We start from the raw sequence: 57671 nt of genomic DNA, 5'->3' as shown, positions 1-57671 counted from the left end.
CTTTTTTTGGTAAAATTTTTACATTTATTTACCGTAAAAAATACGGTAATAGAGTTCACAGATGGAACCGTTGCTAGACGGGCGCTTTGCTCAGAAATAAAACTTCGCAAAGTTTCCACTTAAGATGTGGCTTTAGCAGGTTCACAAAGTGTGGTAATTATTTCAGGAATCACCTGATTCAAGTTCCCAGCGCCCAAAAACAGCGCCAAGTCTCCTGGGCGTAGTGTTTGCAGCAAGTATTCACACACTGAGGGTAAAGTTGGTTGATAAATTACCTGCGAATGCTGTTTAGCAATTTCCGCCGCTAGATGTTCACCAGTAATTTGTCCTAAATTGGGTTCACCTGCACTGTAAATATCAGTCAGTACAACCAAATCAGCATGGGTAAAGGAATCGGCAAATTCTTCTAAAAAGGTGAGTGTACGGCTATAGCGATGGGGTTGGAAGATGGCAACCACTCTTTGTCCTGGCCTTGCCTGTAAGCGGGCTGCGGCAAGAGTAGCGCGAATTTCGCTAGGATGATGAGCATAATCATCGATGAAGGTAATACCATCGACTTCACCCCGGAACTCAAAGCGGCGTCTTGCTCCTTCAAAGGTGGCGATCCCTTTGGCAATTTCTCCAAATTCTAAGCCTAAGAGGCGACCAACAGCTACTGCTGCTAAGGCGTTACTGAGATTGTGCCGACTTAGCAGGCGTAACTTCAACACGCCCAAAGCTTTGCCTCTTTCCCAAACTAGAGCCGTGGTGCCATCAGCCCGATAATCAATATTAGTAACGCTGTAGTCAGCGTCGGTGTCTGAGTATAAGCTGTAGCTGATTGTGGGTTGCAAGCGATCGCGCACTGTAGCACAATCAATGCTACCTATTAAGGTTTTACAACCCTTAGCAAATGTCTGAAAGATGTCAATGACTTCTTCTAATGTCTCGTAATGGTCTGGATGATCGAGTTCAATATTAGTGATGATGCCAATCTCTGGAGCGTGTTTTACCAAGGAACCATCAGATTCATCTGCTTCGGCTACCAAATATTGGCTTTGTCCCAATCGAGCATTACCAGACCAAGCATTGACTTCGCCACCAACTAAAATCGTTGGGTCAAGACCTGCTTCCAGAAGCATATAGCCAATCATGCTACTGGTTGTAGTTTTGCCGTGTGTTCCTGCCACTGCAATACTGTGGTAATCGGCAATTAAAGCTGCTAGTACATCTGAACGATGTAAAATTGGGCAACCTAATTCCAGCGCTGCTTTGTATTCTAAATTATTCGTGTTAATTGCTGTTGAACAAATAACTTGAGGCAGTATTGAGTTAGTAGCAGTAGGTAATTGTTCTTGTGAATTTAATACTACTGCATTTGCCAATACCTGTGGGCGAAAGAATTCGAGATTGCTTGCCTCTTGTTTACCAAAAATATGAGCGCCGATAGATTCCAACTTGTGCGTAATGTGGTTAGCACGAAGATCCGAACCTGATACTGGAAATTGACGCTTGGCGAGAACGTATGCCAGAGCAGACATACCTATACCACCGATGCCAATAAAATGAAATGGTCTACCACTAAAATCTACAGAATTAGTCATTTATTGCTCCTTTTACACCACACCACACCATAATCACAAATGACACGCGTATCATAACAGGAATTTGATTTTTACCGTAACTGTCCCTTAATCATGTTTATGTTTGATGGCCAGATGATATTTATGCTCAGGTTTTGCTTGTTCAGAATGATTTTACCTTGGTTGGAGGTTTTTACTATTTCTGAACTGTTTTTAAGATTATTCTGAAAATTTTGGTCGCATCGGGAAAGAAATTCTTGTGATGTCAAATACATCTTTTTGGTTACCTTACTGGAATTGGCTACATCATACATTGTTAGTGAAGCTGATTTTAAATTGCATCCAGTTTAGGCATGAATTGAGTACAATAGTACATTGGTAATGAAACTATTTTTCAATTGCATAAAATCCACGCAGAACTGGATGCAGCAACTAGCAATTTTTGGTGGCACATTTGATCCAATTCATTGGGGACACCTGCTGGTAGCCGAGAGAGCTTTGCATCAAGTATCCCTTGAAAAGGTAATTTGGGTGCCATCCCTCAATCCTCCCCACAAACAAGCAGCTTTGTTTGAGCATCGTGTGGGAATGCTGCAATTAGCCATAGAAGATAACCCAGCGTTTACTGTCTCACTAGTGGAGGCAAATCGCTCTGGGACTTCTTATGCCATTAACACCCTGATAGACTTATCTGCTTTTTACCCAAATACTCACTGGTACTGGATCGTAGGCTTGGATACTTTCCAAACTTTACCCCGTTGGTACCGTGGACACGAACTAGCACAAATGTGTGATTGGTTAATAGCACCCCGACTGCTAGGTGGTGAGACTATAACTCAAAGCAAATTAATCTGCAAGCAAGTGGAGCAACAACTGAGGGAGCAGTCCTGTACCATTCACTGGCAACTCTTAGATATACCGTTAGTAGGAGTTTCGTCAAGTCTAATTCGCAAATTTTGCCGCGATAACTTCGTCAACGCTAAGGGCGATCGCCAGTCAATTCGTTATTTACTCCCAGAATCGGTTAGATCATATATCACTAACAACAATCTCTACTCGAACAAATCTGAATAAATTATGTGTTTTTTTGTTGATCTAACACTTTATGGTTAAAAGTGCCCCCCCCCTTTGCGATATGATTGGGGTCAACGATATCAACATATAAGCATAAATACAGAGGGCAAGACACTGTGATTAGAGTTGCAATCAACGGTTTCGGGCGCATTGGACGTAACTTTGCGCGTTGCTGGGTGGGTAGAGAGAATAGTAAAATCGATCTTGTCGCTATTAATGACACTTCAGACCCTAGAACCAATGCTCATCTGCTGAAGTATGACTCGATGCTAGGGAAGATCAAGGGTGCTGAAATCAGTGCCGATGATAACTCTATCATCGTTAACGGTAAGACCATTAAGTGCGTATCCGATCGCAACCCAGAAAACTTGCCCTGGAAAGATTGGGGAATTGACCTAATTATCGAAGCAACCGGGGTATTTACTAGCAAAGAAGGAGCGCTCAAGCATGTAAATGCTGGAGCTAAAAAAGTTCTGATTACCGCTCCTGGTAAAAACGAGGATGGCACTTTTGTGGTTGGTGTGAATCATCACGACTATGACCACAACATACACCACATTATCAGTAACGCTAGCTGTACTACCAACTGCTTGGCACCGATTGCCAAGGTGTTGAACGATAAGTTTGGCATCATCAAAGGCACGATGACCACCACCCATAGCTATACAGGTGATCAACGCTTGCTAGACGCTTCTCACCGGGATTTGCGACGAGCGAGGGCAGCAGCGATAAACATTGTACCCACCTCTACTGGTGCAGCAAAAGCAGTTGCGCTGGTTATCCCAGACCTCAGAGGCAAGCTAAATGGTGTTGCCTTGCGCGTACCTACCCCGAACGTCTCAATGGTAGATTTCGTAGTTCAGGTTGAGAAGCGTACTATTACTGAAGAAGTTAACCAAGCTCTCAAAGATGCTGCTGAAGGGCCACTTAAAGGTATTTTGGCCTACAGCGAACTAGAACTGGTATCGTCTGATTATCAAGGTCATGATGCTTCTTCGATTGTTGATGCGAACTTGACTTTGGTCTTGGGTAATGACCTTGTAAAAGTTATGGCGTGGTATGACAACGAGTGGGGTTACAGCCAACGAGTTTTGGATTTGGCAGAATTGGTAGCCGAGAAGTGGGTTTAATTAAACAGTGAGGAGTGAGGAGTTAAAAGTGAGGAGTTAAAAGTGAGGAGTTAGGAGTTAAAAGTGAGGAGTTTTCAATAACTCATAACTCATAACTCATAACTCATAACTCATAACTCATAACTCATAACTCATAACTCATAACTCATAACTCATAACTCATAACTCCTTTTTAACTCTTAACTATTGAAATGTTGAAATCCCTGGCTAAGACTTAGAACTTGGTCAGGGAATTTTTTTTGTTCGTCGTGCAATAGTACTGTTGATCCGGGTGTAATCTTGCCTACGATCGCAGCACCTTCACCAAGATATTCTACTAAGGCTGATGCTGACTCTTGTGATAAGCACAGCACTAATTCAAAGTCTTCGCCACCGTATAGAGCATATTCTAGGGCTTGCTCTTGTGTCAGCCAATGGTCAAAAGCTGCTGGAATGGAAATTTGTCTGCGTTCTAAGATAGCGCCAACGCCACTGGCGCGGCAGATTTGAATAATCGCATCTGCCAAACCATCGCTGCTATCCATACCAGCAATGGGGAGTTGGGAGTTAGGAGTAGAGACGCGATTAATCGCGTCTGTACAGGAGTTAGGAGTTAAGATTTTCTGGAGAATTGGTAAGACATCTAATCGTGGCTGTGGGCGTTGGTGGGCGTGGATTAGAGTCTTGCGATCTGCATCTTTGAGGTTTTGCTCTAATTCGGGATGCAAGAGCAGTTCTAAGCCAGCTCTTGAGGCTCCATGAACGCCTGTAACCACGATCGCATCTCCCACAACAGCAGCAGAACGGCGGATAATTTGACTAGGGTGAACTTGACCAAAAGCGGTAATTGCCAAAGTCGTCACAGGCGATCGCACGACATCACCCCCAACAATTGAGGTATTGTATTTTTGCAGGCATTCTGTCATTCCCTGGTATAATCGCTCAACCCAACTCACCCTAACTTCGCCGGGGAGTCCCAACCCGACGGTAATTCCCAATGGCGAAGCGCCCATTGCTGCTAAATCTGATAAATTAGCAGCAGCAGATCGCCAACCAGCATCTTCTGGGGAAGTGGTAATGTTGCTAAAATGTACGCCATCAACCAGCACATCTGTTGTCACTACCAAAGATTGCTCTGGTGCAGTCACAAGCACTGCGGCATCATCGCCGATAATTTCTGGAGGACAAAAGCGCTGTAATCTTTCTAAAAGACCTTGTTCACCAATATCTTTGATTTTAGTCATTAGTCATTAGTCATTTGTTATTGGTTAGGGAACTCCAAAAAATAAATTATTCCACATTAAAGTCGTTGACTGTTGACTGTTGACTGTTGACTGAAAACTCGTGAACCGTCAACGGTCAACGGTGAACAATAGCAATGGAATATTTTTTTACTTGGAAGTCCCTTAATTCTCTCCATCTCTCTCATCTCCCACTTCCCCAAGTTACGATAAAGGTGTCGTCTAGGGGGATGTTGGAATGGTTTCTACACCAGTAACAAAGCTCACATTTGAAGAGTACTTAACTTATGATGATGGCAGTGGTTTTCACTATGAGCTAGTAGATGGCAGGCTGGAATTAATGAATCCCCCTACAATTCAACATTTTTTGATTGTCGCTTTTTTAGATACCGCATTCATAGCGGAAATTCAGCGCTTGAGTTTACCTTGGTTAACTTTTCGGGAAACTGGGACGAGGACGGGAAAAAATAAGTCTAGGTTAACTGACTTGTCTGTGGTGACGTATGAGCAAGCAAGAGAATTGATCAATGTATCAGCAGTCTTTGAATCACCACCATTATTAATCGTAGAGGTAGTCAGTCCAGATTCTATCAAGCGGGACTATCGTTATAAGCGGTCTGAATATGCGGCGGTTGAAGTGGCAGAATATTGGATTGTAGACCCACTAAAAGAAAAGATTTCTGTACTATGGCTAGAAGATGGATTTTACGAAGAGACGGTGTTTACTGGGCACCAGCAAATTGGATCGCGGACTTTTCCAGAATTAGCGATCGCAGTTGAGCAGATATTCACCGCAGGAAATCTGAATCAGGGGAGACGCGATTAATCGCGTCTGTACAGGAGTTAGGAGTTAGTAATTATTCTCCCTCATCTCCCTCATCTCCCCTGCTCTCTTCTTATGCAGTTTGCGGCTCAACCAGATTTTCTATTCCCTGAATCACAGTTGCCGATTCTATTTTGTCACCCGCCTTTAGTTTATCTAAAACCTCTTTGCCTTCGGTAAGATAGCCAAAAACAGCATAACGACCATCTAATAGGTTGCGTCCGGCGGGGGTGAGTTCTGGTTCAAAGAGAAAGAAGAAGAATTGTGATGAACCACCATTTACTTCACTTTCGGGACGAGCCATCACTACTGCCCCAAAAGCAGAAAAAGGCAGAACTGGCATATCAACGTAACGACCAGCTTCTTCTAGAGTAATGCCATAAGTAGGTGCTTTATCACCCTGAACTAAGACTTCTAAGGGTATAGCGCGATATTTACCCGTGTTTGGATCAATAAAACCCACGTCTTTACCGGCTGGATCTCCAGTTTGCAGAAAGTAAGATTCTTCAGAACGGGTAAATTCTAAGCCATTATAAAAACCCCTCTGTACCAAATCTACAAAATTACCAGCAGTGACAGGGGCACTATAACCATCTACTACAAGGGTCAAATCGCCTTTGTTGGTTTTGATTTCTACAGTGGCACGACCTTTAAGTTGTGGCAGGTTACTGTACTCAGTAGGGACTTCAAATGGGAATTGTTTCACCATTGACTCTTCTATCTGAGTAACGAGATTCAGAAGTTTGCCTCTGTCTTGGAGAATTTGTTCTTTATCTTTACTCTTCGCCAATTCTTCTAATTTACCCACCCCAGATTTCAACTCGGTAATCCAAGCTTCGGCTTGGGGTTGGCGTTCTTCGGGAACGCTTGTTAAGATTTGGGAGGGTTTATCGAGAATGCGGGATGCGTTGCTGATGTCCTTGGAAATAGCACCCCACCGCCGATTAGCCCGGAGTTGGGCAGAGATGTCCTCTAAACTGGCTTGTAATTGCCGTACAGGTTTGTTATCTATCGGGAGTGCATACCGCAACAAAGCCTTGCCGTCGGTAATTGCGTTGCCGGCTGGCAGCGCGGCGCTACTGGAGGGAGTCCACCCAGCTGTAGTTATGCCTAAAAATATTGTTACCAGCAGTATTGCCATTAGGCTGTTCTTCAGCCAGGATTTTAATAAGTTAAGCATGGGATAACTCAAATGCAGCATTAGATTGTTGACTGGTTGTAACCCATCAATAATCTTCCCATAGCATGAGTGTTGAGTGAAAATAAATGCAAGTGGATCAGGGAGATGAGGGAAACTCAAATCAGTGAACAGTTATCACAGACGATTTTCTTAACTGACAACTGATAACTGCCCCATGCCCAACGCCCCGTGACTAAATAGCTAATTACTCCGCTAGAAGGGTACAATAAATGCCGATTGTCTTCCAAAATTTGAAAGTTTCATGATCTCCAGTAACGACTTTCGACCCGGTGTTTCAATTGTATTAGATGGGTCTGTATGGCGAGTGCTAGAATTCCTGCACGTCAAGCCAGGTAAAGGTTCCGCTTTTGTCCGAACTAAGTTAAAAAATGTCCAAAGTGGCAGCGTAATGGAAAAAACGTTCCGAGCCGGGGAAACGGTGCCGCAAGCCACTCTAGAAAAAAGTACGATGCAGCATACCTATAAAGAGGGCGATGAGTTTGTCTTTATGGATATGGAAACTTACGAAGAAGGCAGATTGACCCGCGCCCAAATTGGCGATCGCGTCAAATACCTGAAGGAAGGTATGGAAGCTGAAGTTATTAAGTGGGGCGACCAGGTGCTGGGAGTAGAATTGCCTAAGTCTGTGGTTCTGGAAATTATCCAAACAGATCCAGGTTTAAAAGGTGACACTGCTACCGGTGGGTCAAAACCAGCAACTCTAGAAACTGGTGCAGTTGTGATGGTTCCTTTGTTTATTTCTCAAGGAGAACGCATCAAAGTTGATACCCAAGAAGATAAGTATATCAGCAGGGAATAACTTTCATCTCTATGGAGATGCAAGTCCCGATTTAAATCCCTACATAGGGATTAAATCCCTGCCACACTTAAGATGCTAATTTACGGATAGGTCGAGGTAATAAAAACTGTGCCATTGGACTTTAATGAAATCCGCCAACTATTGGCAACTATCGCCCAAACAGATATTGCAGAAGTCACGCTCAAAAGCGATGATTTTGAACTAACAGTCCGTAAGGCTGTGAGCGTCAGCAATCAGATGTTGTCGGTAGGTCAAGCGACCTTCGGCGGTGTGGTAGGTTCGGGCCTGACATCGGGTTCATCTGGGGGAAACCAGGTGAACGCCAGTCAGGTAACGGAGGTGTCCACATCTCGCGTGTTTGAGAATACTGGTACTAGCACACAATTGCAGTTGTCAGTAAATTCTCCCTCAATCATTGACCAGAGATTAGTAGAAGTGCCTTCCCCAATGGTGGGAACCTTTTATCGCGCTCCTGCACCTGGGGAAGCGGCATTTGTGGAAGTTGGCGATCGCGTCCGCAAGGGTCAAACTGTCTGTATCATTGAGGCGATGAAGCTGATGAATGAAATCGAAGCCGAAGTCTCTGGACAGGTGATGGAAATTCTTCTCCAAAATGGCGACGCTGTAGAATATGGTCAACCTTTGATGCGAATTAACCCCGATTAAGTATTAATCTATATATGAAATGAGTCATCCCAAATGAGTCATCGTTAAAACTTCAGTCCTTGCGGGTTAATCCTGATGAAACAAACGTTGCCTTTACCGCCAGAAGTGGTGCAACAAGTAGCTGAATACTTCAGTCTGTTAAGTGAGCCGATGCGCCTGCGCCTGCTCCATTTATTACGGGATGAAGAAAAATGCGTGCAAGAGTTGGTAGAGGCAACACAGACTTCTCAGGCAAATGTGTCAAAACATCTAAAGGTAATGTGGCAAGCAGGTATCCTTAGCCGCCGCAGTGAAGGAACTTGCGCCTATTACCGGGTGGAAGATGAAATGATTTTTGATTTGTGTAATCGGGTTTGCGATCGTCTTGCCACAAGGTTAGAACAGCAAGCCCGTAATTTTCGTGTATTAAATAGCAAACGGTAATTCTAAGAAAGTTATGAGTTATGAGTTATGAGTTATGAGTTATGAGTTATGAGTTATGAGTTAAAACTCCTCACTCCTAACTTCTAACTCCTAACTTTTTTAAAGCTGATAATTTTTCTGAAAGCTTTCACGAGTTAGTGGCTGTTGTAACTCTACACCTTCACCACCTAATACATCCAACTGTTTGCCGTTCACGTCAATGTACACTTTGGCTTTGGGATTTAAACTTGTCGCAGTATAAACAACTTGTCCGACGCGACCCATCATTGAAGTACTACCACCACCACTGGTAAAATCTTCAGATAAATTAACATGAACTTCGTCATTTTCTGATTTTAGCCCCAAAAGTTTAGTTCCTTTGGGGATAGTTGTGGAATCTGTCCCTTCTGTTGGGCCTGCTAACAAACTTTGGAAAGCTGCTTCTAAAGGCTGGTTGGCTCCTATAGAAGCGACTTTAACAGGCTGGGGGACTAAAGTAACATTTTTGTCCGTTGGTTTTAGCCAATAAACGTTAGGGGTTTGCTCATTAGCTGGCTGCCTAGTTGATGGCTGTGCTGGCTGTTCGATGCGCCCAGAGGGGTTTGGTAGTGTGGGTGTATTGCTGGAGTGTGTAGTAAACCAAGCTACACCGCCACCCACCGCTACAACCACTGCTGACACGGCTGCAATTGCGCCTGAAGAAATACGATTAGATCCTTGTTGGTCTTTCATGTTCAAAACCTTCCTGACTGAGGGCTGATTTGGTAGTTATGTGAGGAGCAGCCTGGTTAAGGACGATACTTATAACTGAAGAGTTTCCCGCTACCTGGAGCAGGCGATTATTTTTAATTCTGCAAGTCCCTGATTCAATTTTAGAGTTTATATTTCTAATTCGTCACCTGCCAAATTATGTAAATATCATTCTTTTTGGAGATGATTGATGATTAAATTTACAACGCAGAGGAACGCAAAGTAAAGTATTGATTCCTCTGCGTATTTGTGTTTAATTTTTTACCTGAGTTGCGGCGGTAATCCACTTATGAAGTGTGGTTGTAACTTCCTCAATGAGAATTTCTTGAGAGTTGCGGGTGGCTCTTTCTACAACTTCAACTTTGCCATTAGCGATCGCCCGCCCGGTTACAATTCTATAAGGTATGCCTATCAAGTCAGCATCTTTAAATTTTACTCCCGCCCGTTCGTCGCGGTCATCTAGTAGGGTTTCAATTCCTGCTTGATTTAGTTCTGTGTAAAGTTTTTGGGCGATTTCCATTTGTTGAGCATCCTTTATGTTGGGAATTGTGACGATCGCGTGGTAGGGTGCGATCGCAACTGGCCAAATAATCCCATCTTTATCGTAAGATTGCTCTACGGCAGCTTGTGCTAACCGCGACACGCCTACACCAAAACAACCCATAAATAGCGGCTTCTCTTCACCCTGTTCATTGGTATAAGTTGCTCCCATCGCTTGGGAGTATTTAGTGCCTAATTGGAATATGTGACCTGCTTCAATTCCACGGGCGCTTTGTAAGGTTTGTTCTGGGTTATGGATGGCGCGATCGCCTGGTCTTGCTTTCCGCACATCTACTACACCGCTTGGTAACTTAAATTGCTCATTCCAATTAGCACCAACTACGTGATATCCAGCTTCATTTGCACCTGTAACAAAGTTTTTTAAATCAACGGCTGTTTGATCCACTAAGCGCAAAAACTTGGGATGGATCTGTTTATTAGCACTAATATACTCATCTGCGATGTCTGGCGCAATGTAGCCTAAAGGTAGAGATTTAGTTGTCCATGCTTGCTGCGCTTCCAGATTTGGTACATTCAAACTAATAATAGTTTTAGCACCATATTCAGAAGCTAATTTAGTCAATTCATTTTGCAACTTGACTTCATTAACTTCCTGATCGCCTCGAATACTCACCAAAACTAACACCGTTATACCATTATCATAAACTGTCTGATAAAGGACGTTTTTCACCAATTGAGTGGGAGAACAGTTAAGGAGTTGACAAACCTTTTCAATGGTTTCTGTTCCAGGTGTATCCCGTTTCTCATAGCTTGTAAACCGTGAGGTTTCGGCATCAATTGGTAAAGAAACAGCTTTTTCTACGTTAGCAGCGTATTTACCATCCTCAGTGTAGAGAACTTCGTCTTCACCAGCTTCCGCCAAAATCATAAATTCTGTGGAACCAGAACCACCAATTGCACCAGAATCGGCTTCCACTGCGCGAAAAGCTAAACCAGAACGCCGCAGGATATTGCTGTAAGCTTTATACATATCCTGATAAGTTTCTTTGAGGCTTTTTTCATCGGTATGGAATGAGTAGCCATCCTTCATGATAAACTCCCGTCCGCGCATTAAACCAAAGCGGGGACGAATTTCATCGCGGAATTTAGTTTGAATTTGGTAGAGATGTAATGGTAGTTGGCGATAAGAGCGAATCATATCACGAGCGATCGCTGTGATTATTTCTTCATGAGTTGGGCCTAATCCTAATTGTTGCTCACGGCGGTCAATTAGGGAAAACATGATCCCCTCGGCTTTGGTATAAGTGTCCCAGCGTCCCGATTCCTTCCATAAATCAGCAGGTTGTAATTGTGGCAAAAGACATTCTTGTGCGCCTGTAGCATTCATTTCTTCCCGCACAATCTGGGAAACTTTTTGCAATACTCGCCACATCAAAGGTAAATAAGCATAAAGACCACTACCGATGCGACGAATGTAGCCTGCACGGAGTAATAATTTATGGCTAGGAATCTCAGCATCAGCCGGATCATCCCGCAGTGTAACAAATAACATTTGTGAAAGTCGCATCGTTTATTCCCTTTCCAGAATCTCTAATTTGTTTATAAACCACTTGGCGATTAGAAATCGCGGCCACACAAACTTTCGTCTACCTGGGCGGACTAAGAAGGTATCCTAGTTTTTGAACTTGCGTGGTGTGCGATGGCTTTGCCCGCCGCAGGCATCGGCATCTTACAGCCGTTAAGATGTGGCATGATATAATCTTTGCAACTATTTAATCTAGGTCTAGGTCATGAGTCCTTTGACATTAAAACTAGACACCGTTAACCTGAGTGACGAACAATTTTATCACTTATGTCAAAATAACCGCGAATTGAAATTTGAACGCACTGCCAAGGGAGAATTAATCATCATCTCCCCCGTTGGAGGTGAAAGCGGTAATCGAGAAGCAGATTTAATTATTGATTTGGGAATCTGGAATCGGCAAACTGGACTGGGTTACACTTTCAGTTCTTCTACTATATTCAAATTACCCAATGGTGGCGATCGTTCCCCAGATGCGGCTTGGATTCAACGAGAACGTTGGCAAGCACTTACACCTGAACAAAGACGCAAATTTCCCCCGATTGCACCCGATTTTGTCATTGAATTAAGGTCAGCAACAGATGATTTGGAAATGTTGCGTTCCAAAATGCAAGAATATATAGATGCTGGCGTGCAATTAGCATGGTTAATTAACCCTCAACAGCAGCAAGTGGAAGTTTATCGCCAAAAACAAGATGTGGAAGTGCAAAATCTGCCGACGCAATTATCGGATGAAAATGTATTGCCAGGATTTAGCTTGAGTCTTTCTTGTTATTAAGATTTGCAACTCTGCGGTTAAACTTGCACTATGCCAGCACTTTCCATCTTTATTTGGTTATATGTGAGTTAAGGTAATTTTAAATTTAATTCTTGCAAAGTATTGGAATCTGCTTTAATTGTAATTGAATTAGGTTCAACAGATTTATCATTAACTTTTAACTGATAAGTCCCTTGTCGCAACTGTTCTAGATAGAAAACACCTGCACTATTAGTAATAGATATAACGGATGACTTAGAATTAGGATCAATAGCTTCAACTTTAGCACCAACAATAGGGTTTCCTTGTGAATTTGTAATAGTTCCAGCTACGGTATAAGAGGCGACAAAAGGTATTAAAACTGTTGTATAACTACCTGCAACCACTTCTACCGCAGAAGCAGCTTGGGTAGGTTTCCAGTCGAGAGGATATCCAGCCGGATCTAAATCAATTCGGTAAATCCCAGGAGCAAGTTTTAAGAAAACGCCTTGTTTTGTAATATTTGAGAAGATAGGATTAAATTTTTTATTATTAAGGATTAATAGTAGCTCAATATCTTGAGTATAAATTTGTTCATCATTATCCCGAACGCCGTTATTATTCTTATCTAAGAAAGGTTCAATAAAGATTCCACCTTCACTGCGTAAACGTTCAAATCGAGTATCACCAGGGCTAATTTTAGGATTAAAATTAACTGCTGAAGCAAGTTCAATCCGAAAAGAAGCGATATCTGAAGTTGTAGAAATTCCATCGTAACGTAAACGCAGAGATAAACCCGGAATCACAACAGTAGAAACAGAAGCTAACAAACCACTACCTTGAGATCCAATACCGTAACCTAGATCAAAATCCCAGAGCGAACGTTGATCGCTAAGGCGATATGGTGATTTATATTTCCATTTCAAAGTCAATAAATTACTACTTCGATTGCTATAATTGCTAGTTTCATAACCTAAAGTTAAATATTCATCTCCAGTTAAGTTAAAAATAGAACCATCATAAATTAATTCTAATCCTGTATTATTAGCATTGGCTCTAGAGATAAAATTCCAGTTATACCAACGAGCATTAGAGTTCCAGTCTAATTGTCCTTCATTGTCAAGTTTCAAGCTAGAAAAAGTGAATAAACTACCTATATTTTGATTTAAGCTAATCCCAACATTAATAATATTATTGAAATTATTCCCACTGCTAATAATATTTAAGCCGGAAGCAGCATTCCAATAAAAATTAAAACTTTGAAACAGTTCATTACTGGATAAATTAAGATTTGTTTTAGGAGAAGGACTAAAGTCTATATTAGCATTATATGTTAATTTTTCCTGAGTTTGTAAAGCAGAAATAGCTAATTTTAAGGGAAAATAATTAGGTTGATAAAATATCTCTGCTAATCCTAATAAAGATTGATCATAAACAATTCCTGCTCCCAATGTTAAAGAATCTGAAACTCCATGACGATAAGCAATTCCTCCTCGAACATCGGTTAATTCGCCGAAAAAGCTATTACTTATTGTTTGTCTGCTCAAACCACCAGACAAAACCAGGCTTGATGTTCCTTTAGTTAATTGTCCAGGAAGATTAAGAAATATCGGTTCTTGCTCAATAGGGGTACTTGCTAATTGTCCATTAGGATAGAGTAAAACTCGGTAATTTCCACCATTATTACTAATGGGAATATTATCAAAGCGATAAACTCCTGAAGAATCAACTAATATTTGCCCAAAAATTGTTTTATCATATCCAGAAACTAACTGTACTAAAGTCCCCGGTCTTGCTGCTCCTTCGATAGTCCGGTTAATTATAGTGCTTTGTAAACGTTGGGAGGGAGTAAATCCTCCACCATTGAGATCATCTGCTTTAAAACCAAATCTTTGAATTGTCGTAAATCCCCAATAATCACCAGTTCCTTGACTTTTCCAAAAAGCGGGTTGAGAACCAATTACATAATCACTAAAATCACCTTGGTTCAAATACTGTCCTTCTTGAAGTTGCCAAGTGGTAGTATCGAGTAAGTCTGGTTGATTAATACGAGAAAACCAACTTCCGCCAAATATTGTACCAATACTTGTGAAATTACCTTGAGTAGTTAATTGATTACTGTTTTGATTAATGTTTCGATTACCACCAAGATTAATTTCTTGCCCTACGGTTGAGAAAGTAAAATTAGGAGCATTTACAACAGGTAATCCTTCTAAAATCACCGGAAGTTCTTGTTGGCGATTGTTGTTACCTCGAAAGTTTAACCAAGGTGGCTCAAGGACAATTGCATAATCAGCTATATCAAATTGGGATTTCACTTCTAATAATTCTTCAATTTTAGCGATAGAAATAACTAATCCCAATTCTGGATCTATGCTTAATTCCTTGGGGCTAATTCGTTTAATTAACCCAACTCCTCTTAGCTCTAATTGACCATCAGCTAAAGTAATAACATTCAGGTTTAATGCTGTGGTTAAATCCTGAAAAGGAATCAACCAATCAGCAAAGTTAACTGCTTTTTCTCCATCTTCATAACCTCTAACAAAAGAAGATTGTAAAATATTCCGCTTACCAATATTAATTCCTATTGGCAATACAATAAATTGCGTTAATTTTGCTTCTACTTTAGGGAAACGAGGAGAATCATTAACTTGAGCAATAGGAGCTTGAAGAGGATTATCAACTGAACTCAAAGCTAGCTTTGGGTATAAAGTGAAAAGCACAGAGACTGCTATAGCAAAAATAGCATAATTCCGCATTCTATGATTATTTATTTATTGTTGGAGAAGGTTGACTTTCTGTATTAATATCTTCATTAGAAATGCTTAAATTAACATTAAAGGGTAAAGTTCCACCTTTGTTAGGAAAATCCCACTTCAGTTGTCCCGAAAATTGATATGTCCCAGGTGTCAGGGTTTGTCCTTGAGGAGGATAGGGGATTCTTATATAGCGATCGCCTTCGGCAATAATGCTAGTTTCTTCTAATATGCCAGAGGTTACAAGTTTTCCATTTTGGCTTAAATTCCATTCAGTTTTAGCGCGGGTTGTTGCTTTACCTCTATTATTAACTAACAACCTAATCTCTTTAACTTTGGCATTATAAAACACATTTTCTACTTTAAGAATGGGAGCCAGATCACCATTTCTTACATAGATAGTTGAAATTATATTTACAGCAATACCAAACTGATTTTTTTGAGTAGAATCATTATTATCTGTAAGCTCTTCAACAGAGAATATTGCCCTATATTCCCCTTTTGGTAAACTAGGAAGCAGCCTAGCATTGAAACGAATTGAGCGTTTTTGTCCGGGTGCAATCAGCAATTCACGAGGAGAAAATGTTAAATAAGGTGTTAAGTCATTGGGACTAGATTGTAAAACCTTGAATCCCTCGCGGCTATAAGTAAAGGGGGCAACGGAAACTCTGGCTCGATATGGTTTATCAGAGCCATTAAAAATATCAATAACTCCTCTAGCTTGTCCTGATTCTGCTTTGCGTTCAATCACTAAGGGCGTGACAGACAACTGTTGGCTATAAGCTGGTATGGAGACAAAACCAACTCCAAAACAACAGAATAGTGGCAGGAAATTCTGTAATTTTTTCAACATTTAAGCTGTTAATTTTCTCTAAGTGTGTAATAGATCAATACCGTTCATTTAAGCCAAAAATCCTTGGTAGAGAAACTAAATATAGCGTCTCTACAGGTCAAAAACCAGTACCAAAAATCCTTAGTCCAAGCGTCTTGTGTAATAGACTTCTTGCATAAATGCTTAAATTGTCATGTTGAGCAAAACGAAGCATCTTGAAGATTCTTCATTTCATACCATGCGGCAAGGAAGCTACAGAATGACATATCTAATTTTCAGACTTTTGCAAGTGGTCTAATGTGAAACTACTGCGGTGTTAAAAGAATATTCACTTGATAAGTGTAAGTTCCAGCAGGTAAGAGTTGGGAGAGAGTTCTAAAAATAGAGAGATCAACTGCATAGTCTTTATTAACGATCGGCGCTGTCTGAATTGCACTTGCTATACCTGGGGGATTAGATGGGTTGATAGAACCACTGGGCGAAACCTCTCCTCTGGCAATGGTATTAGAACCACTGCGGATCGCGGCAAACACACCATCAACAACATTGTTCATCGCTGAGGGAGTACCCTTGTTGGTGACACTGGTGATAGTAAAAGTTGTACCTGCACTGCAACTAACATTAATATTTGCCGGCGTGCCAACAGCATCATTAGCTAAAAGCTGAGAAAGGTTGGATACGGTTAATGCGCCGTTGCTAACACTGTTTACAACACAGGTTTGGCTGTAGGCTGGCATTGCAGAGAAACTAACTCCAAACCAACAGAGTAAAGGCAGAATTATTGGAGATTTTTTGATCACTTCAGCTATTAACAATGCCTACAATTTATTAATATTCTGTAGGGGTCAGATCATGGTAGGTGAAAAAGCAGCCTAATTCACTCTACCAATTAACACCGTATGGGCGAATTATAGGCTCAAATTACTGTGGTGTTAAAGTAATCTTGACACGAATGTTGTAAGTTCCCGTAGGTAGGATATTTACATTGTTACCAACGGTCAGGTAAACCTGATAGTCTTTATTACTGATCGGTCCTGTTTGAACTGGACTTGCTATACCCAAAGGATGAACTATGGAGTAGTTCGCACTGGGTGAAGTTTCAGCTTGAATAATTAGATTGTTACCATCCTTGATCTCAGCCCCTACCAAATCAAAATTGCTGTATGTTTTACCACCAGATAAGCTAGTACCGTTGTCAGTAATACTGTTGATAGTAAAGGTTAGTCCCGCAGCAGAACTAAGCGTCAAAGTTGCTGGTATGCGAATAAGATTCGGACTTGAAAAATCTAACCCTGAAGTCCCATTCCAAGTTCCGGTGCTGGTGGCGTTGATAGTAACGGCAGGTGGGATACTTCCTGTGAAGTCAACGTTAGCAGATTGAGCTAGTGCTTTGTCCGAAATAACAGCACAGAGAACAGCAATACCACTAACTAAAGCAAGACGACCAATCAAAATTTTCAAAGCCTCTGTTAAATGTTTGTCGATTATCCGTAGGGGTCAATGGCTGTTTCCCCCACGGAAATTGAAACGTTTGTTCTAAAAAAGTTATAGCGTCAAGTTACTGGGGTGTTAAAGCAACGTTGACACGGACATTGTAGTTTCCAATAGGTAGTGCAGTACTACCAATATTGAACACAGACATATCAACCGCGTAGTTTTTATTAGTAATAGGTCCTACCTGAAGAGCGCCTGCTACACCAGGAGGGTTGCCAGCAATACTAGCAAGACCATTGGGTGAAACATTGCCGTTAGCAACGGTAGTAGCACCATCTCGGACTGACGTAAACACACCAGCAATGTTCGCAGCGTATGTTGCACTGCCTGATAGAGCAGTGCCGTTGTTAGCAACAGAGGTGATTGTAAATGTTGTGCCTGCATTACAGCTAACATTCAGATTTGCAGGGGTACCATTAGTAGCATCAGCTAGAAGGTTTCTAGCATTAACTAAAGCTAATGTTCCGTTGGTAGTTGAGTTGATGGTGCAAGTAGCTGGGACAGTTCCAGTGAAGTCAACGTCAGCATTCTGCGCCTGTGCTTTGGGCGTGAAAGCAACAGCACTGAGAACAGCTAGGCTACTAATTAATGCAATACGACGGATCATGTTTTTGAAACTCCTGATAACAAATTTTTGATCAGCTAGACATCTCCAGAAACTAGGGGTGTAATTTTAGTTGATTAATGGTTACAAACCCTTGTTTTAATGCCTCTATTAATTAGACGTTTCCTGAAGCGAAATTGTGAATTATTAAACTTAAGTTCACTCTATGGTTATGAGTAGTACTGTTGAAGTTAACATCTTGAGTTGCTTGGGCTTCAGATTTAGATGGTAATGCTACAGCACTGAGAATAGCTAAAGCGCTAACTACAGCAAGACGGTGAACCATCATTAAATTATTCCTTAACTGAAAAGATCCAGAAAGGTTGCATTTAAAAATGCAAAAATAGACCTCTTGCCTAATTATTTGGTCGTATAATTTAGCTTGAGTCTATTTTATTATTAATATTTGCAAGTTTTACCCAACCTCCACTATTTGTCCACACTTTCGATCGCAGCAGAAAATACTCTATAAATCTGCCTAGGTGTGCTTCATTAAAATAACCTTGCAGGCAGGTTTTGTGTGTCGCCGCGATTTCTAATCGCCAGGGCAAAATAAAATTTAACTCCTCCAATATACTCTGACCAATATCTTGAATCTGACTTTTCACGGGTTCTGGAAAACCTCTTTCCTGCAAGGACATCGGCTTTGAATTCTCCCCCTTCCCTAATAGGGAAGGGGGCTGGGGGGTTAGGTTTCGCCTTAGCTTTTCCAGATGATGTGAAAAGTCAGTATCTTGAATTTCTTCTATTTTCTCCCCATCAAATTGAGCATCTACCACCACAGCCTCTATCTCTGGAATAGATAGCATTGCTACTTGGGGTTCTTCATCAACAACAATTTGATGCACATACACATTTTGATTTTTCTCCAAATCTACCCCATCAAATTCTTCCGGTGTTTGGGAAACAATAGTGGAGTGTAAAGACGTTTCATGAAATGTCTCTACATTAGGCTTCCTATCCTCGCCAACAAAATCTTGATTAAATTGCTTTCGCAAAATTGCCCGTGCTTGGGAAACGCGCTTGCGGACATTATCGTAAGAAATATTTAGTTTTTCGGCAATTTCTTTATATGAAAGTTCTTCCTCAAAGTGCAGAATAAAAGTTTCTCGCAGTTTAGGGGGTAACTTATCAATAGCAAGACAAAAAAAATTTTCCAGTTCTTGCTGCTACGCAGCAAGAACTGGTGTTTCTTGTTTGCTAACTAATTCCTCATAAAATTCCAAACTCTCAACCTGCCTTGCACCCCGATGACATTCTCTATGGATATCCATGCAGAGATTATGAGTTAATCGTGTTAACCAACTCCTAATGTTTTTAATCTCAACCGTGCAATCACGTATTTTTTCCCAGGCTTTGAGCATCGCCCGACTGAGTGCATCTTCTGCATCAGTAGAATTGCCCATCCACTTTAAACAACATTGAGCAAGATAATTTTGATACTGCTCCCATAGCTGCCAAAAAGCTTTTTCTCTATCTTCACAGCAATCCCCCAGAGATAATGCAGCTACTGTCTGAGAATCTGACATAGATGTAACCGATTAGGCATGACAAACTTTCATCAAGGCTTCCCTGACTACCCTTAGATTAATGAGTTGTCAAAAGTACATCTATATAATATTCAATAACTTATACAGTTATCCCAGTATTTTTACTTAAATATCAAAATTCCTCAATAGTATTTAGTATTTTCGACTTTCCAACGACGATGATATTCCGTTACAACAATAAATAACTACTAGGCGATTATAAATCGCGGCATCTTTAGGAGAAACTACCTTGGCAGATGTAATTTATCAAGCCCAGCCACCCTTAGAATTTATTCCTCCGGCGTTTAACCCCTTAGTTCTACGAGTTGTCCATCTGTTGCTACCCAGTTGGATAAACTGGCAAACACCTATTACCCAAATTGAAGCAGACAACGTAGAGGTTTTAGTGGATCTCTATCGCCAGTTTCAGGAGGGTAAGATCCGTTTTATGCTGGCATTTCGCCATCCGAAAACAGACGATCCCTTTTGTTTAGGTTACTTGCTGTCTCAACTCGTGCCAAAGGTAGCGCGATCGCAAGGTACAATGCTACAACTTCCGATTCACGCTCATTTTATCTACGATCGCGGCATTCCTCTATGGGCAGGTTCCTACGTCGGCTGGATTGCTTCTCATTTAGGTGGGACTCCGATTCAGCGAGGTAAGGCTGATTGGACGGGGTTACGTTCGGCGCGTGACTTGTTCGCTAATGGTAAGTTTCCGATGGCGGCTGCGCCAGAGGGTGCTACCAATGGTTTATCAGAGAATATTAGCCCCCTAGAACCTGGTATTGCCCAATTAGGCTTTTGGTGTGCTGAAGACTTGCACAAAGCTGAACGCCCCGAACAGGTTCTAATTGTACCAGTTGGGATTAAATATAGTTACGTTGATGCTCCTTGGGGTGCGATCGCAAATCTTTTAAGTGAAATGGAAGCGGCTAGTGGTTTACCTGTGAATCCATCAGAACATTCTTCTATAGAGTCGCTTTATCCCCGGTTATTAACCTTGGCAGAACATTTACTTTCGCTCATGGAAAAATTTTACACAAGATTTTATCATCTAAAGCTGGCAGATATCAAAACAGTAGCAGGAGAAATTGAAGATAGAAATGAAGTGTTAGCAGTTCGTTTGCAAGCTTTATTAAGTGCGGCGCTACTAATATCAGAACAATATTTTGATTTGCAGTCAAAAGGTACTTTGAGTGATCGATGTCGGCGGGTAGAACAAGCTGGGTGGAATTATATATTTAGAGAAGATTTTAAGGATGTAAAAGGAATATCTGCTGTAGAGAAAGCCTTAGGCGATCGCGTTGCCGAAGAAGCGAATGCGCGGATGTGGCACATGCGTTTAGTAGAAAGTTTTGTGGCAGTTTCTGGTAATTATATTCGAGAAAATCCCACAGTAGAAAGGTTTGCTGAGACGACTTTAATTTTATGGCAAATGATTGCTAAAATAAAAGGCGATAAAGCTGTGCAACGTCCGCAATTGGGTAAGCAAAAAGTAAAAATTACCGTGGGTAAACCCATATCTATTTCTGAGCGTTACCCAGCGTATAAGGAAAATCGTTTGGGTGCTAGACAAGCTGTTGCTGATGTGACGAACGATTTGCAACACGCGCTGGAAGGATTGATTTGAAAAACCAGATGAGGATTGATTATGAACAATATCACTATATCTAATCTTGATGATGATATTAAATCTCGTTTAAAAAAACGAGCCGAAAAACATGGTCGTTCCCTTGAAGAAGAAGCCAGAGAAATTCTTCGTACAGTTCTAATAGAAAATCATGAACAGCCCTTAAACTTAGCTAATATCATTGAGCAGCGTTTTGCAAATTTGGGAGACTTTGAATTACCAGAAATTCCTAGAGAACCTATTCGCACTGTATCAACATTTGAAGAGTGATTATTCTTGATACAAACGTTTTGTCCGAATTAATGAAGCCTAAAAAATCTGAAATAGTTCGGAGTTGGGCTGCTCAACAATCCTTAATGAGTCTGTTTACTACAACAATCACTCAAGCAGAAATTCTCTATGGTATCGCCTTACTCCCTGCGGGAAAACGACGAGAAGAACTTAGTAAAGCAGCACAACTGATGTTCTCAGAAGATTTTGCTAGGCGTGTTCTTCCTTTTGATCAAGCTGCTGCTGTAGCTTTTGCTAATATTGCATCTCAAAGAAGACACAAAGGTAATCCTATTTCCCAAGCCGATGCTCAGATTGCAGCTATTTGTTACACTCATGCAGCAACTATAGCAACACGCAATTTCTCTGACTTTGAAGGGTGTGGTATTTCTATTATTAATCCTTGGGAAGTCTCCAGCAGATAGAAGCTACATACTATAAATGGGATAGAGGATGACCCGCAGTTGCTTTTTGTTAGACTTATTACCTTATATCTTAACCTGGAAACACCTTAAATAAATCCACAACTAAATCAGGAAAACAGGGCAGATTAACTGATTCATTTGGCAGATAAATCAACTTGCGACGATAGCCAAATTTAACTTGCAAAGTTTGATAAGGTTCGCTGTAGCACTCTAGATAATTATCTACTAAATTAAATATCCAATAATCATAAATACCTGCTTCTGCATAAATAGGTAGCTTTTCTTCTTGATCATATTTTAAGGATGAATCGGCAATCTCAATTAATAGTAAAATATCAGATGGGCTGGGATGATTCGCTAGATAGTCATCATCTCTATTTTTTGCAATTACTCTATCTGGCTCAGGCTCACTGTTGTCAGACAAAGTAATTGGTTGTTGCCCTCGCAGGGTTGCGCGATCGCCTACTAGCTTATATAATTCTCTCTCTAGGCGTGTTTCACAAACAGAGTGCGGTGTACCTTTTGCTGCCATCTGGATTATTTCACCCTTAATTAGCTCAACTCGGTCATTCTCCTCAAAGAAGCCGAGTTCAGCTAGACGGTGATATTCAGCTATAGTAAAGCGTTTAGCAGTGGTAAGGCTCATAACAACTACGAGAATGCAGAGTTATTTTTATCTTAATATAGCTATAGCTGATTAAACTCCACCGATAGAAGATAATAATATATCTGGATATTCTTCTTGATCGGGTTCTGTAGCTGCTTCTATACTTACACCCTTCCAAGGAAAATCAAAATATTGTTCCTGAACCGTTTTTAATTCTTTTATTGACTCTTGGAAAAATAATTTAATAGCAGATACGTGGTTTTCTTGAGATAAAAAATCTTTTAAGCTTCTTCGATAAAATATACCTGACCATGCTGGCAAAACTTTTAAATTACTAGGAGTCCATATATTAGGCTTATCGTTAATTACTTTCTGCATTGATTCAATAATTTTTGGGCGTTGTGCAAACTTATGAGAAACCTGCAAAAATATACCTAAATATGGATAATCAGTTAAATTACTGGGATTTAAACCAAAGTATCCAACACCACACCATAAGTCCCATGTTGAGGGAGAAAAGTGGGTGTAGATAATATATCTCTCGTCCCATTTCCATTGAGTCCTACTTGCTGCACCTTTGATAACACCTCCAAAAGCTAGCTTGAATTCCTGCTGTACTTCTTCACTGAGAGTTGATTCCATAAGAAGGAGAGTTTTGTTATAATTTACCATTGTCAATAAGTCAACTGATGAAAATTGATTAGTGTGAGACATTCCATTTTTCCTCATGAAGATTAATATTTCTTGGGCTAAGATATCAGACGCGCATTCTTTCAATAAGCTATAAAACTGATACCACCTGAGTTGGAAGAAATTTACTTTGGGTGATAAATCAAGGCAATACTTTTTTGTTTCTTCTTTTGGGTCATAATCACGGGTAATGTAAATTAAAATTCGATATCTGACATTTGGTAAATTACTCAAAATCTCAGCATATTTTTTTAAAGCATTATTTCCATCCTTCGCGCCAATTTTTGATTCAATAAATATTACGTCTGTATTTAAACCAGTTGAAAGTTCAACTACAATATCAAGTCTACTATCCTCAGTATGGATCGCCAGTGCTTGATGTTCTTGTTGGGTTGAAATCTTGACGCTGGAATAATTATCATCACTAATTATTGAGTGATGTTTTAGCCAACCAAGTAAAATATCATTATTCAGTGACAAAAAATAAGCAACAATCTCAGTAAAAAAATCTTCACGCGGTTTAGTTCCTGAATGCAGATTGAGTAAATTGGTAAACAAAGACATTTATTTCTAAGTATTGAAGGTAATTTCAAAAAAGTTATACACAATAACTAGGAGGCGCATCTTGCTTTTGCAAATATATCCGGCGATTAGAAATCGCGGCTACACAAACAAAATCCGCCTACGCGGACTCTAAGAATTTGAAACCCACGGAGGTGGGTTTTGTCTGTATAGCCGCGAATTCCATTCGCCAGGGCAGGTTTTTATAAGTTATGTTTGTATTCGATATTACTAGCAGTGCAGCAGTTATAACTTAGCCGATCGCAGTTTGACAAGGGTGCTATACTATACCAACAAAAAATAGGGATAAATTTTTACCCCTACAAAGTCATGTATTATTTTAAGAATAGCTAGAGAAGTTTATTAATCTTAAGTTAAGTGACTTTCTAGCAAAGATGCGATCGCATCAGGATGAATATTCTTGTATTTCTTTTTACCAAGCTGCAAAACACAGTTGGGGGCGCTGCCACAGCATTTTTGGCAACCAGTATATTCAATACTAACTTTGTCTAACAAACCGCGATCGCACAAAGTTTTTTCTAATTCTGATAATAACCCTTTACCACCACGTTTGAGGCAACCGCCCTTTTGACATACCATAATCCTCGCTTTGGGTTGAGGTGGTAAATCTTGTTTTGGACACCCATCAATTGGTGTCACTCGATAGGCTTTAATTTTAATTTTACTTGTGCGCGAATCTATCTTACTATGGCCACAAACGCGGATTTTCTGACCAGGAGTTAAAGATGAACTTAGTAATCGGCGCAACTCTTTAGGCAGTTTAATTTCCACATTTCCAGATGGAACTGCCAATTGCATATATTTATATTTTCCTGGTTCACCACCAATAAAACCTAGTAACTGTCCCTCAAGGTTTAATTCTGATAACGTCAAATACTTGTTACCCATGATTGATAAAAAGTTAGGAGTAGGGAGTAGGGAGTAGGGAGTAGGGAGTAGGGAGTAGGGAGTAGGGAGTAGGGGATGGGGCATTAGGGATTGGGTTTAGTAAGTTAAAAAACATCTAATTTGCATAATCGAATTAAATATAATAATTCTTGTGGGATAGGCTGAAAAGTCCGCCCAGCTTATGCAATTTAAATGTGGAACAGCTTAGTCTCCCTTGTACCCCTCATTTCACTCACTCCCGACTCCCTACTCCCCACTCCCCGTTTTTTTAAGCGAGGCGTTTAGCTTCTACTGTTTGGGGTAAATTTGCTTTATCTGGCAAATCACGAAATTCTAATTCCCAACCATTTGCTAGGGTGAGAATCTTGCCATCATTTCCATCGGTTTGTTTGACGACTTCTTCTTCCAGGTCTTTTTTAGCAACGTAAACTACTAAAGTGCCGGCATCATTCATCCGTAGCATTACTTTCATGAGATTCCTCAACCGATTCTAGTTCTTTTTTCTTGCAGCCGACGACGAATCCTGTTTCCAAGAAATGGACAGCATAGATATAGGAAGTCTGCAAATATGTCCCTATACTCGCTATGTAGCCGATATCTCCCTTGTTTACCAAAACTTGGCCGACTTCCTTACCAGGAAAGGTACCATCGTTTTTTAGCAGTTTACGAACTCTGACTTTTTCACCAATTTCAAAAGCGGGTGGCAAGTTTAGTTCTAATTCATCGCGTTGCATGAGAGTACCTCTGTTCTCTGACCAAATTCAACAATTCTTCTGTCGTCAAACTGCGTTTTTTCTGTACCGATTGATGGCGCACTGCATCTAAAACAGATTGGGTTTCTTGAGAGTTCAAGAAAATTCCATGCTGTTCTAGCAAGTTAGCAACTAAATGCCGTCCAGAATGTTTACCTAATACTAAACGCCGTTCCCAACCCACCTCTTCAGGTGCAAATGGTTCGTAGGTAATGGGGTTTTGCAATACTCCGTGAGCATGGATGCCAGATTCGTGAGCAAAGGTATTTTCGCCAACGATCGCTTTCCAAGGTGGTACGCTAGCTCCTGATGCGGCTGCAACTAGTTGAGACAGTTCCAGCAAACCGGGGGTGTCAATGCCCAAATCAACGCCATAGATGCGTTTAATCGCCATCACAACTTCTTCTAAAGCTGCATTTCCCGCCCTTTCACCTAATCCGTTGACTGTGGTATTCACGGATAAAGCTCCGGCTTTGATACCCGCAAGGGCGTTGGCTGTTGCCAGACCAAAATCGTTGTGGGTGTGGATTTCTAGGGGAATCATCAAAGCTGAAACCAGCCGTTTGACCTTGGTGTAGGTGCTGAAAGGGTCGAGAACTCCTACGGTGTCGCAGAAGCGGAACCGGGATGCACCCCATTCTTGGGCATAAAGCGCTACATCTAAAAGGAAGTTTTCATCAGCCCTGGAAGAATCTTCGCCGCCGACTGCTACCCAAAGACCTTGATCGACGGCGAAGCTGATACAGTCTTTGAGTTTTTGCAAACTTACTCGCCACTGACCGTGGAATTTGGCGGCGATTTGGATACCAGAGACGGGAATGGCAATATGCACCCGGTTCAGACCGCAAGCGATAGAAGCCTTAATATCTGAGATAACAGCACGGTTCCAGCCCAGGAGTTTTGCTTGTAAACCCAAGTCAGAAATTGCGGCGATCGCTCGCGTTTCTTCGTCACCCATTGCTGGTATACCGACTTCTAATTCGGGAATACCAATGGCATCAAGAAACTTAGCGATCGCAACCTTTTCTTCTAGGGTAAAAGCAACACCTGCTGCCTGTTCACCATCACGTAGTGTAGTGTCATTAATTATGATTTGATTCATTGCAAATATCCCTCTCTTGGAAGTATTCTTAATATCCTTTCTCTCTACAATCCCCAGCGATGGCAAATGCTAAAAATATCACAATTCATAATGTAGGATACATGATCCTTAATTATTGATCGATTAGTAGCATCACATCTGTATGGCAGGGAACTAAATCAATGTATAATTTACTAATCGTTTTTACCGATGTCAGTTGAAATATCTTCGAGTAGCAATGAGCTAATATAACTATTAGCAAATCCTGAACAAAGTAATACACAGAATCCAGCAATTAAGGATGCAATCATCTTCGTAACCTCATTTTTTCTAGTACATTGGTGTGTAGTTTAGGCAGGTAATGTTAATCAGAGCCACAGGATACAAATTAGTTAACTTTGTTCTGCTAGCCAATCAAAAATCTTTCCTAGCTGCTCCAAGTCAACTAAACCATACTGCCAGAGGAGCATCGGTAGTGGCCCATTTTCTAACTCACGGTGTCGCAGAGCTACAGCAATATCGGCATTTGAAAGTTCAAGTTCGTTGTGCAAAAAATTGAGTAGTTTTATATCTCTGTTCCGAGTCGCCATAGTTGATTGAACTTTCAATTTCTTAATTTGGGAAAAAGTTAAAAATTAGAAATTCCAATTTATATTTAGGAATTTCGCCTTTTTAATTGTTGCTATATGTCAGGGAAGTTTCAGATTAAGTAGACCCAACAAAATCTAAACCCCGTCTAATCCATCTCAGTCTGCAACAAATTCTGCTAGCGGACAGTAACTTCAAACTCTAAACCTATTTGAGCTTTGTGCATCTATGAACAAAAAGGATAAAGTCCAGTACTTGCGTCATGAATTCAAGATTAATCGTGCCTAAATTAGGTATTTTTGAAATAATCATGACTCATCACTGTAACGCCAGCAACGCTCTAGCCATTCTAATAATTCGTGACGAGAAGCAAGAAGTTGCATAACTGTACTACGAATTAGAATTACTTCGAGCAAATTGTTCACTTGCACTCGTAAAGAACCATCAGGGGGACAAGAGCAATTAATTTTTAACTCTTGTAAACGGTGATAGATTCGCCAGCGATCGCTCAAAGGAATCTGCAAAACGTGATTTGTCATTTGTCCTTTGTCATTTGTCATTTGTCCTTTGTCCTTTACTAATGACCAATGACTAATGACTCTTGACTTTTAAAATTTGCAGTTGTTTTTCGAGTTCTTCAACGCGCGAGAGCAAAGAACGAATCACGGTTGCTTCCATATCGGGTAGCTTTCCATGTTCTAAAGGAGAAAGGCTGGCGTTTTCATTTCGGGAAATAATTCGACCGGGAATTCCCACAACTGTGCAATCGCTGGGGATATTCCGCAAGACAATGGAACCTGCGCCAATACGGACGCGATCGCCAATTTGCAGATTACCCAAAACTTTCGCACCCGCCCCAATCACTGCATTTTTACCCACCGTGGGATGACGCTTACCAGTTTCTTTACCAGTTCCGCCAAGGGTGACGCCTTGGTAAATCAGTGTATAGTCGCCCACGATCGCAGTTTCGCCAATGACAACACCCATTCCGTGGTCGATAAACACGCCCTCACCAATCTCTGCACCTGGGTGAATTTCAATACCGGTCAAAAATCGCCCTAAATGAGAAATTAAGCGGGGGATAAAACCGACTCCTCGACAATGTAACCAGTGAGCAAGACGATGCAAACAGAGTGCGTGTAATCCAGGGTAGCAAAACACCACTTCTAGCCAATTACGTGCTGCTGGGTCGCGCTCAAAGATAATGCGAAAATCACTCAATAATGGCTCAAAAAAAACGCCAGAGAGAAGATTTTTCAGCATGGATGTATGGTTAGAATCCTGCGTTTTGGTACTTGGGGGATTGCTAATACTGTCTAAAGACTGTTGCATCGGTAATGTCTATCTGGTAAAAGAGTCATCTGCTATTTTTATGCTTATATCAGGTGACATCCAACTCGATAGAAAACCCAATGCTGATTGGATTTATTGGATTGATTAAGGTTGTACTCAAACGCCAAAACCCCCACTCAAGATAAACTAAAAATTTGTCTTGGGTTAGGGGCGCTAGTATTTAATGATGGGGGTACTAGTATTTTTGGGTCAGGGTTTAAGAATTTCTGTGTTCGCTACAAGAAACTTTACCTGTAAGCCTTTGCAAAGATTTAATCAAGATATTTTGCAATATATTAAGCTGTACTCAGATGCACTCAAATATGAGTTTGATCAGGCTACAAATTGATTTTCTGTATATGCTACTACTATTAGTATCCTATTATTTGGTTAGGCGAAAAACAGGTTTCTTTATTTTCTTTTAGGATTTGCTGTCTGTATGTATATATACGTTTCCAAATATAGTTATGGCTCATAGTGAATATCTTATTATATAGATGTCTTGACTGATGACTGATGAGTGATGACTGATGACTGATGACTGATGACTGATGAGTGATGACTGATGACTGATGACTGATGACTGATGACTGATGACTGATGACTGATGACTGATGACTGATGACTGATGACTGATGACTGATGACTGATGACTGATGACTGATGACTGATGACTGATGACTGATGACTGATGACTGATGACTGATGACTGATGACTGATGACTGATGACTGATGACTGTCAACCGTCAACCGTCAACCGTCAACCGTCAACCGTCAACCGTCAACCGTCAACCGTCAACCGTCAACCGTCAGCAACTTCAAACAGAATAATTTATTTCTTAGAGTTCGCTAATGACTCATTAGTAACTTTCATTATTTTTTCAATTGTTCTAAATAAACAGCAACCTCTATCATAATGCTGTTACATCTTTGTTAAGAATAGTTACAGCTTCTTAACACAAGGAAATATTGATTATGGCAGTCTCACTAGAGAATAAAGCACCACATCAAGTTGTTATTGTTGGTGGTGGTTTTGGTGGATTGTATGCAGCAAAGGCTTTGAATGCAGCGAATGTAAATGTTACTCTCATTGATAAACGCAACTTTCACCTATTTCAGCCGCTTTTATATCAAGTTGCTACAGGTACGCTATCACCTTCTGATATTTCTGCACCATTGCGATCTGTATTTAAGAAAAGCAAAAATACCAAGGTGTTGTTGGGAGAAGTAAGTGAAATTGATCCGAAAGCCCAACAAGTTATTTTGGGTGATGAAGTAGTACCTTATGATACATTAATCATTGCTACAGGTGCGAACCATTCCTACTTCGGTAAAGATCACTGGGAAAAAGTTGCTCCTGGCTTGAAAACTGTGGAAGATGCCATAGAAATGCGTCGCCGGATATTTGGCGCATTTGAAGCAGCAGAAAAAGAAACTGATCCTGAAAAACGCCGGGCTTGGTTGAGTTTTGTAATTGTAGGGGGTGGCCCGACTGGTGTAGAATTAGCGGGTGCGATCGCAGAGTTGGCATACAAAACTCTCAAAGAAGATTTCCGCAGCATCGACACCTCAGAAACGAAAATTTTCCTATTACAAGGGGGCCCTCGCATCCTCCCACACATGGTTCCAGAGTTATCGGCATCAGCAGCAGTATCTTTGCAAACGTTGGGTGTAGAACTCCACACTCACACCAGGGTGACAAATATTGAAGGTGATATTGTTACTTTCAAACAAGACAATAAATTTACAGAAATTGCCTCAAAAACTATCTTGTGGGCAGCAGGTGTTCAAGGTTCCCCAATGGGCAAAGTCTTAGCAGAAACTACAGGTGTAGAGCGTGATTACTCTGGGCGGGTAATTGTAGAACCTGACTTGTCTATCGAGGGTTATGACAACATTTTCGTAATTGGAGATTTAGCCAACTTCTCCCATCAAGATGCTAAACCTTTACCTGGTGTTGCACCCGTAGCTAAACAACAAGGAGAGTATGTCGGTAAACTAATTCGACGACGGCTTCAAGGTAAGACTTTGCCACAATTTCATTACAACGATGTGGGTAGTTTGGCGATGATTGGGCAAAATTTAGCTGTTGTAGATTTAAGCTTAGTCAAACTCACAGGTTTCATTGCTTGGGCATTTTGGCTACTAGTTCACATCTACTTCTTAATCGAGTTTGACACTAAATTACTAGTAGTATTTCAGTGGGCGTGGAATTATATCACTCGTAATCGTCGCTCTAGATTGATTACAGGCCGAGAAGCTTTTGTAGAACCAACAACTGTTAACGATAGAGTGCAAGAGCCTTCTGTGACATCTCTGTAACTTCAGGTATCACAGCTTAGTTAACGTGTATAGTGGCAAATCTTGGGCGAAGATTAGCTGTTCCAGGAAAAGAATATGGGGATGAAATACCGCCCTCAGCAATTTTGGCAATTTGGCATTTCATGACTTCGAGTTGCAGTTTTAATGGAGATATCAACACAAAGGGACAGTGAAGAAGTTGTACGAGGGATAAGGTAAAACTTTCCGCTTCTGATGTCCCAGCTATGCCAGTTGCCAAATGAGTGCTGTAGAATAGCTCTACATAATTGATACAGCGCTCAACAGAGTTGAGTTACCGCTCTGCAACTGGCTAGAAATCAACAAAACCAAATATACTGGCACTGCGTTTCTATCCCGCCTCGGAATGAATTCCGAGTCTCATAGCTAAAGTCCACTCAAGTGGACTAAATGATTAATTAGTCCACTTAAGTGGACTTGGGCTATCAGCCCTCAACTTCAGTTCTGGGCGGGATATCGGTAAGTGTGACAGTTTCACTCTCAATACGGTTCGGTTAAGCTAAAAGACGCGATAAATCGCCGTCAAGACAAAGGATTAATTATTGTACAGACGGCGATTTATCCCGTCTTTGTGATTTAGTAGAGAATTTTTCGACTTATGTATACACCGTAGCCTAAAAAGAGAGAGGCTTTAAATTTTACTCCCCTTCCCTACAAGGGAAGGGGCTGGGGGTTAGGTCTATATTGCACTTAACAGAGAAACTCTATAATTGCTTCTAAGTCAATTAATGGAGTTCAAAGACTCATTAATGGAGTTCAAAGCCTCATTAATGGAGTTCAAAGACTCATTAATGGAGTTCAAAGCCTCATTAATGGAGTTCAAAGACTCATTAATGGAGTTCAAAGGCTCATTAATGGAGTTCAAAGCCTCATTAATGGAGTTCAAAGACTCATTAATGGAGTTCAAAGGCTCATTAATGGAGTTCAAAGACTCATTAATGGAGTTCAAAGACTCAAGAACCAGATGCAGCTTTAGTTGGTCTACCTTTGATAGCTTTAAAACGTTCACCCAACTGTTCAGCGACAGTTTTTAAGCCTGGAGTCTTTTTCGATGCTGTCTTTACGTAGTCATAAACTGTTAAACTGCTAGTCATTGCTTCACTACCGACTGCCATTAGAGTATCATCTACCTGTTCGGCGAGTTGCTGCACTGAGATTAAAAGTTCAGTAAGCGCAGTGGCTAATTGATAATCCCGGACAAGTTCTTCAACGTCAAAAGTGGCTGGAAGAATTTCGCGGTTAGACTGAGCAGCAGTAACACTATTGTTTACAAAGGCTAGGCTTTTATCGCCCATTTTTACTAACTTGCGTCGTTCTTCAGTGCTGAGAGTAATTAGAAAGGGCATCTTTTGTTGGACTGTCTGTAGCGCGGCTTTGATTTCTTGGATATCTTGTGGCGAAAGGGCGGCTGCAATATTTTGATAGGACATTGTATATTTACCTTGGGAGTTCTAATGATGAGGTAGCAATAGTTGCTAAGTATATAATTCCCATTGGTGGATGCGATCGCACATCATAACCTATTTATTTATCAGTTTTAGAAAATTTGTAGGTTGGGTTGAATGAAGTGAAACCCAACAAAACCCAAAAATGTTGGGTTTCGTTCCTCAACCCAACCTACACCGAAGCGATTTTTTAGGCAAAACCTACGCAACGTTACATCATAACCTATTTTTTTATCTGTTTTAGCGCTGATGCTGAGGGATACTGACCAGATGCAATCAAAGCTTGTCGTTCTATAATGCGATCGTCACTGTTAAAATCTAAGATACGTGTGGTCACTTCACCGATATCTGTTTGATGCTGAATTACAGCCTCATCTAGTCGAAAATGATCACCCCAAAAGTCTCTGCGTGGGTTAAAAAAACGCACAAGTTCGCCAGTTTGCCAATTAATTGAGCCTAAATCCGTTCCTTTTTGCAGGTTACAGAAAATACAGGCATAGCAGAGATTATCTGCTGTTGTAGCGCCGCCGTGTTTGATGTCGATTATATGGTTAACTTGACAACCTGATGATCTATCTACTTCAGAAATAAGACAATACTCGCAAATATGCTCGGCGCGATCGCTAACTAAACGCCGCAATTCTGCATTAATATATGGACGAGACATTTTAAATACTTACTCCACGCTGATGTACTGATTAGCTCTTACTTTTGCTAGTAGCATAATATGCTCTAGCGTGAGGAAATGATCTAACTCTCGCTGGTCACTTCCTGTAAGACCTTCAGTTTTTGCGCGGTAAACAAGATCCTCTAAACGGTCTTTGGCTGCATCCGAGAGTTTGAAATCGATAACGCTTTGGGGAGTAGTTCCAGCAGCAATAAACTCTATAATTTCGTCGTAGACTTTGGTAGTATTTACAGATGTAGTCATAAGATTACCTATTTTTATTTAATTTTACTAATTTACAACGCCACTTTTATAATGGAAATAACCTGCTACTAAATCTGAAAAAGTATGGTTAACACCTATGATGAAATCTTCGATGCTGCATTGTCATTACCTCCAGGGTTAAGAGCAATGCTTGCTGAACATTTGTTTAAAAGTCTGGATGCTGAAAATCAATTAGAAATTGATACTCTGTGGGCAGAGGAAGCAGAGAAAAGATTTCAAGCCGTTGAACAAGGCGAAGTTACTCTAATTTCTGGTGAACAGGTGTTGCGAGAACTGCGTTCCAGGAGTAAGTAATGGCTTATGATTTTCATCCTGATGCCAAAAAAGAATTAGATGATGCTGTTGCTTACTATGACAATATTAGCCGCGAGATGGGGGACGCATTTCTTGCCGAAGTTGAACTAGCTATAAGTCGTATTGAACAGTTTTCAGAAGCATGGACTCAATTATCAAAGAATACAAGACGCTGCCGCGTAGCTAGTTTTCCTTATGGAATCATTTATGCCATCAGAGAGCAGCAAATTTTAATAGTTGCAGTCATGCACCTTCAACATCAACCAAATTACTGGACTAATAGAATCTGATATGCCGAATTGTTCTCCAGCTTTTTACCCGACCTTCAGCAATATCTTTTTTACCTTCTTCAAATGATTCAATAAATCCAGGGATATCAAGTAACTCTTGGGTAGCATCTTCACTCTTCTTATCTGCTAGATATGCTAAAAAATAAGCAACCAGTTGTAAGCGTTCTGAAGATAATACATCTAAATATTGGTTGATTTGCTGACGAACTTCTGTGTTATTCATATTTTTGCAACTCTTTTACTTCTCTAATTGTGCCAACTTCTTCTGAGCAAATTCCCGCACTTGCTCATCTGGGTCATTTTGTGTGCGATCGCGCAACAGTGTTAAAGTCTGAGGATGCTGAGGAAATTGCTTGATAATTATCTCCAGTGCAATGCGCCGAGGGTTCGGGTTATAGGGGGAATCATGGCTATCCTTAAAAGGATCATTAACAACGCACTGGTAGTAGATGTCAAATAACTCAAGCTGATATTTAAAATGTTTAGCTAATTCTTGGACTGCCGCACGTCGCACATACTCATGCTCATCCTGGGTAGCGCGTTCTTTGAGGATGGATTTGGTGTCGGGGTCGTCTTTGAAGTTCTTCGCTAATTCTTTGACTGCTACACCTCTCACAACTCGATCATCATCCTGAGTAGCGCGTTCTTTGATGATGTATTTGGTGTCGGGGTCATCTTTGAAGTTCTTTGCTAATTCTCTGACTGCTGGACTTCGCACATTGTTGTCACTATTTTGGGTAGCGCATTGTTTGAGCCAGATTTTGGTGTCAGGATCATCTTTGAAGTTCTTCGCTAATTCTTCGACTGCTGTACATCGCATATACTTATCATAATCTTGGGTAGCAAGTTGTTTGAGCCAAGTTTTGGTGTTAGGGTCATCTTTGAAATTCTTCGCTAATTCTTCGACTGCTGCACTTCGCACAAACCAGTTCTTATCTTGGATAGCGAATTGTTTGAGCCAGGTTTTGGTGTTGGGGTCATCTTTGAAGTTCTTCGCTAATTCTTCGACTGCTGCACGTCGTACATACTCATGATCATGCTGGGTAGCACGTTGTTTAAGCCAGGTTTTAGTATCAGGGTCATCATTGAAGTTCTTCGCTAATTCTTCGACTGCTGCACGTCGCACTACCCAGCTATCATCCTGGATAGCACTTTCTTTGAGGATGGATTTGGTGTTGGGGTCATCTTTGAAGTTCTTCGCTAATTCTTGGACTGCTGCATGTCGTACATCACTGTCATCATCCTGGGTAGCGCGTTCTTTGAGGATGGATTTGGTGTTGGGGTCATCTTTGAAGTTCTTCGCTAATTCTTGGACTGCTGCACGTCGTACATCACTGTCATCATCCTGGGTAGCGCGTTCTTTGAAGATGGATTTGGTGTCGGGGTCATCTTTGAAGTTCTTTGCTAATTCTTCGACTGCTGCACGTCGCACATACTCATGCTCATCCTGGGTAGCGCGTTCTTTGAGGATGGATTTGGTGTCGGGGTCATCTTTGAAGTTCTTCGCTAATTCTTGGACTGCTGCACGTCGTACATCACTGTCATCATCCTGAATAGCGCGTTCTTTAAGCCAGGTTTTGGTGTTGGGGTCATCTTTGAAGTTCTTCGCTAATTCTTGGACTGCTGCACGTCGTACATCACTGTCATCATCTTGGGTAGCACGTTTTTTGAGCCAGGTTTTGGTGTCGATAGATTCTTGCCAGGTCGTTGCAATTGCTGTAACTGCTTGAGTGCGAATCTCTTTAACTAGCTTAATTTCTTCTCTATAAATAAGTGGGTGGAGGTCATAATAGTACCAGAGGTCATATTTAGTTAAATCTTTTAGTTGGTTGAGTAATTTATTAGCCGTTGACGCGATCGCAGAGCGATTTCTCACCTCTACAAGACACTTAGCCGCTAAAAAAAGATTAACAAACTTTTCCTCTTCGCCATTTTGCGCCATTAAATAATCAAGAATCTCTCCAACAAATTTAGCCTCAATCATTCCCGCAATTAGCAGCAATACTTCATGCCAACTTTCATCTTGCCAGTGTTTGCCAAAAACTTCATTCTTAAGTTCCTCAATAGTCAGCGTTTGCGTTTCTTTAAACTGCCAGACGAACTCCCAAGCACAGAAATATTCTAAAAATGTCCGATGCACAAAAGCATAATAATCCGCACCCAGGAAACATAACATAAAGTTGCGAGTCCGCAGTTGATTAATCATCACCCGCGCAGCTTCTCTGGGTTTATCAAATTCTATAGTTTTGAGATAATCAGTCAGAACTTTGACTAAATCATTTTCATTAATCAAATTACCTGCCAAACCTTTCTCACCAGTTTGCATAAGATAAGCAACCTGACGCAGCATCGCTTGCTTATCTTTATAATCAATAGTTTTGGGGTCTAATCTCTTATCTTCCATCAAAGCACGTTCCACATCCCATTGATGCAGCAGTACCCGCGATGCTTGATTATAAAGCTCGGCTCTATCTCTTGGTAGCTCTTGATTACGATTAAGAATTGCCATCATCGTCAACAGCAGAGGATTTCCCGCCAATTCTGCAATAGATTTGGAAGCTGCAATTCCTCTTTGTAGCCGTTCCCGTTTTCTCAGTTTATCTACTGCATCGGTAAAAGTTAACTCATGCCAACGGTTGATAAAATCCTGAATTTGTTCTGAGTCTAAATCTTGTAATATAAAGTGGCGAAACTCAGCATTAAGCAATCGTTGCGGTTTATAGCCAATAATCCGAGATGTGACAATTACCTGCACATCAGGATAGTCATTAGTAAAGCGATGAATATCAGTAATTACATCCTCTCGCTTACCAGGGTCAAATACCTCATCCAAACCATCAAACATCACTAAGGCATTACCAGCTTTTAATTGTTTATCTAGTTCAAGCTGATTGAGATGATGAACAGCACCACTACATTGATGAAAAAATTCTAGAAAATTATTGCACTCTTTATCTTCCCGTCGCCGCATATAAGTGCGTAACTCAATTAGCAACGGAATTGGTAATGAGATAACATTATCCAGTGGTGAGTCAGCCCAATTCAAAGCCAGAAATTGCAACAATGTAGACTTACCTGAACCAGGATCGCCCAAAATCACAAGATGTTTATAATCTTGCTTTTTATTGACAACATCTAAAACTGAACGGATCGGCTGTTCAAAATAAACCCGTTTGTGGCGTTCTAATTCTTCTAATTCCACTTCTGCTTCTACTTGGTCAGTTTCTCGCAGCCGTCTAAGATGTTCTTTAGGCAGTTCGTGAACTTGTGCTAAAACTTGATGAGTTTCTCGAACATTTTGAGCAGTAAAAATCCGCCATAATTTAAGTTCGTTATAGGCATAGCCGCTAGTATCTAAGCTGTCTAACTTGACATTGCCATAGCGTTCACAGATTCCTTCTTGATATTTAACTAAATTAAAATCTACAATAACACCAGCAATCTCTTTGGTATTTATTTCAATATCAGATAACTTTTGTAATTCTAGGATATGGTGTAACTCTTTTGAATCTAAAAGAAGCTCTTGGACTTGTGTTAAATACTGTTCTGTAATTGATTGCCAGTTAAACTTAGGTGGCAGAGGTTTTAATTGCAGCCTGTTCCAACTATCTTCTAGGGTTTTAGCGTCGAGAGATTCACAATTAATATCAAAAGCTTTACCAAGAATTTCTGTAACCGACTTATCGCTGATAAATTTCTGGATGTCTGTGGTGTACTCTTTAATCTCAGTTTCAGCCAGTTTGCAACGAACCTTTAACTGCTGCTGCATGAGTTGCAAAAATTCTTTTAAGGCTTTACCAGCAGCAATTTCTATGTCTTCCTGCTTAAGTTTCTGGAAAATCTTGCCAGGAATGCCTTTTAATAAATCTTTAGCCCAATCTTTAGCAGCATCCTTGGCTAAGTCTTCCAGAATGGGTTTAAAAATCAATCCGGCGGCCTGAGTTACACCCCAAATAGTTAACCAGTCCAGCATAATACTCGCTTCTGTTGAGATTTTGATTACGAGTATATACACTAGCTTGAGTCATGTTTCCAGATTTCAGGATTATTGCAGAAATATCGCAGGTATTTGAAGAACCTCTCTCTAAATCTCTCTCCTAAAAGGAGAGAGACTTTGAATTTTCCTCCTTCCCGACACGGGAAGGGGGTTAGGTTTGGCGTTGTTTTTTTAGATCAATTGCTAAGTGCGATGTCTACGATGGTCACTGAGCTTGCCGAAGTGCGGGCTGCGCCTACGCAATTTCCCCACTGCACACTCACTTTTACTACAACCATGATCTGCCGCCAGTTACTGTAAGTGATATGTGCCATGAATAACTATAGTAATTTTACTAGATTCAATTCATTCTTTGAAAAAAACCAACGCTGAAGACTTGGTTTTTTCAAACACAAATTTGGCTTTTTGACCTGGAAATAACGCCGTTAAGACGCTCTGTACAATGGTTTTGGGCGTAGATAGGGAGGTGATAATTCCGTTAATTTTGAGGAATTTTTTGGTTGGAAAGAGCGATCGCTCTGCCTTTGTTTATAGCTTTCGATTCACCCATTTGTTGATTAGTTAAGAATAATAAGAGTATATGAATACTTCTTAAGTACTTTAAAAAACTAGTACCCCTGAGTTAACTTTATTCAAACTCCGGGTAGAATCAGCTAGCCGGGTGTTCTGCGTAATATAAATCACTACAAGGCTAGAGGAAAGTTCAAAATGGTTGCATTTGCTTTAAAACCAATACAGATAGTTAGAGGCATACTATCCGCATCGCTACTGAGTCTGATGTCCTTAGAGGTTCTTACCACCGCAGCGATCGGTCAACCGCCTGCTGCCTCTGTTCAAACTAAGCTGAAAGTGCCTAGTACAATGAACTTTGCGCCCTTTAACATCAACCGTTACTTGAAAGTGCCGCCCAATTTCTCCATCTCTGTTTATGCTCGCATTAACAAAGCTCGCTTTATGGCAGTTGCTCCCAATGGGGATCTTTTAGTATCACAACCTAGTACAGGTAAAGTATTACTTGTCCGCCCAGATGGCAGCAAAGACCCAATTATTTCTGATTTCGTGACAGGTCTACGCAAACCACACGACATTGTGTTTCACAAGATTGACAACACCACATACGTTTATATCTCTGAGACTCATCAAATTAACCGCTTCATCTACAAATCTGGAGATAGAATCGCCAAAAATCGCCAAATCGTTGTAACTGGTTTACCAGACAGCAGCACACGGGAACTCAAAGGTGCTTATGGTCACGAATTAAAAAATATCGCCCTTGATGCCAATCACAAACTGTACGTGTCGATCGCCTCTACGTGCAATGCCTGCAAAGAAGATACTGTCAGTACCCCAAAGCGCGGTGCGATTTACCAGTACAACGCTAATGGAACCAATCAGAGGCTTTTTGCCCAAGGTTTACGTAATGCCGAAGGATTAGCATTCTTACCTGGCACAAATGACCTTTGGGTAGTCGTTAATAATCGAGATAACATCGCCTATCCGTTCAACGATAGCAGTGGCAATTACGGTAAGATTATTCCCTCTTACGTAGACAACCACCCACCAGAGGAGTTTACGAAAGTCAGAGATGGCGGTAACTACGGTTGGCCATTCTGCAACCCCAATCCTGATACGTCAACTGGCCTCAACAATATGCCATTTGACCGCGACTATCAGTTCAATCGTGATGGAAGTGTTAATTGCAACGCAATGGACAGGATTAACAAGGGTATTCAAGCCCATTCGGCTCCCTTGGGACTAACATTCTTACAAAATACCAAGTTTCCCAGCCTGTACTCAAGTGGGGCAGTGACGGGGCTACATGGTTCATGGAATCGGCAGAAGAAAACGGGCTATAAAATAGCTTACTTTCCCTGGAACAATACGACAAAGACTCTAGGGGAGGAGATGGATTTAGTCAACGGTTGGCTAATTCCAAGAACGGAAGAAGTCTGGGGGCGACCGGTGGATATGGTAGTCGATCTGCAAGGTAATTTGTTAATTTCGGATGACTACAGTGGTACTATCTACAAGCTCTCTTACACGCCGCCAGCACAGGTTAAGGTCTACAGAGATCCTAATTTGGCTGGACTTTCCCAGTCTTTTCCTGCAATTTCAGGAGTATACAAAGCCATCCAAGGTGACTTAAATGTTGTTGGTAATGACGCTATTAGCTCCTTAAGTGTACCGCCAGGTAGAGTGGTACGTCTCTGCCAAAATGAAACTGGTGGTCGATGCCGTGAGTTTAGTGCTGGTGATTATAAATCTATTGGAGCTGACTTCGATAACTCAATATCGTTTATAGAAGTCAAGTAGCACTACTCAACGAATTTTAGATTTTAAATTTTGGATTTTGGTGAAGCAGCGCGGTCTTGGGGGTTTCCCCCATGAGCGACTGCTGAACCCGAAGGGATTGAATAATTTAAAATCCAAAATTTAAAATAGTCCCAGAATAAGGGAATTTAAACGCGAGAACAATTTTATTAGCCAAAATCAAAAATTGAGTCACCTGTGCTGCTTTTGGCTTATTGTCCTGCAATCAACTAGAAACCGCGATGTCTACGACGGGCTGGGCGATCGCTATTTGTGGATGGATCTAGGTTGGGATGGCGAATGCCTACGGCAGGCTACGCGATCGCCGCATTCATGGCTGTCTGGTTCATATTGCAATACGGTTCAGTTAAGGATTTTTGGTACTAATTTTAGACCTGTAGAGACGCGAAATTTCGCGTCTTTACCAAGGTTTTTGGGCTTAACTGAACTGTATTGGTTCATATTGACCTGATTAATGGCAAAATCTGGATTCAACGGGATGGCACTGAAGAAGGCATTGCCGCCGATTTAGAACGGGCTGGAATTCCTAAAGAACACATCGTCCTTGGCTTTCGTCCACCGGAGTTAAGACCCTACACAGGTTATGCAGTTGCTTAAAGAGCGTATTCTCTTTATTCTTCAGTGGTAAATACAACATCTTCATACAGTAGTTCAATCGGACATTCAAATTCAATGCTTGATAGAGTGATGATATCGTAAGCCGTGTAGGGATAGTAAAGCCACATCCTACCCTCACCCCGACAGTAACGCTCAACGGAGATTTTTTCCGAGTCAATCAAGATATATTCTTGCAAACTGGGTATTGTCAGATAATAAGTAAATTTTTCACCCCGATCTTTAGCGCTTGTACCTGGCGAAAGAACTTCGGCAATTAGCTTGGGATGTTGAATAAATTTGCGGGCATTGAGGTCTTGAGGGTCGCAACTGACAATAACATCAGGATAATAGTAGCGGCTCTGAGGAGTAAGTTGCACTTTCACGTCTGACACATTCGCTCGACAACCTCTGGAACGCACATGAGGGCGTAAGGCAGTGTACAAGTTAAGTGCAATGTCGTTATGGGGAATTGTACCGCCTGTCATGGCAAATACTTCGCCATTGGCATATTCGTAGCGAAGGTCTTGCTGAGGTTCCCATTCGAGATATTCCTCAACGGTCATTTCTAGCGGCTGTTGGGGGATGGCTATCATAACTAAGATTTTTTCAGGCTTGGTTTGATTGTAGCTAAATGACACTCTGAGAATTCAGGTTATCGGGAAAACCTCACTTCTATTTCTCTCTCCTTCTAGGAGAGAGACTTTGAATTTTCCCACTTCCCGACACGGGAAGGGGGTTAGCGGGTTAGGTTTTTTGCTAAGGTTTGTAATGAGCAATTCAGAAAATTCATTGCGATCGCTCAATCATGTTAGATTATAGTTTGTTGTTTCTCTCAAACACAAAATCTGAGAGTTTCCTACCCATCTCCTCATTGTGGGAATCAAAAAAAAGGAGTTAAAAGTTAATTTTTTTGAAAATTATGTGCAGCAACACATCTATTTCCATTAGCTTATGTGGCTTACCAGACAAGGCTTCAAGGCTTACTTGAACATCATTGTTAACACTGAGCGAAGTCGAAGGGTCAAAGAAAAATTAAAAGAATATGAAGTGCATTTTTACCCTCAAAAAAATGATATGTTAGATACAGAATTCAATTTCGCTTTTTTTATGGAGTAAGACAATATAGATTACTTCAGTTTTTCACCGTCAAACCCTTGGCATTTCTTGCTTTTGACGCAAATTGAGGGCAATGTGAGTACACATTTAAATAACCAAAATCCAGTTGCAAGTAGATTAAATTCTTTGCTGGGATTGGGTTGTAGCTGAGTACAAATAAATCCTGAACCCCTATCTATAAACACTAGAACCCCAACCAAAAAATACTAGAACCCCTACCCGAAAAAAACTTTTTTAATTCTTGTAATGCTTGAAGAATTAGGGTTTTTAGTATTTGAGTACAAAAGTAATAAATCCAATAAATTCTATCCTAGAGAGACGCAACATCTGGCTGGGAGACGGCTGCTATAAATCTTATATCGCCAATCACCTAACGCTCTGAAACAAAACAAAGCGAAGGGTGAGTGGAGGGATGACACAGCACCATGCCTGAAGTGAAAAGAAGTCGCGGCTGTAAGCACAAATTCTACCCAAGAACCGAACGTTGACACACACCAGCCGAACATCAGATATCTATTGCCTGCCTGACTTGAAAACAAGTTACCCGAACCCAAGGGTTTGCAGGCAGTGTGGAAGACGCGACTTCAATTCTGGGCATAGAGAGTAGCAACAACATCTCCCACAGTGGCAGCCAAGTCCACCGACCTTTTGCGAAACTCAATGACATCACCGTCTACACGACTCCTCAACTCCAACGCTACGGAATCGACAACCCAAGCAAAATCCGGTGGTTGCGGCTGCGACAGCACCAGCAGCGCCACCGTGGAAAGGGACGAAAAGCTCCAAGAACGCATTGCTAAACATCCCTGCTACAGCGAAGACGCTCATCACCACTACGCCCGGATGCACGTTGCAGTTGCTCCCGCTTGCAACATCCAATGCAACTATTGCAACCGCAAATATGATTGCGCTAACGAAAGCCGTCCTGGAGTAGTTAGCGAATTGCTAACACCAGAACAAGCTGCACATAAAGCTTTGGTCATTGGCGGCAAGATTCCCCAAATGACAGTTGTGGGAATTGCCGGCCCTGGCGACCCTCTGGCAAACCCAGAAAAGACTTTCCGCACATTTGAGTTGATTGCAGAACAAGCACCAGACATCAAGCTGTGCTTATCAACCAATGGTTTAATGCTGCCTGACTACATCGATCGCATTAAACAATTAAATATAGATCACGTTACGATCACCATTAACATGGTAGATCCAGAGATCGGTGCTAAGATTTATCCTTGGGTTCACTACAGACGCAAGCGTTACAGAGGTCTTGAAGGTGCGAAAATCCTCCACGAAAGACAGATGGAAGGATTGCAAGCCCTGAAAGATGCTGACATCTTGTGCAAAGTCAACTCCGTGATGATTCCCGGAATTAATGACCATCACTTAGTCGAAGTGAATCGAGTCATTCGTGAAAAAGGTGCATTCTTGCACAACATCATGCCATTGATTTCTGCACCAGAACATGGCACACACTTTGGTTTAATCGGTCAACGCGGCCCCACACCCAAAGAACTCAAAGAAGTTCAAGACAATTGCTCCGGTAACATGAAAATGATGCGCCACTGTCGCCAGTGCCGCGCCGATGCAGTAGGATTATTGGGAGAAGACCGCAGCCAAGAATTTTCTAAAGAGAAATTCTTGGAAATGACTCCAGAATATGACATGGAGCAACGCGCTACCGTTCACGAAGGAATTGAGAAGTTTAAAGAAGAACTTAAAGTAGCCAAAGATAAGGCGCTTGCCGGCAAGAAATTTGCCAACAGTCCGAAAATCTTAGTTGCAGTAGCAACCAAAGGCGGCGGATTGGTTAACCAACACTTCGGTCATGCGAAAGAATTCCAAATTTACGAAGTGGGTGGGGACGAAGTTCGCTTTGTCAGCCATCGCAAAATTGACCAGTACTGCCAAGGTGGATACAGCGAAGAAGCTTCCTTTGAGCATATTATGAAAGCGATCGCAGATTGCAAAGCAGTTTTAGTTTCCAAGATTGGTAACTGTCCTCAAGAAAAATTGCAAGAAGCTGGAATCAAGACTGTTGAAGCTTACGACGTGATTGAAAAGGTTGCTTTGGAGTTCTACGAGCAATACGTTAAGGAATTAGGTAATTAGGGAATAGGGAATAGGGAGTAGGGAGTAGGGAATTTCAATATTCACCACTCACCACTCCCCACTCCCCACTCCCCACGCCCAAAAGGAGAATAATCATGGCTTACAAAATTCTTACTAGCCAGTGTATTTCCTGCAATCTCTGTCTAACGGTATGTCCCACAAATGCAGTTAAAGTGATTGACGGACAGCACTGGATTGACCCTGAACTTTGTACAAACTGTGTTGGTAGCATTCATACCGTGCCCCAGTGTAAAGCTGGTTGTCCCACCTGCGACGGTTGCGTTAAGCAGCCTAGCGATTACTGGGAAGGCTGGTTTGCTAATTACAACCGTGTAGTCGCTAAATTAACAAATAAACAAGATTACTGGGAACGTTGGTTTAACTGCTATTCCCAGAAATACTCTGAGCAGTTGCAAAAGCGTCAACCCCAAAAAATGGCAGCAGAAGCTTAAATAATTCGTAATTCTTAATTGAAGACAACAATGCAAAATAACTGCATCTATCTCGATAATAATGCCACCACTAAGGTAGACCCAGAAGTTATAGAGGTAATGTTGCCTTACCTGACAGATTATTATGGCAACCCCTCCAGTATGCATACCTTTGGTGGGCAAGTTGGTAAAGCAGTGAGAACAGCAAGAGAACAACTTGCAGCTATCCTGGGAGCCGATGAGTCAGAAATTGTCTACACAAGTTGTGGAACTGAGGGAGATAACGCGGCGATTCGAGCCGCACTGTTAGCGCAACCAGAAAAGCGACACATCGTCACTACTCAAGTTGAACATCCAGCAGTACTCAATGTCTGCAAACAATTAGAAACCCAAGGTTACACTGTTACCTATCTATCAGTAAATCATCAAGGACAGCTGGATCTAGATGAACTTGAAGCTTCCTTGACGGGTAACACCGCCTTGGTGACAATTATGTATGCAAATAATGAAACCGGCACGGTTTTCCCGATTGAGCAAATTGGGTTGCGCGTCAAAGAGTATGGCGCTATCTTTCATGTAGATGCGGTGCAAGCAGTGGGAAAAATCCCCTTGAATATGAAGACTAGCACCGTGGATATGTTAACCCTGTCTGGTCACAAGCTACACGGGCCAAAAGGAATTGGTGCTTTATATATCCGGCGCGGGGTTCGGTTCCGTCCCTTCATGATTGGGGGACACCAAGAACGCGGACGGAGAGCGGGAACAGAGAATGTTCCAGGAATTATTGCCTTGGGCAAAGCTGCGGAACTAGAACTGTTACACTTAGAAGAAGCGACTGCAAGAGAAAGAAAACTGCGCGATCGCCTCGAACAAACTTTACTCGCTAAAATTCCCGATTGTGTCGTTAACGGTGACGTTACGCAGAGATTGCCAAACACAACCAATATCGGCTTCAAGTACATCGAAGGTGAAGCAATTCTACTGTTATTGAACAAATACGGTATCTGTGCATCATCCGGTTCTGCTTGTACCTCCGGTTCTCTGGAACCTTCCCACGTCCTGCGGGCAATGGGCTTACCCTATACAACTTTGCACGGTTCTATCCGCTTCAGTCTTTGTCGCTACACCACAGAAGCCGAAATCGATCAAGTCATAGAGGTAATGCCCAGTATTGTAGAACGTTTACGCGCCCTCTCACCCTTCAAAAATGATGATGCAGGTTGGTTGCAAGGACAAGAACAAGCACTGCTGGGAGTTAGGAGTTAGGAGTTAGGAGTTAGGAGTTAGGAGTTAGGAGTTAGGAGTTAGAAGTTAGAAGTTAGAAGTTAAAAGTTAAGAAGTAGCTTTGGCTGACTATTAATGATTTCATAACTCATCACTCCTCACTCATAACTCATCACTCTTGCTCATAACTCATCACTCTTGCTCATAACTCATCACTCTTAACTCATCACTCTTAACTAATAAAAATTATGTGGGACTACACCGATAAAGTATTAGAACTGTTTTACGATCCCAAGAATCAGGGAGAAATTGAAGAAACGGGCGAAGCTGGAGTTAAGGTTGCAACGGGTGAAATCGGCAGCATTGCTTGCGGCGATGCTCTGAGATTGCACCTGAAAGTGGAAGTAGAATCTGATAAGATTCTAGATGCTCGCTTTCAAACCTTTGGTTGTACTAGTGCGATCGCATCTTCTAGTGCATTAACCGAAATGGTCAAAGGTTTAACTTTAGATGAAGCTTTGAAAGTGTCCAATAAAGACATTGCAGATTACCTGGGTGGTTTACCAGAAGCAAAGATGCATTGCTCTGTGATGGGACAAGAAGCGCTAGAAGCCGCTATCTATAATTATCGTGGCATACCTCTAGCTACCCACGATGATGATGATGAAGGTGCATTAGTTTGCAGTTGCTTTGGCATCAGCGAATCTAAGATTCGTCGCGTGATTCTAGAAAATCATCTCACGGATGCCGAGCAAGTAACAAATTATGTAAAAGCTGGTGGCGGATGCGGTTCCTGTCTGGCGAACATTGATGATATTATTAGATCAGTTCAACAGGAATACGCCTCACCTGCTCTCAACAATTACGGCGTACAAGTTGCCACAGAAATTGTTACATCTAAGCAACGAGCGCTAACAAACGTGCAAAAGATTGCTCTAATTCAAAAAGTTCTTGATGAAGAAGTCAGACCCGTACTGATTGCAGACGGGGGAGACGTAGAACTCTATGATGTAGAAGGCGATCGCGTTAAAGTTGTGCTGCAAGGTGCTTGTGGTTCCTGTTCTAGTAGTACAGCAACTCTGAAAATTGCGATCGAAGCCAGATTACAAGATCGTGTCAGCAAGAGCCTTGTAGTCGAAGCAGTTTAGGAATTGCTGTAGGACTTAACGTATTCTACAAATACGCCCTAATATGCATTCAGCCAGGAACAGAAAGTAGGATTTGAATCATATAATTGTCTCCACATCAATGCTTCATACCAATTCTCTCTTAATTACGAATTACGTTAGCGCAGCGTTAGCGACGCAGGAGCGTCATTACGAATTACGAATTGGTACTCCTACCACTATGACGGCTAACAGCATATAGGCAAAAAGATTAAGCGCCTACTTGCAAATTTCATCATCCAACTCGCTTCAAAGGAGACAAGTATGAGCACATTGTACGACAACATTGGTGGACAACCGGCTATTGAACAAGTAGTAGATGAACTCCACAAACGCATTGCTACAGACAGCCTCCTCGCTCCCGTTTTTGCTGGTACAGACATGGCGAAGCAACGCAATCATCTAGTTGCTTTCTTAGCTCAAATATTTGAGGGGCCAAAGCAATACGGCGGTCGTCCAATGGACAAAACCCACGCAGGATTGAATCTACAGCAACCACACTTCGATGCGATCGCCAAGCATCTCGGTGAAGCAATGGCTGTGCGTGGAGTGTCAGCAGAAAATACCAAAGCTGCACTAGATCGCGTCACAAATATGAAGGGCGCTATTTTGAACAAGTAAGTAGGACTTATGCATTGATTGTTGACAAATAGCAACATCAAGTCCTATCGAATCTTGCAAGCTGAAACACATTATGACGTATTTGTAAATTGCGTAATTTTCTTTGTTCTTTGTCAAAAAAATGGCAAAGAACAAAGGACAAATAACAAAAAGAAAAAAATTTTAACGAGGACGATCAATGTACTTACTTTCAATAACTTGGGCTGTGGAGCGATCGCCCCCAGCAGGCATTTATGCCAACGCTACCAACGATGCTCTACACGCGCTCACTACTGTCGCTCAACTGGCGTGAACGCAACTGACAAACGCACAGACCCACCAACCAACCAATTGCAGGGAAACAGGAACAATGACAGACGAAAACATAAGACAGATAGCTTTCTACGGTAAAGGCGGTATCGGTAAATCTACCACCTCTCAAAATACCTTGGCAGCTATGGCAGAAATGGGTCAACGCATCCTCATCGTCGGTTGCGACCCTAAAGCTGACTCCACCCGTTTGATGCTGCACAGCAAAGCTCAAACAACCGTTCTTCACCTCGCCGCAGAACGTGGTGCAGTAGAAGATATCGAAATCGAAGAAGTAATGTTAACCGGTTTCCGTAACGTTCGTTGCGTAGAATCTGGTGGGCCAGAACCCGGTGTAGGTTGCGCCGGTCGTGGTATTATCACCGCCATCAACTTCTTAGAAGAAAATGGTGCTTACCAAGACCTAGACTTCGTATCTTACGACGTATTAGGTGACGTTGTGTGTGGTGGTTTCGCAATGCCAATCCGCGAAGGTAAGGCACAAGAAATCTACATCGTTACATCAGGTGAAATGATGGCGATGTATGCAGCTAACAACATCGCTCGTGGTGTTCTTAAGTATGCTCACACCGGTGGCGTGCGCTTGGGTGGTTTGATTTGTAACAGCCGTAACACAGACCGAGAAATCGAATTGATCGAAACCTTGGCAAAACGGTTGAACACCCAAATGATTCACTACGTACCCCGTGACAACATTGTTCAACACGCAGAATTGCGCCGGATGACTGTTAACGAGTACGCACCCGAAAGCAACCAAGCTAACGAATATCGGATTTTGGCTCAAAAAATTATCGACAACAAAAATCTAGCTATTCCTACACCCATCGAAATGGAAGAACTAGAAGAATTGTTGATTGAATTCGGTATTCTCGAAAGCGACGAAAATGCTGCCAAGTTAGTTGGTAAGACTGCTGCTGAAGCTCCTGTATCATAAGTCGCTGCTAAGAAATAACGCTTTAGCACAAGGAAAAAGGAAAAAGGAAGAATCTCAAATTTGACCTTTGACCTTTTACCTTTCCCTCTAATCTCCCCCTAACCTTAGAGGGGACTCCTAGTCCCCCTATGTCCCGATCCTTACGAGTCACAGAGGCTAAATATGACACCTCCAGAAAATCAAAACATCATCGAAGAAAGAAAAGAACTAATTAAAGAAGTTCTAGACGCTTACCCCGATAAAGCTAAGAAAAAACGGGAAAAGCACTTAAGTGTATACGAAGAAGGTAAGTCCGATTGCGGCGTTAAGTCTAACATCAAATCCCTTCCTGGGGTAATGACCGCTCGTGGTTGTGCTTACGCCGGTTCTAAAGGTGTGGTTTGGGGTCCTATTAAGGACATGATCCACATCAGCCACGGGCCTGTAGGTTGCGGTTACTGGTCTTGGTCTGGTCGTCGTAACTACTACATCGGCACCACAGGTATTGATACCTTTGGTACCATGCACTTCACCTCTGACTTCCAAGAAAGAGATATCGTGTTCGGTGGTGACAAGAAACTTGTTAAGCTGATCCAAGAACTTGATGTACTTTTCCCCCTCAACCGTGGTGTTTCCATTCAATCTGAATGCCCCATCGGTCTAATTGGGGATGACATCGAAGCAGTTGCTCGGAAGACATCGAAAGAAATCGGCAAGCCAGTTGTACCTGTGCGTTGCGAAGGCTTCCGGGGTGTTTCCCAATCTTTGGGACACCACATTGCTAACGACATGGTTCGTGACTGGGTTTTCACCAGAGCAGACCAAGCGAAAAAAGACGGTACACTTCAGTTTGAAGGTACTCCTTATGATGTAGCCATCATTGGTGACTACAACATCGGTGGAGATGCTTGGGCTAGCCGCATCCTGTTAGAAGAAATCGGCTTGCGCGTAGTCGCTCAGTGGTCAGGTGATGGCACCATCAACGAAATGTTGATGACCCCCAATGTGAAGATGAACCTCATCCACTGCTACCGGTCGATGAACTACATCAGCCGTCACATGGAAGAAGCTTATGGTATTCCCTGTCTAAACTATGATAATGTGACTTAAATCTACCATAATTTAGTCCCAGTCTAACTTTGTTCAATTCGATCATTGTTCTTAATGGACTAAATTTTAATCTAGATTTAAGACAATGTTAGAAAAAGAGTTACAAGAAAGTTTCGGCGATTTCACGCCGCCAGCATCTACCGATGGCAGCTATTTAGGAACGCAGATACAAATGAAAGCTACTCGGTATCACCTGGAACAGAAATTTGAGAATGATTTGGTAGATGTCAAATCTCGGTTAAAGGCAGGTAAAGTTAAAGTTGGACTTGTGGTGGTAGGGGGAACTATCCAGTTACAGGCATCTCTCCCTTTGAAGCCTGAAGATACTGATCTTAAGGGAACTAGAAGCAAGCAATATAAGATTTCCCTGAATATCCCCGCCAATTTAGATGGGCTGAAGACGGCTGAAGAAGAGGCACAGGAATTAGGTAAACTGATAGCCCGTAAGCAGTTTGAATGGACTGATAAATATTTGGGTAAAACGGCTAATAAGGTAGATTCTCAGCCTAAGACTATCGGTGAGATATTAGAAGAGTTTGAAACTGAATATTTTAAAACTCATAAGCTGACAGAAAAAAGTAAGCATACCTTTTCTTATTACACCAGTTATCTAAAAAGGCTTGTAGGGATAGATACTATTTTAACTCAGGTAGCGATAGATAAAAAAATTGCCGAGTTAAATAATGAGTATGCAAGATACAGTGCTATTAAAAGTTTGAAGGTATTAAAATCAACGCTAAACCTAACTAGCTTTACTCTGGAAGGAATCAAAAATACACAACCAAAAAGTCAACATAGAGATATTCCTAGTGATGAGGATGTAGTTAAATATTATCAATTGTTTGAAAAATACGCATTATCTAGACGATCAACAATTAAAAAGGATTGTTTGCAAAGTTGGAAGATGTGGCAATGGGTGTATGGAATGCTAGCTACTTATGGTTTACGCCCAAGAGAGTTATTTGTAAATCCTGAGATTAGTTGGTGGTTTAATCCTGAAAATAAAGATAATACTTGGAAAGTACATCCTGATACTAAAACTGGTTATCGGGAAGCTTTGCCGCTACATCCTGAATGGGTGGATTTGTTTGATTTAAAGAATTTAGAATGCTTGGAACTTTTGAATATTCAGGTTTCTGGTAAAACCAGTTTTACGGATATCAACACGATTAGGGTGAATTGTTCATCTTGGTTTAGACGTGTAGATATTCCCTTTACACCTTATGATTTGCGTCATGCGTGGGCAATCCGAGCGCATATTATGGGAGTACCAATTAAGGCTGCGGCTGATAATCTGGGGCATTCTGTAGAGATTCATACAGAAATTTATCAAAAGTGGTTTAGTTTAGAAAATCGGAAAAAGGTAATTAAGCTGGCTGTAGATAAAAAGGATAATGTGGAGGCTTTGAAGGAGGAGAATGAACAGTTAAAGGCTGAGATAAAACAGTTAAGGGAAACTTTAGCTAAATATCAAATAGCCGAGGTGTTGAGTTAACAAAAATAGATATCTAAGCTGAAAGAGAGTCAAAAGTTCAACCTTGACTCTCTTTTTTGTACTCATCCCGATTTAGATCCTGTTTCCACTCAAAAAGTCCTGTCAAGTAAGCTGTGGATACAAAATAAACAAATTTACTTTTGGGAATTACTCAGTTTTTTGTCTATAAATAACCCCGAATTACCTACTTCGTAGGTATGGATGCATTTGAAGTCAATACAGCCTTGCTTACCACTATCACAAAAGTCTTGCCAGGTTTTAGTACCTGAGTTAGTCAAGTCATTGTAAATAGGTGGATTGTAGGCTTCTACATAATCGCTTGGTTGTTTACTTCTGTTGCTCTTGTTGTTTTGGTCAAGTAAATTTAGTTTCCAGTTAAATGGGGCAACTCTAGCGATACTAAGGGAACTCCAAAAAATAAATTATGCCACATTCAAGTCGTTGACTGTTGACTGTTGACTAAAAACTCGTGAACCGTCAACGGTCAACAGTGAACAATAGCAATGGAATATTTTTTTACTTGGAAGTCCCTAAATAGAGTGTGTCCATCATCACGTACTTTATGTACATAGCCAAGTTTTATGAGTGTTCCCGCTAGAGTGCCTTTGTAGCAGTACAGCTTGGTTTCTATTTCAAAGCATCTGCGAATATCTGTGATAGTTAACCACCTATTCCTTGACTCAGGATGTTTTGTGGTTAGTTCCAACCATTCCTTAATCACAAGTATCAATCGTGAATCTGCGTGTCTATCACACAGGACATCTGGGTTAAGTTTTCTCATTATTACTCTGACTTATTTAGGTATTTTATAATTTATACAATATTTCCAAACCAAGGTGTTATATTTATTATCATAAAATCTATTTTGTAGCATTAATAGCGGTTTCGCATTATGGGCATTAAATGATTAATTTATTGAGTAAACTAAGCCATATTTAAACTAATTTTTTAACCTATTTTTCTGTTTTAACTGACATTTATAGATTGAGATAGTCTAGCTTAAGACATAAGTAAGATAGAGAAATTAAAGAGCAGTAATAATTGTTTTATCAAAAGTATTTTAGCATTCTATTTTCTTACTTCCCTGGTTAGAATACAACTTCTTCGGCCCCACCAAGATTGCTGAATCTTTACGGGAAATCGCTTCCAAGTTTGACGAAACAATCCAAGCAAACGCTGAGAAAGTTATCGCCAAGTATCAGCCCACAATGGATGCGGTAATTGCTAAGTATCGCCCCCGTTTGGATGGTAAGACCGTTGCCATCATGGTTGGTGGTCTACGTCCTCGCCACGTTGTCCCAGCTTTCCAAGACTTGGGCATGAAGATGATTGGTACAGGTTATGAGTTCGCTCATAATGACGATTACAAACGTACCACTCACTACATCGAAAACGGCACCATCGTTTATGACGACGTTACCGCTTACGAATTCGAGGAATTTATCAAAGCGCTGAAGCCTGATTTGGTAGCTTCTGGTGTGAAAGAGAAGTACGTCTTCCAAAAGATGGGTCTTCCTTTCCGTCAAATGCACTCTTGGGATTACTCCGAACCTAGCGATGCCTCCGGCGGGCTACGCGCCAATGCTCTTCAACATCGTATAATGCAAGGTTTTTTAGCGGTGAGAGAAAAAAGAGCCTATTTCTAGCCTAAATGCAAGTTGCAGAGTTATGTAGGGACAATCTGTTTTTAGGCTTTAGATAGTATAACTCTTATGGAGTCTGGTTTTTAGATTTGAAAAGCATTTTGCTTAAAGAAAAACTGTAAAACAAAAGACTATTTAAAATGACGATTTTTTAGATTAAATGGTGCGATCGCATGATTGAAAACACAGTCAATACACTTAATTACTCCCGGTTCGCCCATTTTTTCAGAAGTTAGATAAAAGTGAGCAAAAGCGTAAAGGCAGAAATCATGCCTCAGTATGAAGAGTGTGGATGATCAATCAGCCAAAATTATCTCACCGACAGTTTGGAGCAAGTAATTGGTGAGATTGACGCTACAAGGTGTTGACCTCTGCAAGAATCAACTAGGGGTTGAAACTTTGTCGCTTTTAAGCTACAGTTTATAATCTATGGCTGATAAGTAATCCCACCTTTTTTGGCCGACCTCACAAAATCCCTCCCATTGCTCCCCTTTCTGTGGTACATCAGCAGTCCTTAGATTTAAGAGGGTTTTGTTTTGTTCCGGTGTTAGAAATACCCTTAGACGAGCGCCCATATTTTTGGTCACCTCGGTAGATATCTTATCCGTATTTATTTATCTTTACATAGTTTGATTTTTTTGCGCCAACCTACTTATATGGATGAAACAGTTACTAGGCTGGCATATTCCAGCAATCGTTCCCAACCCAATACCCATAGTATAAACTTATATCAAATAAATATTTTTGTACGTTATCGATAATTTCTCTGAAACCTTTGTGTCATCAGGAAACCATTCTCTAACACGCAATTTAGGCATAGGACAAGCTAGCGTCCACAGCTATACGTGAGTTACAAAGGAGCAAAATGTATTGTCCTAAATTCACATGAATTTGACGAATCTCTCTTACCCAGCCTCTAGGGCTATTTTATTCTATAGATAAACCGCTCAGAACTAAAGTTCTTTGGCTTTTAGGTAAAGTCTGTTAAAACGGACTAGAACATGAGTCTCAGTCATCTTTAGATGACTTTCGCTATTAGACTCAGAATTCATTCTGAGGCGGGCTATATGAGAATGAAATAGCCCAGCCCAGCCTCCCTCCCCTGCGAGGAGAGAGGAATGGAAATGAGGCGAAATTCCAGCAAGGATAGCCCTGATTATGGAATTTTGAAATCAAATCAATAAATAATTAGTATTTACCAGAGTAACCAGATATGTTCAATGCCACTGAAATTTTAATTGATGCCTTTGTAAATGAAATTCGAGAAGGCTACCGTCGCACCTACGGCTGCTTCAAAAATGATTATCAGGACATTATCGCCTGGGCTGGTAACATGGCTTTGGAAAACATTGCCAATAGCGACGCTCTTTATCACAATGTTGAACACACAGTCCTTGTCACCCTAGTGGGGCAAGAAATCTTACGTGGCAAACACATTAGAGAAGGTGGTGTTTCTAGTGAAGACTGGTTGCATTGTATCATTTCTTTGGTGTCTCATGATATTGGCTACGTTAAGGGAGTTTGCCGACAAGACCGAGAGACAACAAACTTATATGCCACAGGTAAAAATGGCAAAATGATTTCTGTAGCTCCTGGGGCTTCTGATGCTAGTTTGACGCCGTATCATGTTGATAGAGCCAAGCTTTTTATTGATGAGCGTTTTGGAGGTCACAAGTTAATCGATGCTGAGGCAATTAAGAGCAATATTGAACTGACTCGATTTCCCGTGCCTGCGGCAGAAGATCATCAAGATACAAGGTGTTTTGCAGGATTAGTCCGTGCTGCTGATTTGATTGGTCAACTAAGCGACCCGCGTTACCTAAAGAAAATTACTTCTTTATTTTACGAGTTTGAAGAAACTGGTGTAAATAAAGTTTTGGGCTATAAAACCCCTGCTGATTTACGTAATAATTACGCTAAGTTTTACTGGAATGGCGTCTATCCCTATATTCAAGAGGGGCTACATTATCTATCACTGACACAACAGGGAAAACAAATTCTGGCTAATCTCTACTCAAACGTGTTTGTTGTGGAACATGAAAAACAACAGGAAGAACAGCAGCGCTATTTAGAAAAGTTAGGAGTTGGGAATTAGAGAGACGCGATTAATCGCGTCTGTACATGAGTGGGGAGAGAGGCGATTAATCGCGTCTGTACATGAGTTATGAATTAAGATAAAAGCTTAATAACTCATAACTCCTAACTTATAACTCCTAACTACTATGGATTGGTGGCGACGACTGAAGAAAAATCCTTTGGCACGATTTGGGGCAATTTTGCTGTTAATTTTCTACATAGCAGTAATTGCAGCAGATTTCGTGGCTCCTTATGACCCCTATGCTTCACAGCCCAATGGTTCACTGCTGCCACCAACTAAGATACATTGGGTTTCTAAATCAGGGCAGTTTATCGGGCCGTATATTTACCCGACGACTCAGGGTGACACGAATTTAGAAACAGGCGATCGCCAACTCATTGTAGACTTGACAAAGCCATCACCCCTACGTATATTTGTCTCCGGGCCAGAATACAGATTGTTGCAGATGAGTTTGCCACTACCGCCGAAGTGGGATGAAGTCACAATCTTTGGTGGTATTCCCTTAAATTGGCATTTATTTGGCACAACAACTGGGGCAAAATTCAATATCTTGGGCACTGATGACCAAAGCCGCGACCAATTCAGTCGCTTACTGCATGGCGGTCGCATCAGTATGTTTATCGGGATTTTTGGCATTATCATTACCTATCCCCTCGGTTTAATCATCGGGGGAATTTCCGGCTATTTGGGCGGTGTGACTGATAGCGTCATTATGCGCTTGGCAGAAGTGCTAATGACTTTCCCTAGTATTTATCTTTTGGTGACTTTGGGGGCAGTCTTACCACCTGGTTTAAGCAGTACCCAGCGCTTTTTGTTAATTGTGGTGATTACTTCGGTTATTAGCTGGGCTGGTTTAGCACGAGTTATTCGGGGACAGGTACTATCAATCAAAGAGCGAGAATTTGTCCAAGCGTCACGCGCAATGGGCGGAAACCCACTTTATATCATTGTCCGCCACGTTTTGCCGCAAACGGCTAGTTATGTAATTATCTCTGCTACTCTTGCAGTTCCCAGCTTTATTGGTGCAGAAGCAATACTGAGTCTCATCGGCTTGGGAATTCAACAACCAGACCCCTCTTGGGGAAATATGCTTTCTCTGGCTAGCAATGCTTCAATTTTAGTCCTGCAACCTTGGTTAATCTGGCCGCCTGCTGTGCTGATTATCCTCACAGTGCTAGCATTCAACTTACTTGGTGATGGGCTCAGAGATGCCCTTGATCCTCGTAGTTTAAGAAGATAAGCGTTTAAAATAACAAATGCGTAGGCGTAGCCAGCCGTAGGTATCGCCGACAGCAAATTTCAAATTAGTGACTCCCGGTTCGCCCATTTTTTTATGAGTTAGAGAAAACAAGCATGAAAAAGTATATCCAACGACATATATCCAAAAGTACAGAGTAGGTATATGTTCGGGTTTATGCATACAGAACCTACCATTACCAACGAGCGAATAGATGATATACCTGTACTGCTAACACAATTAGAGCGTAGTTTATGATTTGCCCAAACTTTACAAAAAGTCACTGTATATTTAGGAATAGTGTGTAAAATTCACAAGAACTAGTCCCTTGTAGCGATCGCTATGACGGACTGTTGTGCGATCGCTCCAACTCAAAAGTAGATTTATCGACTTGCTAGAACAAAATATTACACAAATTAACTACTGAATTTTTGAACAATTGTCTGTACAATTGCCAAAATAGCTCCTACGTTATCCAAGTAATATCTTTGCTTATCAAGCAAAGCCACTTTTTGGGAAAGTTGAATAAACTGCCATACTTCCCCTGTTGTCACGCATCCATACACGGGTATTTCTGCTTGTCCAGATGAACGATTGAATAAATCTGCCGCCACCATTTGCGCGATGCACTGTCCTAACCCAGCTTCAACATCATTTTTCTTCGCTTCTACAACAGTGATAATTGGGCTACGCAACGGTGGTAAAGGTGGAGCCATTGCTAAAATAAAATCACATTCCCCAATCAAGCCTTGTGCAGGATCAACGTCAAGTCTTTGTCCAGAGAAAATAGCCAAGCTATTTTGGCTCAGATCCCGACAAGCTAGTAAAATCGGTACAATAATAAATTCGCTTCGAGCCTTTTCACTAATTAAAGCTAATTGGGTTCGCTTTCCTAAAGTTTCATTTAACCACGAAGGAATAGAAAGAGGTACAAGCTTGGGAAATAGATTGGCTTCTTGGGTGGTGATTCCCAAAACAGCCGAAACTTTTTCTAGAGTAAAGTCGCTGTACGCCATAGTTTTGCCTCAGGATGCTTAATACACTTGAGGGACAAAGAACTGCTCATTGCGGGGGGCGCGAACATAATCTTCAGCTACCGGTCTAGACGGAAGTTCTAAGGGAGGAGGTGTAATATCTTCGTAAGGAACTTTGCTCAACAAATGATGAATGCAGTTGAGCCGCGCCCGTTTTTTATCATCTGCTTCAATTGTAAACCAGGGGGCTTCTGGAATATTTGTGTAAGCAAACATGGTATCTTTTGCTTTGGAAAATTCTACCCAGCGATCGCGTGATTCCAAATCCATTGGGCTGAGTTTCCAGCGCCTTGCGGGATCGTGACTGCGAGAAAGAAAGCGTTTCTCTTGTTCTTCATCACTGACGGAGAACCAGTACTTGATTAAAACAATGCCCGATCGCACCAGCATTCGTTCAAATTCCGGGCAAGAT

At 41.3% G+C, this 57671-nt stretch carries 57 protein-coding genes and 4 pseudogenes (1 of these 61 running past the window's edge); 27 read left to right on the top strand and 34 right to left on the bottom strand.

Annotated elements, in window-relative coordinates:
* Positions 1 to 119 precede the first annotated feature (119 nt).
* Positions 120 to 1583: a UDP-N-acetylmuramate--L-alanine ligase gene (gene murC / locus D1367_RS05130; protein WP_118163986.1), complete on the bottom strand. Its 1464-nt coding sequence runs from the start codon at positions 1581 to 1583 to the stop codon at positions 120 to 122.
* Positions 1584 to 1985: 402 nt separating this feature from the next.
* On the opposite strand from murC, the gene nadD reads away from it, so the two are divergent.
* Positions 1986 to 2636, top strand: coding sequence for a nicotinate (nicotinamide) nucleotide adenylyltransferase (gene nadD / locus D1367_RS05120; protein WP_118163982.1), 651 nt, complete (start codon positions 1986 to 1988; stop codon positions 2634 to 2636).
* Positions 2637 to 2752: 116 nt separating this feature from the next.
* Positions 2753 to 3766 carry a type I glyceraldehyde-3-phosphate dehydrogenase gene (locus tag D1367_RS05115; protein ID WP_118163978.1) on the top strand — a complete coding sequence of 338 codons (1014 nt, stop codon included), beginning with the start codon at positions 2753 to 2755 and terminating at the stop codon, positions 3764 to 3766.
* Between the two features lie 179 nt (positions 3767 to 3945).
* On the opposite strand, the gene thiL is transcribed toward D1367_RS05115, so the two are convergent.
* The gene (gene thiL / locus D1367_RS05110; RefSeq protein ID WP_118163974.1) at positions 3946 to 4989 is read right to left on the bottom strand and encodes a thiamine-phosphate kinase; all 1044 of its coding nucleotides are present in this window, start codon (positions 4987 to 4989) and stop codon (positions 3946 to 3948) included.
* Positions 4990 to 5224: 235 nt separating this feature from the next.
* Here thiL and D1367_RS05105 point away from each other — a divergent pair, with 235 nt between their 5' ends.
* Positions 5225 to 5812: a Uma2 family endonuclease gene (locus D1367_RS05105; protein WP_118163969.1), complete on the top strand. Its 588-nt coding sequence runs from the start codon at positions 5225 to 5227 to the stop codon at positions 5810 to 5812.
* A 70-nt stretch (positions 5813 to 5882) separates the two neighbouring features.
* Here the strand turns inward: D1367_RS05105 and D1367_RS05100 are convergent, their stop codons facing one another.
* Positions 5883 to 6989 (bottom strand): peptidylprolyl isomerase, encoded by a 1107-nt coding sequence (locus tag D1367_RS05100; RefSeq protein WP_118171123.1) that lies wholly within the window; start codon positions 6987 to 6989, stop codon positions 5883 to 5885.
* A gap of 262 nt (positions 6990 to 7251) precedes the next feature.
* Between D1367_RS05100 and efp the strand changes: the two genes are divergently transcribed.
* The 3 genes from efp to D1367_RS05085 all read left to right on the top strand — a co-directional run bounded on the left by efp (position 7252) and on the right by D1367_RS05085 (position 8898).
* On the top strand, positions 7252 to 7809 hold the full coding sequence (gene efp / locus D1367_RS05095) for an elongation factor P (RefSeq protein WP_100900474.1): 558 nt from the start codon (positions 7252 to 7254) through the stop codon (positions 7807 to 7809).
* 108 nt (positions 7810 to 7917) lie between these two features.
* Positions 7918 to 8475: an acetyl-CoA carboxylase biotin carboxyl carrier protein gene (gene accB, locus D1367_RS05090; RefSeq protein WP_118163966.1), complete on the top strand. Its 558-nt coding sequence runs from the start codon at positions 7918 to 7920 to the stop codon at positions 8473 to 8475.
* A gap of 75 nt (positions 8476 to 8550) precedes the next feature.
* Positions 8551 to 8898 (top strand): ArsR/SmtB family transcription factor, encoded by a 348-nt coding sequence (locus D1367_RS05085; RefSeq protein ID WP_100900476.1) that lies wholly within the window; start codon positions 8551 to 8553, stop codon positions 8896 to 8898.
* A gap of 99 nt (positions 8899 to 8997) precedes the next feature.
* Here the strand turns inward: D1367_RS05085 and D1367_RS05080 are convergent, their stop codons facing one another.
* Together D1367_RS05080 and D1367_RS05075 are read right to left on the bottom strand one after the other, a co-directional pair.
* Positions 8998 to 9609 (bottom strand): GerMN domain-containing protein, encoded by a 612-nt coding sequence (locus D1367_RS05080; protein WP_118163962.1) that lies wholly within the window; start codon positions 9607 to 9609, stop codon positions 8998 to 9000.
* Positions 9610 to 9880: 271 nt separating this feature from the next.
* A complete protein-coding gene (locus D1367_RS05075; RefSeq protein ID WP_118163958.1) occupies positions 9881 to 11695 on the bottom strand; it encodes a proline--tRNA ligase in 1815 nt (604 codons plus the stop codon).
* 223 nt (positions 11696 to 11918) lie between these two features.
* Between D1367_RS05075 and D1367_RS05070 the strand changes: the two genes are divergently transcribed.
* A complete protein-coding gene (locus D1367_RS05070) occupies positions 11919 to 12488 on the top strand; it encodes a Uma2 family endonuclease (protein ID WP_118163953.1) in 570 nt (189 codons plus the stop codon).
* A 68-nt stretch (positions 12489 to 12556) separates the two neighbouring features.
* On the opposite strand, the gene D1367_RS05065 is transcribed toward D1367_RS05070, so the two are convergent.
* The 9 genes and pseudogenes from D1367_RS05065 to D1367_RS05035 form a co-directional block, all read right to left on the bottom strand.
* A complete protein-coding gene (locus D1367_RS05065; RefSeq protein ID WP_118163949.1) occupies positions 12557 to 15205 on the bottom strand; it encodes a carboxypeptidase-like regulatory domain-containing protein in 2649 nt (882 codons plus the stop codon).
* A gap of 7 nt (positions 15206 to 15212) precedes the next feature.
* The gene (locus D1367_RS05060) at positions 15213 to 16055 is read right to left on the bottom strand and encodes a fimbrial biogenesis chaperone (protein ID WP_118163946.1); all 843 of its coding nucleotides are present in this window, start codon (positions 16053 to 16055) and stop codon (positions 15213 to 15215) included.
* A 284-nt stretch (positions 16056 to 16339) separates the two neighbouring features.
* Positions 16340 to 16771 carry a hypothetical protein gene (locus D1367_RS05055; protein WP_147337333.1) on the bottom strand — a complete coding sequence of 144 codons (432 nt, stop codon included), beginning with the start codon at positions 16769 to 16771 and terminating at the stop codon, positions 16340 to 16342.
* Positions 16772 to 16955: 184 nt separating this feature from the next.
* Positions 16956 to 17495 carry a hypothetical protein gene (locus tag D1367_RS05050; RefSeq protein ID WP_118163938.1) on the bottom strand — a complete coding sequence of 180 codons (540 nt, stop codon included), beginning with the start codon at positions 17493 to 17495 and terminating at the stop codon, positions 16956 to 16958.
* 97 nt (positions 17496 to 17592) lie between these two features.
* A complete protein-coding gene (locus D1367_RS05045; protein ID WP_118163935.1) occupies positions 17593 to 18135 on the bottom strand; it encodes a hypothetical protein in 543 nt (180 codons plus the stop codon).
* A gap of 112 nt (positions 18136 to 18247) precedes the next feature.
* A complete protein-coding gene (locus D1367_RS30480; RefSeq protein ID WP_181985075.1) occupies positions 18248 to 18421 on the bottom strand; it encodes a hypothetical protein in 174 nt (57 codons plus the stop codon).
* 88 nt (positions 18422 to 18509) lie between these two features.
* A complete protein-coding gene (locus D1367_RS05040) occupies positions 18510 to 19130 on the bottom strand; it encodes a hypothetical protein (protein WP_118163931.1) in 621 nt (206 codons plus the stop codon).
* Between the two features lie 48 nt (positions 19131 to 19178).
* Positions 19179 to 19247 (bottom strand): annotated as a pseudogene (locus D1367_RS33210) (sigma factor-like helix-turn-helix DNA-binding protein); the annotation flags it as partial.
* Between the two features lie 54 nt (positions 19248 to 19301).
* Positions 19302 to 19661, bottom strand: coding sequence for an RNA polymerase sigma factor (locus tag D1367_RS05035; protein ID WP_118163928.1), 360 nt, complete (start codon positions 19659 to 19661; stop codon positions 19302 to 19304).
* A gap of 250 nt (positions 19662 to 19911) precedes the next feature.
* On the opposite strand from D1367_RS05035, the gene D1367_RS05030 reads away from it, so the two are divergent.
* The 3 genes from D1367_RS05030 to D1367_RS05020 are packed head-to-tail and all read left to right on the top strand — an operon-like array spanning position 19912 to position 21989.
* Positions 19912 to 21294: a lysophospholipid acyltransferase family protein gene (locus D1367_RS05030; protein ID WP_118163923.1), complete on the top strand. Its 1383-nt coding sequence runs from the start codon at positions 19912 to 19914 to the stop codon at positions 21292 to 21294.
* Positions 21295 to 21315: 21 nt separating this feature from the next.
* Positions 21316 to 21564 carry a FitA-like ribbon-helix-helix domain-containing protein gene (locus D1367_RS05025; RefSeq protein ID WP_118163919.1) on the top strand — a complete coding sequence of 83 codons (249 nt, stop codon included), beginning with the start codon at positions 21316 to 21318 and terminating at the stop codon, positions 21562 to 21564.
* Positions 21561 to 21989 carry a type II toxin-antitoxin system VapC family toxin gene (locus D1367_RS05020; RefSeq protein WP_118163915.1) on the top strand — a complete coding sequence of 143 codons (429 nt, stop codon included), beginning with the start codon at positions 21561 to 21563 and terminating at the stop codon, positions 21987 to 21989. Before D1367_RS05025 ends, D1367_RS05020 begins: the two co-directional genes overlap by 4 nt.
* A 70-nt stretch (positions 21990 to 22059) precedes the next feature.
* On the opposite strand, the gene D1367_RS05015 is transcribed toward D1367_RS05020, so the two are convergent.
* The 10 genes from D1367_RS05015 to D1367_RS30470 form a co-directional block, all read right to left on the bottom strand.
* Positions 22060 to 22635, bottom strand: coding sequence for a Uma2 family endonuclease (locus tag D1367_RS05015; RefSeq protein ID WP_118163912.1), 576 nt, complete (start codon positions 22633 to 22635; stop codon positions 22060 to 22062).
* Between the two features lie 51 nt (positions 22636 to 22686).
* Positions 22687 to 23850, bottom strand: a complete 1164-nt coding sequence (locus tag D1367_RS05010; RefSeq protein WP_118163909.1) for a PD-(D/E)XK nuclease family protein — start codon at positions 23848 to 23850, stop codon at positions 22687 to 22689.
* Positions 23851 to 24216: 366 nt separating this feature from the next.
* The gene (locus D1367_RS05005; RefSeq protein WP_118163906.1) at positions 24217 to 24756 is read right to left on the bottom strand and encodes a (2Fe-2S) ferredoxin domain-containing protein; all 540 of its coding nucleotides are present in this window, start codon (positions 24754 to 24756) and stop codon (positions 24217 to 24219) included.
* A gap of 268 nt (positions 24757 to 25024) precedes the next feature.
* A complete protein-coding gene (gene nifT / locus D1367_RS05000; RefSeq protein ID WP_118163902.1) occupies positions 25025 to 25228 on the bottom strand; it encodes a putative nitrogen fixation protein NifT in 204 nt (67 codons plus the stop codon).
* Positions 25203 to 25490 carry a nitrogen fixation protein NifZ gene (locus D1367_RS04995; RefSeq protein WP_069070441.1) on the bottom strand — a complete coding sequence of 96 codons (288 nt, stop codon included), beginning with the start codon at positions 25488 to 25490 and terminating at the stop codon, positions 25203 to 25205. The genes nifT and D1367_RS04995 overlap by 26 nt, the downstream gene beginning before the upstream one ends.
* Positions 25477 to 26610: a homocitrate synthase gene (gene nifV, locus D1367_RS04990; RefSeq protein WP_118163898.1), complete on the bottom strand. Its 1134-nt coding sequence runs from the start codon at positions 26608 to 26610 to the stop codon at positions 25477 to 25479. Before nifV ends, D1367_RS04995 begins: the two co-directional genes overlap by 14 nt.
* A gap of 371 nt (positions 26611 to 26981) precedes the next feature.
* Entirely contained in the window at positions 26982 to 27179 is a 198-nt protein-coding gene (locus D1367_RS04985) for a DUF2949 domain-containing protein (RefSeq protein WP_109012176.1), read from the bottom strand.
* 306 nt (positions 27180 to 27485) lie between these two features.
* Positions 27486 to 27737, bottom strand: a complete 252-nt coding sequence (locus D1367_RS04980; RefSeq protein WP_118163895.1) for an Asr1405/Asl0597 family protein — start codon at positions 27735 to 27737, stop codon at positions 27486 to 27488.
* 31 nt (positions 27738 to 27768) lie between these two features.
* Positions 27769 to 28509, bottom strand: coding sequence for a serine O-acetyltransferase (gene cysE / locus D1367_RS04975; protein WP_118163890.1), 741 nt, complete (start codon positions 28507 to 28509; stop codon positions 27769 to 27771).
* A gap of 489 nt (positions 28510 to 28998) precedes the next feature.
* Positions 28999 to 29253 (bottom strand): hypothetical protein, encoded by a 255-nt coding sequence (locus tag D1367_RS30470; protein WP_181985074.1) that lies wholly within the window; start codon positions 29251 to 29253, stop codon positions 28999 to 29001.
* Positions 29254 to 29485: 232 nt separating this feature from the next.
* On the opposite strand from D1367_RS30470, the gene D1367_RS04965 reads away from it, so the two are divergent.
* Positions 29486 to 30832: an NAD(P)/FAD-dependent oxidoreductase gene (locus D1367_RS04965; protein WP_118163882.1), complete on the top strand. Its 1347-nt coding sequence runs from the start codon at positions 29486 to 29488 to the stop codon at positions 30830 to 30832.
* Positions 30833 to 31571: 739 nt separating this feature from the next.
* Here the strand turns inward: D1367_RS04965 and D1367_RS30465 are convergent.
* From D1367_RS30465 to D1367_RS04945, 4 genes are all read right to left on the bottom strand, one after another.
* Positions 31572 to 31799, bottom strand: a complete 228-nt coding sequence (locus D1367_RS30465) for a hypothetical protein (protein ID WP_181985073.1) — start codon at positions 31797 to 31799, stop codon at positions 31572 to 31574.
* 4 nt (positions 31800 to 31803) lie between these two features.
* The gene (locus D1367_RS04955) at positions 31804 to 32280 is read right to left on the bottom strand and encodes a hypothetical protein (protein ID WP_118163878.1); all 477 of its coding nucleotides are present in this window, start codon (positions 32278 to 32280) and stop codon (positions 31804 to 31806) included.
* Positions 32281 to 32518: 238 nt separating this feature from the next.
* Complete coding sequence (locus D1367_RS04950) at positions 32519 to 32962, bottom strand: HNH endonuclease (RefSeq protein ID WP_118163874.1); 444 nt, start codon at positions 32960 to 32962, stop codon at positions 32519 to 32521.
* A gap of 9 nt (positions 32963 to 32971) precedes the next feature.
* On the bottom strand, positions 32972 to 33226 hold the full coding sequence (locus tag D1367_RS04945) for a hypothetical protein (protein ID WP_118163871.1): 255 nt from the start codon (positions 33224 to 33226) through the stop codon (positions 32972 to 32974).
* Between the two features lie 84 nt (positions 33227 to 33310).
* Between D1367_RS04945 and D1367_RS04940 the strand changes: the two genes are divergently transcribed.
* On the top strand, positions 33311 to 33541 hold the full coding sequence (locus D1367_RS04940; protein WP_118163868.1) for an addiction module protein: 231 nt from the start codon (positions 33311 to 33313) through the stop codon (positions 33539 to 33541).
* On the top strand, positions 33541 to 33831 hold the full coding sequence (locus tag D1367_RS04935; RefSeq protein WP_118163865.1) for a type II toxin-antitoxin system RelE/ParE family toxin: 291 nt from the start codon (positions 33541 to 33543) through the stop codon (positions 33829 to 33831). Before D1367_RS04940 ends, D1367_RS04935 begins: the two co-directional genes overlap by 1 nt.
* Here the strand turns inward: D1367_RS04935 and D1367_RS04930 are convergent.
* Both D1367_RS04930 and D1367_RS04925 read right to left on the bottom strand, forming a co-directional pair.
* Complete coding sequence (locus D1367_RS04930; protein WP_118163861.1) at positions 33818 to 34054, bottom strand: hypothetical protein; 237 nt, start codon at positions 34052 to 34054, stop codon at positions 33818 to 33820. The genes D1367_RS04935 and D1367_RS04930 overlap by 14 nt on opposite strands.
* A 15-nt stretch (positions 34055 to 34069) precedes the next feature.
* The gene (locus tag D1367_RS04925) at positions 34070 to 37804 is read right to left on the bottom strand and encodes a HEAT repeat domain-containing protein (RefSeq protein ID WP_118163856.1); all 3735 of its coding nucleotides are present in this window, start codon (positions 37802 to 37804) and stop codon (positions 34070 to 34072) included.
* Between the two features lie 732 nt (positions 37805 to 38536).
* On the opposite strand from D1367_RS04925, the gene D1367_RS04920 reads away from it, so the two are divergent.
* The 3 genes and pseudogenes from D1367_RS04920 to D1367_RS04915 all read left to right on the top strand — a co-directional run.
* On the top strand, positions 38537 to 40141 hold the full coding sequence (locus D1367_RS04920; RefSeq protein WP_118163853.1) for a PQQ-dependent sugar dehydrogenase: 1605 nt from the start codon (positions 38537 to 38539) through the stop codon (positions 40139 to 40141).
* Positions 40142 to 40325: 184 nt separating this feature from the next.
* Positions 40326 to 40610 carry a hypothetical protein gene (locus D1367_RS30020; protein WP_147337332.1) on the top strand — a complete coding sequence of 95 codons (285 nt, stop codon included), beginning with the start codon at positions 40326 to 40328 and terminating at the stop codon, positions 40608 to 40610.
* Positions 40592 to 40756 (top strand): annotated as a pseudogene (locus D1367_RS04915) (element excision factor XisI family protein); the annotation flags it as partial. The gene D1367_RS30020 and the pseudogene D1367_RS04915, both read left to right, overlap by 19 nt.
* A gap of 14 nt (positions 40757 to 40770) precedes the next feature.
* Here the strand turns inward: D1367_RS04915 and D1367_RS04910 are convergent.
* A complete protein-coding gene (locus D1367_RS04910; protein WP_118171120.1) occupies positions 40771 to 41349 on the bottom strand; it encodes a Uma2 family endonuclease in 579 nt (192 codons plus the stop codon).
* A 1183-nt stretch (positions 41350 to 42532) separates the two neighbouring features.
* Here D1367_RS04910 and nifB point away from each other — a divergent pair.
* The 8 genes and pseudogenes from nifB to D1367_RS04870 all read left to right on the top strand — a co-directional run bounded on the left by nifB (position 42533) and on the right by D1367_RS04870 (position 51247).
* Complete coding sequence (gene nifB / locus D1367_RS04905) at positions 42533 to 43978, top strand: nitrogenase cofactor biosynthesis protein NifB (protein WP_181985071.1); 1446 nt, start codon at positions 42533 to 42535, stop codon at positions 43976 to 43978.
* Positions 43979 to 44073: 95 nt separating this feature from the next.
* Positions 44074 to 44430, top strand: a complete 357-nt coding sequence (locus D1367_RS04900; RefSeq protein ID WP_118163840.1) for a 4Fe-4S binding protein — start codon at positions 44074 to 44076, stop codon at positions 44428 to 44430.
* A 30-nt stretch (positions 44431 to 44460) separates the two neighbouring features.
* Entirely contained in the window at positions 44461 to 45675 is a 1215-nt protein-coding gene (gene nifS / locus D1367_RS04895) for a cysteine desulfurase NifS (protein WP_118163836.1), read from the top strand.
* A 206-nt stretch (positions 45676 to 45881) separates the two neighbouring features.
* Positions 45882 to 46781, top strand: a complete 900-nt coding sequence (gene nifU, locus D1367_RS04890; protein ID WP_118163832.1) for a Fe-S cluster assembly protein NifU — start codon at positions 45882 to 45884, stop codon at positions 46779 to 46781.
* Positions 46782 to 47063: 282 nt separating this feature from the next.
* Positions 47064 to 47420, top strand: a complete 357-nt coding sequence (locus D1367_RS04885; RefSeq protein ID WP_118163828.1) for a globin domain-containing protein — start codon at positions 47064 to 47066, stop codon at positions 47418 to 47420.
* 349 nt (positions 47421 to 47769) lie between these two features.
* Positions 47770 to 48663 carry a nitrogenase iron protein gene (nifH, locus tag D1367_RS04880; protein ID WP_118163822.1) on the top strand — a complete coding sequence of 298 codons (894 nt, stop codon included), beginning with the start codon at positions 47770 to 47772 and terminating at the stop codon, positions 48661 to 48663.
* Between the two features lie 162 nt (positions 48664 to 48825).
* Positions 48826 to 49740 (top strand): annotated as a pseudogene (locus tag D1367_RS04875) (nitrogenase component 1); the annotation flags it as partial.
* Between the two features lie 97 nt (positions 49741 to 49837).
* Entirely contained in the window at positions 49838 to 51247 is a 1410-nt protein-coding gene (locus D1367_RS04870; RefSeq protein ID WP_118163814.1) for a site-specific integrase, read from the top strand.
* A 484-nt stretch (positions 51248 to 51731) separates the two neighbouring features.
* On the opposite strand, the gene D1367_RS30455 is transcribed toward D1367_RS04870, so the two are convergent.
* Positions 51732 to 52028: a hypothetical protein gene (locus D1367_RS30455; RefSeq protein ID WP_118163810.1), complete on the bottom strand. Its 297-nt coding sequence runs from the start codon at positions 52026 to 52028 to the stop codon at positions 51732 to 51734.
* A gap of 298 nt (positions 52029 to 52326) precedes the next feature.
* On the opposite strand from D1367_RS30455, the pseudogene D1367_RS04860 reads away from it, so the two are divergent.
* The 3 genes and pseudogenes from D1367_RS04860 to D1367_RS04850 all read left to right on the top strand — a co-directional run.
* Positions 52327 to 52898, top strand: a pseudogene (locus D1367_RS04860) (nitrogenase component 1); the annotation flags it as partial.
* A gap of 1205 nt (positions 52899 to 54103) precedes the next feature.
* A complete protein-coding gene (locus tag D1367_RS04855) occupies positions 54104 to 54985 on the top strand; it encodes an Npun_R2479 family HD domain-containing metalloprotein (RefSeq protein WP_118163807.1) in 882 nt (293 codons plus the stop codon).
* Between the two features lie 127 nt (positions 54986 to 55112).
* On the top strand, positions 55113 to 56228 hold the full coding sequence (locus D1367_RS04850; RefSeq protein ID WP_118163804.1) for an ABC transporter permease: 1116 nt from the start codon (positions 55113 to 55115) through the stop codon (positions 56226 to 56228).
* A 413-nt stretch (positions 56229 to 56641) separates the two neighbouring features.
* Here the strand turns inward: D1367_RS04850 and D1367_RS04845 are convergent, their stop codons facing one another.
* Together D1367_RS04845 and ppk2 are read right to left on the bottom strand one after the other, a co-directional pair.
* Entirely contained in the window at positions 56642 to 57241 is a 600-nt protein-coding gene (locus D1367_RS04845; protein WP_118163799.1) for a hypothetical protein, read from the bottom strand.
* A gap of 18 nt (positions 57242 to 57259) precedes the next feature.
* Positions 57260 to 57671, bottom strand: partial view of a polyphosphate kinase 2 gene (gene ppk2 / locus D1367_RS04840; RefSeq protein WP_118163796.1) — the end only. Its footprint extends 512 nt past the window's final position; 412 of the gene's 924 nt are visible here — the last part of the coding sequence; its start codon lies beyond the right edge, outside the window — the gene reads right to left on this strand; its stop codon occupies positions 57260 to 57262.

This window comes from Nostoc sphaeroides (assembly GCF_003443655.1).
Taxonomy (GTDB): domain Bacteria; phylum Cyanobacteriota; class Cyanobacteriia; order Cyanobacteriales; family Nostocaceae; genus Nostoc; species Nostoc sphaeroides.
This window is presented reverse-complemented; position numbering and strand designations above follow the sequence as displayed.

Bases quoted from the DNA above. Each gene is read 5' to 3' on its own strand.
- murC (WP_118163986.1), bottom strand. From the start codon at position 1,583: ATGACTAATTCTGTAGATTTTAGTGGTAGACCATTTCATTTTATTGGC.
- nadD (WP_118163982.1), top strand. From the start codon at position 1,986: ATGCAGCAACTAGCAATTTTTGGTGGCACATTTGATCCAATTCATTGG.
- thiL (WP_118163974.1), bottom strand. From the start codon at position 4,989: ATGACTAAAATCAAAGATATTGGTGAACAAGGTCTTTTAGAAAGATTA.
- D1367_RS05105 (WP_118163969.1), top strand. From the start codon at position 5,225: ATGGTTTCTACACCAGTAACAAAGCTCACATTTGAAGAGTACTTAACT.
- D1367_RS05100 (WP_118171123.1), bottom strand. From the start codon at position 6,989: ATGCTTAACTTATTAAAATCCTGGCTGAAGAACAGCCTAATGGCAATA.
- efp (WP_100900474.1), top strand. From the start codon at position 7,252: ATGATCTCCAGTAACGACTTTCGACCCGGTGTTTCAATTGTATTAGAT.
- D1367_RS05085 (WP_100900476.1), top strand. From the start codon at position 8,551: ATGAAACAAACGTTGCCTTTACCGCCAGAAGTGGTGCAACAAGTAGCT.
- D1367_RS05080 (WP_118163962.1), bottom strand. From the start codon at position 9,609: ATGAAAGACCAACAAGGATCTAATCGTATTTCTTCAGGCGCAATTGCA.
- D1367_RS05075 (WP_118163958.1), bottom strand. From the start codon at position 11,695: ATGCGACTTTCACAAATGTTATTTGTTACACTGCGGGATGATCCGGCT.
- D1367_RS05070 (WP_118163953.1), top strand. From the start codon at position 11,919: ATGAGTCCTTTGACATTAAAACTAGACACCGTTAACCTGAGTGACGAA.
- D1367_RS05065 (WP_118163949.1), bottom strand. From the start codon at position 15,205: ATGCGGAATTATGCTATTTTTGCTATAGCAGTCTCTGTGCTTTTCACT.
- D1367_RS05060 (WP_118163946.1), bottom strand. From the start codon at position 16,055: ATGTTGAAAAAATTACAGAATTTCCTGCCACTATTCTGTTGTTTTGGA.
- D1367_RS05055 (WP_147337333.1), bottom strand. From the start codon at position 16,771: ATGCCAGCCTACAGCCAAACCTGTGTTGTAAACAGTGTTAGCAACGGC.
- D1367_RS05045 (WP_118163935.1), bottom strand. From the start codon at position 18,135: ATGATCCGTCGTATTGCATTAATTAGTAGCCTAGCTGTTCTCAGTGCT.
- D1367_RS30480 (WP_181985075.1), bottom strand. From the start codon at position 18,421: ATGATGGTTCACCGTCTTGCTGTAGTTAGCGCTTTAGCTATTCTCAGT.
- D1367_RS05035 (WP_118163928.1), bottom strand. From the start codon at position 19,661: ATGTCAGATTCTCAGACAGTAGCTGCATTATCTCTGGGGGATTGCTGT.
- D1367_RS05025 (WP_118163919.1), top strand. From the start codon at position 21,316: ATGAACAATATCACTATATCTAATCTTGATGATGATATTAAATCTCGT.
- D1367_RS05015 (WP_118163912.1), bottom strand. From the start codon at position 22,635: ATGAGCCTTACCACTGCTAAACGCTTTACTATAGCTGAATATCACCGT.
- D1367_RS05010 (WP_118163909.1), bottom strand. From the start codon at position 23,850: ATGTCTTTGTTTACCAATTTACTCAATCTGCATTCAGGAACTAAACCG.
- D1367_RS05005 (WP_118163906.1), bottom strand. From the start codon at position 24,756: ATGGGTAACAAGTATTTGACGTTATCAGAATTAAACCTTGAGGGACAG.
- nifT (WP_118163902.1), bottom strand. From the start codon at position 25,228: ATGAAAGTAATGCTACGGATGAATGATGCCGGCACTTTAGTAGTTTAC.
- D1367_RS04995 (WP_069070441.1), bottom strand. From the start codon at position 25,490: ATGCAACGCGATGAATTAGAACTAAACTTGCCACCCGCTTTTGAAATT.
- nifV (WP_118163898.1), bottom strand. From the start codon at position 26,610: ATGAATCAAATCATAATTAATGACACTACACTACGTGATGGTGAACAG.
- D1367_RS04985 (WP_109012176.1), bottom strand. From the start codon at position 27,179: ATGGCGACTCGGAACAGAGATATAAAACTACTCAATTTTTTGCACAAC.
- D1367_RS04980 (WP_118163895.1), bottom strand. From the start codon at position 27,737: ATGACAAATGACAAAGGACAAATGACAAATCACGTTTTGCAGATTCCT.
- cysE (WP_118163890.1), bottom strand. From the start codon at position 28,509: ATGCAACAGTCTTTAGACAGTATTAGCAATCCCCCAAGTACCAAAACG.
- D1367_RS04965 (WP_118163882.1), top strand. From the start codon at position 29,486: ATGGCAGTCTCACTAGAGAATAAAGCACCACATCAAGTTGTTATTGTT.
- D1367_RS04955 (WP_118163878.1), bottom strand. From the start codon at position 32,280: ATGTCCTATCAAAATATTGCAGCCGCCCTTTCGCCACAAGATATCCAA.
- D1367_RS04950 (WP_118163874.1), bottom strand. From the start codon at position 32,962: ATGTCTCGTCCATATATTAATGCAGAATTGCGGCGTTTAGTTAGCGAT.
- D1367_RS04945 (WP_118163871.1), bottom strand. From the start codon at position 33,226: ATGACTACATCTGTAAATACTACCAAAGTCTACGACGAAATTATAGAG.
- D1367_RS04940 (WP_118163868.1), top strand. From the start codon at position 33,311: ATGGTTAACACCTATGATGAAATCTTCGATGCTGCATTGTCATTACCT.
- D1367_RS04935 (WP_118163865.1), top strand. From the start codon at position 33,541: ATGGCTTATGATTTTCATCCTGATGCCAAAAAAGAATTAGATGATGCT.
- D1367_RS04930 (WP_118163861.1), bottom strand. From the start codon at position 34,054: ATGAATAACACAGAAGTTCGTCAGCAAATCAACCAATATTTAGATGTA.
- D1367_RS04925 (WP_118163856.1), bottom strand. From the start codon at position 37,804: ATGCTGGACTGGTTAACTATTTGGGGTGTAACTCAGGCCGCCGGATTG.
- D1367_RS04920 (WP_118163853.1), top strand. From the start codon at position 38,537: ATGGTTGCATTTGCTTTAAAACCAATACAGATAGTTAGAGGCATACTA.
- D1367_RS04910 (WP_118171120.1), bottom strand. From the start codon at position 41,349: ATGATAGCCATCCCCCAACAGCCGCTAGAAATGACCGTTGAGGAATAT.
- nifB (WP_181985071.1), top strand. From the start codon at position 42,533: ATGACATCACCGTCTACACGACTCCTCAACTCCAACGCTACGGAATCG.
- D1367_RS04900 (WP_118163840.1), top strand. From the start codon at position 44,074: ATGGCTTACAAAATTCTTACTAGCCAGTGTATTTCCTGCAATCTCTGT.
- nifS (WP_118163836.1), top strand. From the start codon at position 44,461: ATGCAAAATAACTGCATCTATCTCGATAATAATGCCACCACTAAGGTA.
- nifU (WP_118163832.1), top strand. From the start codon at position 45,882: ATGTGGGACTACACCGATAAAGTATTAGAACTGTTTTACGATCCCAAG.
- D1367_RS04885 (WP_118163828.1), top strand. From the start codon at position 47,064: ATGAGCACATTGTACGACAACATTGGTGGACAACCGGCTATTGAACAA.
- nifH (WP_118163822.1), top strand. From the start codon at position 47,770: ATGACAGACGAAAACATAAGACAGATAGCTTTCTACGGTAAAGGCGGT.
- D1367_RS04870 (WP_118163814.1), top strand. From the start codon at position 49,838: ATGTTAGAAAAAGAGTTACAAGAAAGTTTCGGCGATTTCACGCCGCCA.
- D1367_RS30455 (WP_118163810.1), bottom strand. From the start codon at position 52,028: ATGAGAAAACTTAACCCAGATGTCCTGTGTGATAGACACGCAGATTCA.
- D1367_RS04855 (WP_118163807.1), top strand. From the start codon at position 54,104: ATGTTCAATGCCACTGAAATTTTAATTGATGCCTTTGTAAATGAAATT.
- D1367_RS04850 (WP_118163804.1), top strand. From the start codon at position 55,113: ATGGATTGGTGGCGACGACTGAAGAAAAATCCTTTGGCACGATTTGGG.
- D1367_RS04845 (WP_118163799.1), bottom strand. From the start codon at position 57,241: ATGGCGTACAGCGACTTTACTCTAGAAAAAGTTTCGGCTGTTTTGGGA.